Origin of the sequence: Cryobacterium sp. N21 (assembly GCF_002929575.1) — a bacterium.
Classification (GTDB): Bacteria; Actinomycetota; Actinomycetes; order Actinomycetales; family Microbacteriaceae; genus Cryobacterium; species Cryobacterium flavum.
This window is the reverse complement of the sequence record NZ_PJJQ01000025.1, coordinates 57540-100733: the sequence shown is the minus strand read 5'-3', so window position 1 is coordinate 100733 and position 43194 is coordinate 57540. Positions and strand designations below refer to the sequence as shown.

Below are 43194 nucleotides of genomic sequence, written 5' to 3'. Positions count from 1 at the left end.
AGCATGGCCACCGCCGCCAAATCTTGGTGGGCAGATCTGTTGGCCATGACTGGGCAGTTTTCATGGCCACCAGCGGGCATTTCTAGTGGCCGCCAGTGGGCCGTTCCTCATGGCCCTTGACATCCGCCTACCGAGCTTTGCGCTTCACCTCGTTCGCGGAGCGCGGGGCCTGGATGCGCGCAGCAGCGGACCTCATCGAAACCGAGGTCGACGAGGTTGCCCAAATCGTAACTCTCGAAATGGGCAAGCCGATCGGGCAGGCCAAAAGCGAGACGCTGAAATGTGCGAGGATTATGCGCTTTTACGCCTCAAATGCTGAAGGTTTTTTGGCATACGAGCCCCTTGATGACCCGTCCTCCGTGAACGCGTCGAGAGCCGGCACACGCTATGAGCCGCTCGGGGTGGTACTAGCTGTCATGCCGTGGAACTACCCGCTCTGGCAGGTGGTGCGCTTCGCTGCTCCTGCACTCATGGCTGGCAATACCGGGTTGCTAAAACACGCCTCGAACGTCCCCCAATCGGCTCTGTATTTGGACTCGCTTTTTAAACGGGCAGGCTTTCCCGCAGGCGCCTTCCAAACGCTGCTCATCGGCTCGGCACAGGTCGAAGCAGTACTCAACGACGAGCGGGTTAGAGCGGTCACGCTGACTGGCTCCGAAGCGGCCGGGCGTTCGGTCGCCTCGATCGCCGGGCACAACATTAAAAAGGCCGTGCTCGAACTGGGTGGCTCCGACCCATTCATCATCATGCCAACCGCCAACCTCGAAAAAGCTGTGACCACGGCGGTCACTGCGCGCACACAAAACAACGGGCAGTCGTGCATCGCGGGCAAAAGATTTATTATCCATGCCGATGTCTACGATCAATTCGCTCGGCTGTTCACCCAGAAGATGGAGGCGCTCGTTCTCGGCGACCCCTCCGACCTCGCGACGCAGGTCGGGCCGCTAGCCACCGAATCGGGGCGAAGCGATCTTGCCGAACTCGTCAACGATGCGAAGCTGCAGGGCGCGACGATTCTAACTAGGGGGTCGATCCCCGACGGTCCTGGATGGTTCTATCCGCCCACTGTGATCACTGACCTGCACGACGGAATGCGCCTCGTTCTAGAAGAGGCATTCGGCCCCGTCGCCACCCTTTACCGCGCCGAGTCGCGTGAAGAAGCCGTGCGCATCGCCAACCAAACGACGTTTGGCCTCAGTTCTTCTATTTGGACGACTGATCAGGGCGACGAGGATTACTTCGTCGATACCCTCGATGTCGGAGCCGTCTTCATTAACGGAATGACGGTGTCGTACCCCGAGCTACCGTTTGGTGGAATCAAGGACTCCGGATACGGGCGAGAACTTGCGGCAGCTGGCATCCGCGAATTCTGCAACCTCAAGACCATCTGGAATGCGTAAATTCTCCAGTTATGGCATCAAACTCGCCAACAGCGGCGTCCGCGAGGCAAAGTCGACTTTAGAGATACGTAATGGTTCCCTAGGAGGCATTGGCAACGCCCGGGACCATCAACCGTTCGGCCACCGACGGCAGCCATACCTGCTTGAACCCGAGGGCCTTCGCCCGCTTGATCGTACCGACCTTCACGGCATCCGTTGGACTACTCGCCACCTGCTTTGCTCGATCACGGGAATCCTCGCTGAATATTGGCTTCTGTGGGCTCCACCTGTGGTGCGGGTGAGCGCCATCGTCGGTTAGGGCGAGTGGGGTGGTTGAGCACCATTGTTGGTGTTGTTGAGCACCACCTGAAAGGCTCCTTCCCCCATGTGATGGCCACGTGGTGGAAGGAGTACCGGTAATGGTACGGAAGATCAAAGCGAAGCTGGTGTTGCAGCTGCGTAATCAGAGCTTGTCGCGAAGAGCGATTGAGTCCGCGCATGGAATGTCGAGGCACAGCATTCAGGCGGTCTTAGCGTGGTATTTATTCCCACATCTTGGCAACGCCACACATACGTCCCGCCTGTCACAGCTGTGGGGACTTTAGCGCGACCACACAGTCGTTATACATGGCGCGACCGTTAGAGAGTTCAGCGACGCACTCGCGAAATGAGATAGCTAACCGCCCACACGCTGATCAGCAACCCAACGACAATAAAACCGAAGTAATTCAAATCCGTTCCCGCCACTGTGCGGATTGGATTCGCGTTGACATTGAGCACGTCAACGAAAACGTCGCTTAACCCCACGATTCCAACGCTGAAGGCAACCGCTACGGAGATTCCAATCAGGGCGAGGTTGTAATAGGTCCGGCTGCGCGGTCGGCCGATGGTCCACATATAGGCCCGGGACATCACAATGCTATTTAGACCATCACACGTCACTATGCCGGCAGTGAAGAGCAACGGCAGAACCATAGCTGCATACCACGGCATCACAATTCCGGCACCCCCGGTGACCAGCAAAAGAACGATCGTTGATGCCGTATCAAACCCCAGCCCGAACAGAAGCCCGACAACATACATCTTCCAGGGACGGTCGAGGGAACCATTCACCTTCACAAGCGCCCGCATCACAAGCCCTCCAGACATGGGCTCTGTTTGGTATTCGCCGCCTACGTGGACTAAGCCGCGACGCCGAACAATGCGGACAAGAGCAATCAAATTGACCGTGCCGATGAGGAGCAGGAAGATGCTCGACACTGTGGGTCCCCACACGCCGGTAAACGCACCGATCGGTGATGCGTCGTCATCGATTTGGGCTGTGAACGCCGAAAGCCCGGCAGAGATTAGGCCGACAGCGACTAGTACAACCGTGGAGTGACCAAGGGCGAACCAGAGCCCAACCGACGAGGCATCTTTGTTGTCCCCGATAAGTTTACGGGTGGTGTTGTCGATGGCGGCAATGTGATCAGCGTCAAATGCATGCCGCATCCCGAGCGCGAATGCGGTCACGGCCAGACCAACACCAAAAGTTGTCGTGCCGGCTACGTAGTTCCCCGGCAGCACGAGCGCGAAAAACAGCCCCCACGCCGCAATGAGCAGTGTCCCGATAGCGATGAGCACTACGAGCGGTGTCCCGGCTAAACGCATAGTAAATTCGACTTCCGTGAAAGAGTGTTGCCCGGTCCGCTGCCACTTCGACACTTATAGATCAGGTTGACGAGAAAATTCCGTCAAGGGCTATGAGCCAAGAACAAGAGACACGCCATCAGCGCGCCCCTCCCAGCCGCGTACGCCGCAGCACCGGCCATACCGCGATCGCCGCCACGAGAGCGGTGAGCGACGACACCCACATACCCGCCGGAGCGCCCCAGGAATCGCAGACCCAGCCGAGCAAAGGCATCCCGATCGGCGTGGTACCGAGAAATACGAGACCGTGCACCGCCATTACCCGCCCGTGCATTGATTGGTCGGTTTTCAACAGCATCAGCGTCCTGGACAACGTGTTGAAAATTATGTTTGTTACCCCGAGCAGCAGCACGGTCATGATCGCCAGCCACAGCCAGGGCGAGACGGCGACCAGGGCATTCGCGATTGCGAAGCTTAAGCCGGCTATCAACAGCCACCACCCACTCACCCGCTCGGTTGCGGCCGTAATGAGCGCGCCGATGATCGCTCCAAGACCGAGCGCCGATGTTAGCCAGCCGTACGTCTGCGCGTCGCCCTGAAAGGTCTCCTTCGCGAGCACGGGAAGAACGGCGCGGAAGTTCTGCCCGAAGAGCGAGATCACGGCGACCAATATCATGCACGCCCGCAGTTCTGAGTGCGAAAATACGTAGATTAGCCCCTCGAGCACGCTGCCGCTACGCTGACTCCTCGCCTCGTCATCTGGCTTGTCGATGCGAATCAGCGCCAGTCCGCACAACAGAGGGATGAAGCTGAGTGCGTTGACCGCGAACGCCCATCCGACTCCGACGACGGCGATCATGGTGCCGGCGACCGCCGGCCCCACGAGACGCCCGACGTTGTGCACCATCGACGCCAAGGCTTGGGCGTTGACATAGTCCTGCGGTATGGTCACTTCGGCTATGAAAGCCTGCCGCGCGGGGTTATCGAAGACGGTGACGAAGCCGAGTGCGACCGACATGACGAAGACGAGCTCGACGCTGGTACGACCCGTCAGCACGACCGCCGCGAGTATCAAAGCGAGCACCATGCTGAGCGCCTGGGTGACGATGATCACCTTTCGCCTGTTCCATCGGTCCACGAGCGCCCCGCCCCAGAGTCCGAAGAACAGCATGGGCAGGAACTGCAGCGCAACGGTGATGCCGAGAACGACGGCGGACCCGGTGAGATCGAACACGAGCCAGTCCTGGGCGACACGTTGCATCCAGGTGCCGATCGCGCTGACTGCATGCCCGGTGATGAAAAGCCGGTAGTTCCGGTGCCCCATCGAGCGCAACGCCCTCGGCCACTTCGCTGCTGTCATTCGGCGACTCCTTCGTCAAAGCGATACGCGCGCAGGAAGTCGCCCCGGCAGCGCACGTGCGACTACCGAGGGGCGAAGTATCCGCTCAAAGACCGATCGGCTCAGCTCTGGTAGTTCGGCGCATCCTCGAAGTAGTGCACGTTGTCGTAGCCAAGGTGTTTGAAGACGCGGTTTTCCGATTGGAAGAGGCGCACCTCATCGCCACCACCGGCAAAGATCTGGACCACGTGGTTCTGCGGCACGTAGATCGTGTCGCCCTCGATGAAGTCGAAGCGCTTGGGTACAAGCGCGACGCGCGCGTAGTACTTCTCCGCGATCTCGGCCTCGACCTCCCACATCAGGATGTGCCCGCCACCTGAGAGCACGTAGAAGACCTCATCGGCCATCTTCCAGTACTTTCCGGAGCACGCGGCGGGGTCGATTTGCAGCTCGTACGAGTCGGTCGAGAAGATGCGGCCGTCACTCTTCTCCGGCGAGGCGATGATGCGCTGATTGCCGAGCCGGGTGACCTCCCAGACAGTGTCCTCGGGGCCGACGACCTTCTTACGATCGAGCACCCCGGGCGTCCAGATCCGGGACCAGTCCTCCCGCGGACCGAACTCCTCGGGCCGATCAATGGGGCCCGAGCGTCCCTGCTGGATCAGCCCCATGAACATCCAGGTGCTCTTCGCCTTGACGACTAGCGCCTTTGCCTTCTCGTCATAGGGGTTGAAGTGGCGGTGCACCGAGTCGGTGTGCACGTAGACGAGGTCGTCTTTCTTCCAGTCGTAGCGCTGATCGTCGTGCACCTCGTAGCCCTTGCCTTCGAGGATATAGAAGGCAGCCTCGTTCTGATGGCCATGACCGTGGTTGGACGACTGCGGGGGCAACTCGACGAAGTGGACGTGGATCGTCTGGGTCAGGAACTCCTCGTCCCCGGGGCCGATGCGCCACCAGGTCTTAGACTGCTCACTGTCACCGGAGTGCCCCACCTGGGCATCGTCGGTGACGTACTCGTCATTGCGTACGCGGTCATAGAAGAGCTGCTGCTGCCGGAACTCGTTCAGACCGTACGTTGCCGAGTCGAGGCCACGAACGAAAGTACGCAGTTTCTTCGCCATCTATTTCCTCCAGAAATTGACGCCCCTCGGCAGAAGCCACAGCTTCCTCACCAGCGAGGGGTAATGGAATAACAATTAGTCTATGCAGTTAGTCTAACCGCGCCAACGCAGGAAGTCCATCGCCGCTCCCGAGCATGCGACCATTTCACAGAGACCGTGGACGAAGTCGCCGAGTTGCTTGAGGTTGCGGCATTCGACCATATCGATGCTCTGGGAGTAGGCCGAAGCCGCGGAGTCCCCGACGCCCCAGTTGTGACGCCGAACGGGATGCGACATCGGCACCAAGCGTCTTCCCGCAACCTAGCAGAGGGCTAAACGTCAGTCCATACCGATCAGTCTCGCTGCATTCGCAGCCGCCTGCCGGATAAGAAAAGCACAGACCTCGCAGTGATCTGAACACTCACACCCTAGGTTTTGCTCTTCTAATCAGAACATCGGACCATTATTCATATAGCATTTAACTGTTATGCTCGTGCCATCACCGTCCGTCGCCGACGAGTCACATCCTGACGGGCAGGTCCCAACCAAGAGGAAAAGCATGCCTCAGCCCACAGAACGCCGCGCTACGCCGCAGTTCAGCCGTGTAATCATCGGGCGCACCTCGTACGCCATCGTCGATCAGATCAAACAGTTCATCGAGGACGGCTCCCTCAAGGCTGGCGACCGCCTCTCCAACGAGCGTGATCTCTGCCAGCAGTTCGGCGTGAGCCGTGTCACGGTGCGCGAGGCGCTTCGCATCCTGGAGGCCAACGGCCTAGTCGAGGTGCGCGTGGGCTCCCAGGGCGGATCGTTCCTCACCTCGCCCTCCGCTGAGCTCGTGAGCGAGAATCTCGCTCATCTGCTAATGCTGTCCCACATCACCGCCACCGCTGCGACCGAGGCACGGCAGGTATTCGAGCTTGCGATCCTGCCGCTGGTCATGCAGCACGCGACCGAGGTTGACATCGAGGCCCTCCGCGCCATTGTGGAGGAGTCCGCCGAGCTCGAGCAAGAGGGCGACTACTCGACCGATATGTCCGCCGCCTTCCACGTACGCCTCGCCGGGTGCACGCACAACTCCGCCATCGAGGCGCTGATGAAGAGCTTCTACGGGCCCCTCCTCACCTCGCTTATGCAGGCGAAGGCCGCCGCTCCCACCATGGGCATACGCGGCATAGAGGAGCACGGCGCGATCGTCGACGCGATCGTAAAGCACGACCTCGATCGCGCTCGCTTGATCATGACCAAGCATCTTGGGCGCACGGCCGAGCGCATCGCCTCGCTGGAGGGCGCGTAACCCGTCGCAAGGCGACGCCCACCGATCAGATCACGAAGGACTCAAGCGATTCCGGGGCAAATATCTGCTCCGGCGCTCGCAGCACGCGCGACAGGCCCTGCGCATGGTGGTACCGCAGGAACGTCTCCGTTGTGAGCCTCTCCGCCGGGCCAAGGCCATAGGACCAGAAGTCCTTCCCCAGCAAAGTACGAGCCTGCTCGAGATGGACCATCAGCCAGGGGTCCATCAGCTGCAGCGCAGATGCGTCGTAGATGCGGTCGATTGCCTCATTCTTCGCGATGGTCAGCGCTTTGGTCAGTGACTGCGCCACCCATGGGTGCCGTTCATAGACATCGCGGCGGACCACGACGACGTGCATGATCGGGAAGATCCCGGTCTGCTGGAAGTACTCCTGCTCGGTTGCTTTCACGTTGGGGAAGAGACGCGCGACCGTGCCCCCGGCAGGATCGAAGGTGCTCGGTATCCGCGGGGCCAAAATCGCATCGATCTCGCCGTCGGCGAGCATACGCGAGAGCGTGCGATCCTCAGGGATCGGGCGCACGATGAAGGGAACGTCGACCCTGCCCTTCTCGACCCGCCCCGGGGTCTCCTCGCCGCCTGTGAAGTACGTCGCGGAGTCGAGCGGGACTCCGTGGTGGTCAGCGAGGATGCCGCGCTGCCATACAACGGCAGTCAGCTGCATCTCCGGCATCCCGATCCGCTTGCCAACCATGTCTTCGGCGCCATGGATCCCCGCGTTGGTGTTGATGAATATGCCGCCGTGCCGGAAGAATCTGGACGTGTAGACCGGGAGCGCGACAAAGGGCGACTCTTCCAGGGAGCCCGCGCTGTCGAGCGTCGCGACATAGGTCGACAACGACATCTCGGCAACGTCGAACTCCCGGTGCCTCAGCATGCGGAAGAAGGTCTCCTCCACCGGCAGCCGCAGGTAGGTGATGTCAGCACCGTCCACATGGACCGTGCCCTCGGCGATCGCCCGTGTACGGTCGTAGTCGCCGCACGCGAAGGTCATATGGATCCGGCTCATGCCGACACCGCTTCGAGATGCGCGGCTAGCCGCGGATACACGCGCAGGGCGTTCGTGCAGGTGATGCGCTCGAAGTCCTCATCGCTAAGCCCTGCGTTGCGCACATATACCAAGGTGTCGTCCCACTCGACGCCGGTCTCCGGGTCGGCACCGCGCACGGCGCCCAGCATCTCCGAGGCGAACAGCACGTTCGTGCTGGGCACGACCTCGGTCAGCAGATCGATGCCCGGCTGGTGGTAGACCGCGGTGTCGAAGAACACGTTGTGCAGCAGTCCAGACGGATCCTGCCACTCGTTGCGCACCGCGAGGCCGCGATAGCGACCCCAATGGAACGGGACGGCGCCGCCGCCGTGCGGGATGACGAAGCGCAGATTCGGGAACCGCGTAAACAGGTCCGACTGCAGCAACTGCATGAACACGCTCGTGTCGGCGTTCAGGTAGTGCGCACCCAGCGTATGAAAGTTCGGGTTCTCAGTCGTCGAGACGTGCACCATAAAGGGTACATCGAGCTCTTCGGCTGCCTCGTAGACCGGGAACCAGGACTCGTCGGTGAGCGGCTTGCCCGCCCATGTGCCCGAGGGATCGGGGTTGAGATTCGCGCCCACGAAACCGAACTCAGTGACGGTGCGGCGCAGCTCGGCGAGAACGCCGTCGAAGTTCCCCTCCGGTGTCTGCGGTAGTTGTGCAACGGGAGCGAAATGCTGGGGGAACTGCTTGCTGACGCGATACACCAGATCGTTGGAAGCCCGAGCCCACTCGTTCGCGACGTGAGGATCGTGCCAGTGGTGCTGCATGCCGGACGCGCGGGGAGAGAACAGCATGAGGTCACCACCGCGCCCAGTCAGGATCCGGACCTGATTGCTCTCGACGCTCTCGCGCACCTCGTCATCGCCGATCTCGTTCCACAACGCGGACGATGCCGGGTTTTCGCCGTTCAGCTGCGCAGCGCGGAACACCTGCAGCGCACCCGGCTCCGTCGTGTAGTGGCCATGAACGTCGATAATCACCGTTCGCCTCCGTCCTTCCAACTGTCGTAGTCGACGTAACGGATCCCCGCGGTGTCGAGCATGGGCCGCATGTTGTTCACGTCGAGCGCGATCTCGCCCGCCAGGTAGCGGACACGGGCGCGTTCCTCTGTCTCCTCTCGCTCACGCGAGGCGCGGGCGACGGCAGCAGCATCCAACCGCGGGACGACCACCACGCCGTCGTCGTCGGCAAGCACAACATCCCCGGGACGTACGATCCGCCCCGCGATCGAGATCGGTACGTTGACGTCACCGAGCGCGCCCTTGCGGGTGCCTTCGGCCGACACGTGGCGCGACCAGACGGGGAAGCCCATGTCGCGCAGATCGGCGATATCACGCACGCCGGCCGCGATGATCAGGCCGCGGACGCCCCGAGCCATCAGCGACGTGGCGAGGAGATCGCCGAAGTAGCCCATGTCGCAGGGCGATGTCGGTGCAACGACTAGGATATCGCCCTCCTGGCACTGCTCGACCGCGACGCCGATCATGGTGTTGTCGCCCGGTGCGACCGTGGCGGTGACAGCGGTGCCCGCGACGCGCACGCCCTGCTGGATCGGCGTGATCTCAGCACCGAGCAAGCCACTGCGACCCTGCGCCTCGTGTACGGTCGCGACGCCGAACCTGGCAAACTCGTTGATGAGGTCGAGCGGGGCGCGCGGGATTCCGGTGACGACGATTCCGGGCATCAGGCTACTTCCTTTCGGCCGCCAGGCTTCCCGATCAGCTCGGGCATCATCGAGATGTGAATGGCGTCCTCGTCGGTCTCCCCGGCGAGGACGCGGATGGCGTGGTCGACCTGGTCGATCCCATACCGGTGTGTGGCGAGCTTCTCCATGGGGAAGCGACCGGATGCGATCTGGGCTATCGCGAGCTCGCAGGCATTGAACGAATGCCCACGCGCTGACTTGATCGTGATGGCCTTCTCGGTGACTTTCTTCAGCGGGAAATCCGGGAACGCCGCGAGCTCTCCCTGCACGACGAGGGTTCCCTCGCGACGCTTGAGCACGTCGATACCGAGAAGCGTCGGTGAGGTCCCCGCGCGCGAAGTGCAGTCGAGAACATAGTCGAGCCCCCGTCCGCCGGTGAGGTCCATGATCCTCTCGCGCGGATCCTCGGTGATCACGTCGATCACATGGTCGGCGCCGAGCTCGAGGGCGAGCGCCAGGCGGTCCGTGTCGCGGGTGGTGCCCGACAGGATGATCTTCGAAGCGCCCGCCTGCTTAGCGGCCATCAATTGGGCCAGACCCTGCTGTCCGGGGCCTTGGATGAGCACAGTGTCGTTGTAGCCGATGCCCGCGGTGAGCAGAGCCCACTCGATGCCATTCGAGATCGGCATGACGAGGCCTGCGAGTTCGGGCGTAACCTCGGCAGGTACCTTGTGCAGAATCGCATTCCACGGCAGGAACATGTACTCCGAGAAGCCTCCCCAGAGGAGACCGTCGAAGTCGGCCGAGGTATATCCGAAACGGCGCGCATCGGGATTGGTGCGCCAGTCCGTCGCCTCGCAGTGGCGGTACTCGCCGATACGGCACCACTCGCAGTTGAAGCACGCGACGTAGTGCTCAACGAAGACACGGTCCCCCTCTTGGAGACCGTGGCGGATCTTGAACTGCTCCCCTGCCTCGGCGATCACGCCGACGTTCTCGTGCCCCATGATCACCGGGCCGCGAGTGGCCGGAGTGTTCGGCGGGTTGAAGTAAAGCTTCGCATCAGTACCGCAGATGCCGGCGACCTCCACCTTCAGCAGGGCGGAGTCAGCGTCGATGCGAGGCTTCGGGATCTCCCGCATCTCCGTCTTTCCGGGTGCCGTCCGCACCGCTGCCAGTACCGATTCGATCATGCGCACATCCTTGGACTCGTCTTGAATAAGGTTGGTGAGTTGATTGGCATCGTCAGTGGCGCGACAGGAAGTCTGTCACGCGCGACACGGAGGCCTCAGGGGTCTGTTCCGCCACAGGTACGTCCCAGTACTCGGTCACCGGCAGGCACTCCTCGAGGTATCGCGCAGCGGAGCGTGTGTGTGAGCTGTCCTCACCGGGCACAATGAGTGCGGGGATGTCGAGCAGCTGCAGGTCCTCCGGCTCGGGGCCAGGAACAGTGTCACGGTCGAACAGCAGACGGGCGGATCCCGACACGATCGTTATGTACCGCTCAAGGCTCGTCTCGGCGTAGAGACGAGCGAAGTCGTCGTCCGACCGCAACGCCGCGACCCAGGGACCGACACGCGGATCCTTGCTGAACCCGGAGGTCGTCGATCGCGCATGCTCTACGACGCCGGACACGCCATTCTCAAGCGCGAAGGCGAGGTGCTGGGTGAAGCGCTTCTGCTGTGCGGCCCGATAGGTCACTCCACCGGCCGGCGAGAACAGCACCATGCTGCGCACGCGATCGGGTCGGGCAACTGCGAGCAGCCCCGCCGAGGAGCATCCGACGCAGCCGCCCATCGTGTGCACACGGTCGAAGCCCAGGTGGTCGATAAGCGCGACCGTCTGATCGACGTATTTCTGCCATGACAGCCGCTCGAGGCGCCCACCGGATCGGCCGGACTCGCGACGGTCGAACACCACACAGGTGTAGTCCTTCGACAGCGCGCTGACGAAACCGAGGTTCTTGTACCGGCCGAAGGTGGTCCAGTTGTCCAGACTCGCATCGAACCCGCCCGGACTGAACATCACCAGCGGCGGTCCGTCTCCGATCTTCTCGTAACGTGTTCGGATCCCGTCGAGTACAACTTCAGGCATTGCACACTCCTCTTTCAGGGCCGGAAGGAACCGGGATTCCGCCTCGGACCTGGCGGCCGGCTCGGATGTCTTCAGCACAGACGGCGAGGGCATCGTGCATGATCCGCGCGACGTTCGCATAGGTGTCGGGCTCGTCGTCCACCCATCGGGAGCTGTAGCCGATCGCAGCGGTGATCATGCGGATGCGGCCGTCGAGCCACGGCCCGCCGCCGAATCCGCCGAGCACCGGTATCGACACCGCGTCTACGACAGCCGGTCCGACAACGGAACCGGAGTTGGTAAAGTTCAGTAGTACGGCACCGGCCGATTCGAGACGCTTAGCCTCGGCGACGAGGTCATCCGTCATCTCGTCAGGTACCTGCATCGTGTGCGCGGCGGAGTAGTCGATGCCGTACTTCAGCGAGGTCTGGGGCGTGATGCCGAACTGGGCGAAAACGGGGATGCCCGCACGCGTGAGTCTCTCGACCTCCTCGGGAAAGTCGGCGGCTCCGTCGAGCTTAACGAGGTCGACGCCAGCTTCCTTCACGAGCCGGATCGCAGCGGGCAACGCATTACCGGCCTGCAACGGACCGTACGGAAAATCGCAACTGACAAGCGCGTTCGTCACACCACGTCGCACGGCTTTTGCCGCGACAAGCATCTCGTCGAACGTGACCTCAAGCGGGTTCGACTGGCCCCACAGATTGGCGCCGACAGTGTCGCCCACCGACACGATATCGGCGCCGACCCGGTCGGCTATCTTCGCCATGTGGTAGTCCCAAGCGACGAAGCACACGGACTTCTCACCCGTGCGCTTCATCGCCTGGATCTCAGGGATCGTCGTCATGCCCTGATCGCCCTCAGCAGCTGCAGGAGGTCCTCCTGGTCGGCGGGGACGAGCAGGATCCGCGCGTGCGGCCTGATCGCCAAGAGCGTGGAACCCTCGAGCGCGGAACCCTCAAGCGCGGAACCCTCAAGCAGCAGCATTCCCGCGGTCATGATCGACCGTTCCCGGCACGCCATGCCGACTGCAGCGACGGCATCGCCCTCGATCGCGTTCGTTGCGACCAGAATAACCGAGTCCGAATGCTCGATCTCACTCTCCATCGCACGGCGTTCGCCGGAGACGGTGATGAGTTCTTCGCCGGTCGGAGAGGCACGATAGAACTGCGCCTCTCCCCACGGTCCTTGCTGTGACACGGCATTCACGACGCGTTCCGCAACGGCGTCAAATGCCACTACCCGAGTCGCGCGCGCATAGGCGAGCGGATAGTTGATCCGGTACGCAGCCTCCTGTGCGGTTGCCGCCCGCGCGCAGCTACTCATCATAATCGGCGTCGACATGGTCACACTGTTGTCTGTGCGATGCCGGGGCGTGCGTGAATAGCGTCGCCGATACCTTCTATGAAGGGCTGGTCAGCAGGCAACACGATTGCAACGGAACGGATCTGCTGATGCTCGGGAACATTCCCGACCGGCTCGACCCCGTCATCCCGCAACGCCTCAACCGCACGACGCAACTTCTGACGTGCCTTGATAATGCCCGCATCCGTAGCGACCAAACGCTCCTTCGTCCGATCCACGATCGGACCCATCGACTCCTGCAACGAAGAATCCTGAATCGCGATGCCCTCCACACCCGAGAGCAACTCACCAGACTTCTGCTTGACCCGATCGATCAAGTAATCGTTCCCCTTGTTCGCCACCGGACGATAGGTACCAGGAATATTCTTCGAATGAACACCCGCACCCGCCTCCATCGCCGAGACCTCCTGCGCAGTTAGATCCCGCGTCGGGTGATAATCAAAACTCCACGCCCAACAATTCTCATCATCGATCGGCACCCAAAAATGCCCATGCATCGGATGATCACCCCGCGGCGGCACCATCGTAAAATTCGGCAACACCCACGGCGTCACGCGCCAGTAGTAGTGCCCCTCTTCAGCATTACGACGCGCACCGATGAGCAGACCACCCTCGTTCTCCACAACCTCGAAGAACGGCTTCACATCATTCTTGTTGTATTGGTTGCCCTTCGACCCCTTGAACAGCGGATCCGCCTCAAGACCACTCCCCGCCGGACCCCCACCATGCAACCACGTCACATGACTCGAGTCGATCCCGCCCTCAAGCGCCTGCAACCAGTTGCTCTCCTGAAGACGCTTCGAGGTATAGGTCTGCCCCGTCGGCACAGTCGCGAACTCCCACGAAGGAAGCGGTGGCTGCGCAGCCGGATCGCCCAGGTACGCCCACAGGATGTCACCGACCTTGACCAGCGGATAAGAACGCAACTTGACGTTCTTGCAGAACTCCGAGTTGTTCAACTCACTCGGCACATCAACCGCCTGACCATCGGAATTGTACTTCCAACCGTGATACGGACAGCGAATACCACCCTCCTCCACCCGCCCGAAGAAGAGAGAAATACCACGGTGCGCACAAAACTCATCCATGAGCCCGTAATCGCCCTCAGGCGTGCGCACCGCAATCAACCGTTCCGAGAGGATCTTTACCCGCACCGGAGGACACCCATCCTCCGGCAACTCATCCACATGCAACACCGGCTGCCAATACCGACGAAACAACTCCCCCATCGCCGTCCCCGGACCCGTCCGCGTCAACAACTCATTAATATCAGGCCGCAACATCGCTATCCCACTCTCCTCTCAATGCCACACCTCAGGACGCGGCTCCACAACAAGCCCATCCAACCGGTCACACATCTTGATCTGACATCCGAGGCGGCTCGCCTCGGTGAACTCGGACACACCCATGTCGAGCAGATCCGCCTCCAATTCTCCGGGGGCACCCACACGATCCCGGAAGTCCGCTCTGACCCACACATGGCACGTCGCACACGACAGCTGCCCGCCGCATTCACCAACGATCCCCTTCACTCCGGATCGGATCGCGGCGCTCATGACGCTCTCACCGTCCGATGCATCGACGACGCGTTCGGCCCCATCGCTTTCGACGTACACAACCTTGGGCACTTGCGAACCCCCTCTCACTGCAAACATACATTGGATATACCAATGTACCTAGAATCGCCTTGTTGTCAACAGTCAAGCCGTCTCACGCACAACGGCAGCATTGTCGACACACTTGGACGATGGCTCCCCTGACGCGAACGCCGCGCTGCGTGTTGGATACAGGCTGCTGCAGGGTTCCACGGAGCTGACGCCAGGAACGATGTCCCCGCTGCATGAATAATGCGGTATAATGGTCTTACCTTTAGGAGGGCGAATGAACAGCACCGAACCGTCGCGAACGTCCGCCGGCACCCTGGTCATCGGAGCAGGCCAGGCGGGTCTGCAACTCGCATCAAGCATGCGGGAACTGGGCTACTCCAGACCGATCACCGTCATCGGCGGTGAGGCCCATCCCCCCTATCAGCGACCCCCGCTATCGAAGGCCTTCCTGAATAGCACGGTGACTGTCGACGAGCTCTCCCTGCGCAGCGCCGAGTACTACACCGAGAACGACATCTCCATTGTCTCCGGCGAGTGGGTCGAGAAGGTCGTACTGGATGAGACGAACGGCAGCGCCGGCGAGGCGACCACCCGCTCCGGCCACACGTTCCCGTTCGAGCGCATCGCCTTCACGGTCGGCGGCACGCCGCGCCGGATGCACGTGCCTGGTGCCGAACTGAGCGGCATCCACTACCTCCGCACAGTCGATGACGCCCTCGCGCTGAAGACCGATCTTGAGGGCGCCGCGCACATCGTCGTCGTAGGCGGTGGGTTCGTGGGACTCGAGATCGCGGCATCCGCCACCGCCCAGGGCAAGAAGGTTACGGTACTCGAGGCTCAGGATCGCCTGATGGCTCGTGTCGTCGCGCCGGTGATGTCGGGCTTCTACGCGAACGCGCACCGTCGTCGCGGCACGGAGATTGTGCTGGATGCCGCGGTGACCGGCTTCCGCGGCAATGACCGGGTGTCCGGAGTAACGCTCGCGAATGAACGTGTGATCGACGCGGACATGGTCGTCGTCGGCATCGGTCTGATCCCACACACCAAACTCGCGACGGCTCTGGGGATAGCCACCGAGCGCGGGATCGACGTCGACGCGTACGGCCGCACCCGCATCCCAGGAATTGTCGCGGCCGGTGACTGCGCGAACAGTGCACATCCTATTCACGGTGCAGTGCGCCTGGAGTCAGTGCCCAACGCGATTGCGCAAGCAAAGACTGCCGCAGCCGCCCTCCTTGGCCTCGAACCCGGCAACCCGGCGGTGCCGTGGTTCTGGTCCGACCAGGCCGATCTCAAGCTGCAGATGGCCGGCCTCTCGATCAGCTACGACCAGGTCGTCGTGCGTGGCGAGCCCGACAGCGAGCAATTCTCTGCGCTGTACTACCGCGAAGGACAGCTCATCTCAATCGAGGCTGTCAACTCCCCCGCCGACTACATGGCTGCCCGCCGCATCCTCGAATCGGGCGGAAATATCCCCATAGATACTGCCGGCGACACGCGTATTCCGCTGAAGACCCACTTCGTCATCTAATTATATTGGCCTGATGGTCAGGCTATACGTCAGCATGTCCCAACGATTCACTCGACACACGGAGGATCCATGAGGCTCTCGACTCTCACCCGCCCCCAGGGCGCCAACCGCGCGCTGATCGACGGCGATGTCATCGCCCCTGGCTTCGAGTTCGACTTTGCCGATGAACCGGTTCTGGTCAAGGGCTTCCGCAAGATGGTCCGCAACCTCGAATTCGATGTCGCTGAGATGGCGCTGACCACTTACATCACGGCGAAAGAGCATGACGTGGCCTTCACCGCGCTGCCGATCTTCCTCGTGCGAGACTTCCACCACGGTGCGACCCAGACGCTCCGCTCGAGCAGCGACCGCCCAATCGCCGACTTCGCCGGCGGTCGCCTCGGCGTGAACCGCGGCTACACCGTGACCACCGGCGTGTGGGGACGCGCCGCTCTCGCGGCGAACGGCCTGGACCTCGAATCGGTCACATGGGTGTGCTCAGGCGAAGAGCACGTCGCCGAGTACGCACCGCCCGCCAACGTGATCGGAGCGCCCGAGGGCACCACGCTGGAGGAGATGCTGCTTGCCGGAGAGCTCGACGCCGTCGTCGGGGCGGGCATCAGCCACCCCGACGTCGTTCCGCTGTTCAGCGACCCCGATGGAGCCGCGGCGGAGGTGTTGCGCGAGCGCGGAATCTTTCCGATCAATCACCTCATCGTCGTGCGCGACGAGCTGCTCGCCTCAAACTCTGACGTCGCTCATGCGGTCTTCGAGGCCTTTGCGGAGGCGAAGCGCATCTACACAGCGCAGCTGACCGATCTGCCGACGGACAGCCGCCAGAACCGAGTCCTTGCCCGCGTGACGCGGATCACCGGTGCCGATCCGTTACCCTACGGCCTTGAGGGAAACCGAGCCACCCTCGAGGAGCTCATCGATAACGCGGTGCGTCAGCACATCATCCGTCGTCGTCCATCGCTGGAGGAGTTGTTCGCAGTCGACACGTTGGAGCTCCGGGGATGACCCTGCGGATCACGATAGCCGGGGATCACAACGGCATTCCACTGATCGATCGGATTGTGACCGTCCTGACCGCGCGGGGTCACGAGGTCTCCGACCTGACCCAGCGCGACGACGGCCCCGTTGATTATCCTCCGCTGTGCGCGGCCGTCGGCCGGGCCGTGGCGCGAAGGGAGGCCGATCTCGGAATCGTGGTCGGCGGCAGTGGCCAGGGCGAGGTCGTCGCGTGCAACAAAGTTCGCGGAGTCCGCGCCGGTCTGGCATACTCCGAGTTCGCAGTCGACATCTCGCGCGGCAACAACGATGCGAACGTGATCGTGATCGGCGCAAAAATTACCGACGAGCAGACGTCCCTCGCTCTGCTCGACCGCTGGCTCGCCACGCCCTTCAAAGGCGGCGTTCACGCACAGCGGGTCGCACAGATCGCCCGAATCGAACAGGGGGAGGCCTGAGCGCTCCAGGACACGCCGACTGCCCACCCGCATCATTCGCGGGCGAAAAACTCCCACGGGTACGCCGCCGTGCTCGCGGAGGTCAGCTCCACCACCGAAACGTCCCAGCACTCGGAATGAACCGTCTGTAAGACTTTCTTGCTGCTGACCGGGGATAGCGCAGTTGCGGAGTCTTGTTACTCGCGCATGAAGACGGAAATGTATGACCAGCACCACTTCGAGAATCACCTCGCCGCGCGCACTGCGGTGATGGAGTGTAGAAAATCCTGAACAAACGGCGCAACCTCAGGAGCCGACGAACACCCGCAGTTCACCGCCCCCGTAGACGGATGAGCGCGGCGGGCAGGCCAACCACCGTGGCAACCATGGCCGTTGCGAGCGCGACCGTTGGCAGGACGAGCACCAGCGCTCCAATGCCCATCGGAACGACGAACATCGCCACCGCACGGTAGGTTCCGGCCGCGGCAATCGATCGGCCCTGGTCCTCGGGACCTACCGCCTCCGAGGCGAGCGTGGGCCCGAGAGTCTGCAGCAGTCCACCGCCTACTCCAGAAATGAAGAGAAACAGGCCGACGAGCCACAGTGACGACGCCACGAAGGAGACGGCCGTGATGCCGCCGATCGCGAGCAAGGTGCTGAGCACCGCGGAAGCACGTACCCCTCTCTGACGCACGGGGTGCGCGATCGACGATCCGAGCAGCGCGGCGAGATTGGCAAGACTGGACAAGATCCCGACTACAGGAATGGAATGGCCGGCATCCGTCAGCACCAGAGGCAGGTAGGAGATGGTTATCGAGCGCCACGTTCCAGCTGAAACTCCCATCCATCCCGCGGCCACTACGCCGGGCTGTAACCACACCGGTCGTTCGCGCTCACCCGCGGTCGGCTTGCCCCGGGCGAATGGGTCATACCGAGTGAGCGTCATCGCTGCTGGCATCGCCGCCGCCGCGATGCCGGCCGCGATCAGCAATGCCGTCTGCAACGAGCCACCCCCGATGACTCCGGCAAGTACCGGGCCAATGAGTTGGCCGGTGCCGTTGGTGACATTCATCAGGGAGAGCGCCGAGACCGCCGAACGCTTGCCCCGCACCACGTGCATCTGTGAGCCCGTGAAAAAGTACGCGCGCGCGACGCCCTGCAGCAACTGTGATAACACGAAGACCCACAGCTCGTCGCTTAGCCCGAGGAGCAGGCACGATGCCAGGATCACACCAAGTGCCAGAATAAGAAAGAACTTCGTCGGGACGCGGTCCATGAGCGGCCCCATACCCATGCGGGCAATAATCTGCGTCACCGCGGCTGTGGCAACAAGGAATCCCACCGCCGCCAAGCTGTAACCGGATGCGGCGGCGACAAGGGGCACCAGAACCATCGCCATGCTCAACGATGTCGAGAACAGAAAGATTGTGGTCCCGGCGAGTAGATCCTGCTGGTCGGGCCCCCCGGCCCCTCGCAGCCTCATGACGCCTCTCCTGTGCACCAGCCGAGTGAGTCACCCTCGCGGCCCGGCATGCCGCGGGTGCTGAAGCGACCGCTCACGGGCTTCAGCCGATCATCCGGTCGCCGAAAACCAGCGACTTAATCGTAACGGGCACGGTACCGGAGGGCTGACGTAGACGCCCGAGATCGACGTAGTCGAAATCGCGGAGGTTCAGCCCATCGAGAACCAACAGACCGCTGGTCACACCGAGTTCCTCGCGCAGCATGCGGCCCAATGTCAGTCCGACATCGGCGTTGAGCACGAGAATGGTTGGAAGCCCCTGTTGGATGCGCTCCGCTAGCCCGTCACGCACGCCGACCGCGAGCGAGCGCAGACGCTGGTAGGTAGGAAATCCGCTCCATATCAGCGCGACCGCGATATCGTCGTCGGGGCCAATTCCGAAGGCGGCCAACCGACTCCGGACGGCCGTGGCGATCTCCAGCGCGTCGACGTCACACTGCGGGTCGTCGGAGAGTACATACTGCGGCGCGATGACCTGCAGGTTGCGTCGCGGCAGCAACACATCGGCGTCTTCGTGATGGGTGGTGATGCCCGAGAGCTGCACGCTGTACTCCGAGGCACCCAGAACTGTGGCTCTGATGCGCTCTGCCGCCTCCAGCAGTGAAAGTCCGAGCCGGTCGACGTGCCTGCGCAGCGCATGCCCGAGCCGTAAGCCGAGGTCTCCGAAGTCCCTGGTCTCTAGGTGGTAGACATATTCTCCCACGCCGCCCGAGAACACCAGGCCGTCGAGCGATTCGATCTCGACTACGAGCGGGTCAGTCAGCCACAGCTGTTGGTCCCCGCCACCCTGCAACAGGGTGAAGACAGTCTCCGCCATCTTCTCCGCAATGAGGTCGAGTTCGTCGGATGTGACAGTCTCTCCGAGGGCCAGCGCTCGGGCTGCCTGCGCCGCGTGCACGTTACCGGCGGGCTCCAGCCGCGTGATAACACCGTCCTCGTGGGCCAGCAGGCGACCGCCCACATGCAGAGCCGCCGTGGTGCGGACCTGGCCGGACTCGATCAGGCTGAGTTTTGTTGTTCCCCCGCCGACGTCGACGTTCAGAACGCGCAGGCCCCCCTCGTGAGAGGACTTCACCGCACCCGAGCCGTACGCGGCCAGCATCGCCTCCATATGGTGCCCGGCCGTAGCGCAGACGACGTCGCCTGCTCGCTCGGCAATGACAGTTCCGATCGCCTCGGAGTTCTCGCGCCGCAGTGCTTCACCGGTGAGGATGACCACGCCGGTGTCGATGTCTTCTGGCGCAAGTCCTGCCTCGGCGTACGCCTTGTCGAGCAGGCCGCCCAGTCGCGCCGCGTCGATCGTAAGATCGGCCGCGAACGGCGTGAGGTGGAGTGCGGAGCGGTAGAGCGTATCCCGCTCCACGACAATGTAGCGTGAAGTTAGGTCCTCCCCCTTTCGACGCAGGACGAGTCGCGAAAATGCAACTTGCGTTCCCGCCGAGCCGATATCCACGCCCACGCTGAGCATCTCAACGTTGTCACGCTGCCAAATCGGGTTATCGGCGAAAGCGATGGCCAGATCCTGTCCGTCCAACTCGGTATCGTGATCGTGGCCTTCATGATCGTGATCGGACCCGGAATCGTCGAGTCCGTTCCGCCTAAGCGCGACCTCGGGTTTTGTGGCGTGCGAGTGAGAGGTGTCAGCGTGGACGTGCACAGCGTTGTTCCTTACGGCTTAGGCGGCAGATCGGCAAGCTCCGCCTCGTAGACGGCGTCCATCTGCGGTTTCAGACCGATCTGGGCAAGCTCCGTCGTGAAGGTGTCGCGCACAACTGATGACTCGTCGGCATAGTCGATCTGGTCGCCGCCGACGCGCTGGCTGATCCAGGCTTTCGGCACCCCCTGAGCGTTTCGGATTGAAACCACCTCGTGCTTGAAGGCCAGATACCGTGCCGGCTCGGTGCCTGTATTAAAGTGCTGATGATACCAAAGGTTCGGTGGAACGATCATAGAACCCGCGTGCCACTCGTAGCGGCGCGGCTCCTCGCCCTCCGGCCACATTAGGCTGTAGCCCTCCCCTGAGAGGATGATGACGTGCGCACCCGGGCCGTGACGGTGGCCCTTTTTGTAGGTCGCGGGAGGGAACTCCGAGATGTGACTGTTCATCGAGCCGCGTGCCATGGTGAATCGGATGTGACCGCCACCGGCACCACGTTCCTTTGCCGGGATGAGCGGGAGACCGATCGAGTCCCACACGAAGTTAGTCTTCAGCAGCAGGCCGTCCTGTTCGTCCTTGTTGTCGAAGTAGTCCGGCTCGCCGTTGAAGCGAGTTGGGAAGTCGTATGATGTTTTGAAAACGAACTCCGGGTCGTCGTACATATTGATGATGCCTGGGGCGTTCGTCGAGGAGACGAAGCGCGCGACCTCGGAACCCGAGCCGTTGAAGTGCTGGTGGATCGTGTTCAGCGGGATCGCGAACAGTGAGCCGGGGCCCCACTCGAAAGCAACTTTCTTGCCTTCGTCGTTCCAAACGGCGGTGGAGCCGTGGCCGGCGAGGACGAGGATCATCTCCTCGAAGAGCTGGCGCTGAGGAGCGAATGTTCCGCCGGCTGGAATCTCAGCGACATAGCAGTCGTTCGAAGTGCGTGATGCCTCGTGATTGATGTACACACCACGGCCACCCCGCCGCGCCCAGTCCTTTAACTCCACCGTCTTCAGGTCCTCGACGTAATGAGCAGCGATAATATCTAGGCCCTCGGCAGCGACCCAGCGCACGTAGGGGCTGTCCTTCTCTGTCTTGAACTTCTTCGCAAGGTCCTCAGAGACCAACGCGTCCTTTGCCATTGTGTTTCCTTTCTTTGACTTTTTTTGTCTCTCGCTAGCGCGAGGACACCTTTGCGCCGGCATACTCGCGCACTATGTTTGCCCGCTGCAGAAACGCGATCGCCGAGACGGCGGTCAATATCCCACCCGCTGTGAGCGCCCCGACCGGGCCCAGCATCGATGCCACCTTGCCCATCAGCGCGTCGCCGAGGGCCGGCCCGCCGCGTGACGCCATCTGATAAAGGGCCGTCACCCGACCGCGCACTTCGTCCGGCGTCTCAAGCTGGACAGCCGCGTGCCTGATGGTTGTGGTGACCGCGTCGAAGGCACCGAGCAGCAGACAGGCCGGAAGTGCCACCCAGAACAGGCCTGCGTGCGCCAGCAGGATCGCGGCCCCGCCATACAGCGATGTCATCGAAAGCAGGATCCAACCAAGCTTGTCACTGCGCGTCATCAGCCTGAAGATCGTGTACGAGGCCAGTAACGCGCCAGCAGAGGGTGCAGCCGCCAGCACTCCGTAGCCGACTCCACCTACTTTCAACACGTCCGTCGCGAGCGCAGGCAGCAGAACACGGTAGGCGCTGAAGAGCGTCGCAGACAAGTCGAGCGACATCAACATCCAAATTATCTTGCGCCCCTTGATGAACATGAAGCCGTCCTTGATCTGCTTAAGGATCGTCTCGTGCTTTGGCGCACCGGGCAGCTTCGGGATCCTGATGAAGAACAGCGCGATCACCATCGCGAGATATGACAGCACGTCGAAGGTGTACATCAGCTGCGCGCCACCGAATGCGATGAAAACGCCACCGAGGCCTGGGCCCACGAGGACCGCAAGCGCTCGGGATGGATTGATCAACGCGAACGCCTGCGGCAGTTGCTCTCGTTTGACGAGCGCAGGGATAATCGCAGCTCGCGTGGGGGAGTCGAAGGTTGCGGCGGCCGTCAGCAGGACGACGGCGAAGTAGATCGCCCAGATCGTGACCACACCGGTGGCGGTCACGATCGCAAGCCCCAAGGCGACCAGCATGGCCGCGAACTGTGTGGCCTGCAGGAGTCGCTTTCGGTCGAGGCGATCCGCGTACACTCCACCGAGCGGCGAGAGCACGAGGATTGCGACCCCCTGAGCGGCACCAACGAGACCGGTGTGCACAAACGATCCCGTCAGTTGGTAGACGTGAAACAGGATGGCGGCAGTGGTCCCGCGCGTGCCGATCTCGGAAACGATGACGCCAACCCAATAGAGATTGAAGCTTCGGTTCCTGAGTATCTCGGGGAGGGTCATGGATGCCTCAGAGCAGCCGCTCTACGACCAAGAGAACGAGGGATCGGTGTATGCCTCGTCCGGCATCAGCGAGGTGAGGTTACGCTGCGCGAGATCCTCCTCGAACATCGCCCGGATCGATGGGTCTTCGTTGACATACTCGACCTGATCGTTCGCGTTTACGACCTTTTCGGTGTAACCGTTCAGCTGAATCGGCGGGTGAATGGCGAGATAGCGGGCAGGCTCCAACCCGACGTTGAAGTGCTGGTGGAACCAGCGGTTGGGGGGAACGAACATCGACCCCTCTTGCCAGCGCACGACGACCTTCTCCTCCCCTTCCTTCCACATAAGCGAGTAGCCCTCGCCCTTCGGAATAAGAATGGCGCGCCCAGGCCCGTGGCGATGTCCCTTCTTATACGTCTGAGGAGCAAACACCGACATATGCGCGCTCATATCCGTACCAGCGAACTGAATGCGCACTGTCTTGCTGCCAGCACCACGCTCGCTGTTCGAGTCCAGCCGATCCCATGCGCTCATGTCGGGGTAGAAGCGTCCATACCAGTACGCCACCCCCTTACCGCGCTGACCATTGATCCAACGGTATCCCTCACCACCCGCGATGTTCGCCGCGTCTCCGAAGGCCGTTGGCTTGTCAGAACCGTTATCTCCAGCGGGACGATACGGGTTCTTCAGGAAGAAGTCCGGATCAGTGACGACCGACAGTGCGAGCGGAAGATAGGTGTAGTGAATGAGACGCACGCTCTCCCCGCTGAGGTTTCGGAACCGCCTGTTCGCGTGTGCGGGAACCAGGAACATGCTCCGAGTGTTCCACTCGAACGAATCACTGTGCCCGTCTCCGTCTTCCACCAGAGTCGCGCCATTGCCTTTGAGGACATACACGACCTCATCAAGTCCAATGGAGTATGAGGGCAGGGTTTCCCCGGGCGGAATCTCCGTGATTCTAGTTTCGCTCACACCCTCCTGCCCCTCAAGCTGCACGAAACCGGTCTGGCATCCGCGCTCTTCCCACCAGCCCAACTCAATCGTCCGCAAGTCCGAGATATAGAAGCCCGTGTGGATCGGGACCCCCACCGATTCAATCCACTCGTCGTAAACAAACCGCGTGCGCGGCGATGGCTCTGTCGTGTTCGTCATTTCAGGGTTTCCTTTCATCGGCTGACCACTGTCAGCCCGGTCTGTTTCCGAGTCATGAATGTCAAAGATTTCAAAGTCACCGGAATCGCGTCGACGAGCCCGAGCGCGGCACCGATGTCTGCGTAGTCCAGGTCGCCAGCGGAGATGCCATCGAGCACGACCAACTCCCCTGTCCAACCCAACTCCACAGTGATGATGACCCCGAGAGCGAATGCAACATCCGCGTTAAGGGCAACGACGAGCGGTGAACCCACGTGCGCAATTTTCAACAGTTCCCGTGCGACATCCTTGAGCAGGAAGTAATCAGGCTGGCCGTCGAACACCAGCGCGTAGCACGGCCGCACGCCGACATCGTCGAGAGCGAAAGTGTTGCGTGCAGCCAACAACCTGTCTGCCAGACCCTTGACCTGGGAATCATCGACCACGGCTGCAACGACTTTCAGGCCAGCCAGGGGAAGAACTCCGTCAGTGACAAACGACGTTATGCCGCTGATCCGGATGGAGTATTGCCCCGCACCGAGCACGGTAGCTCGAATCCCCCGCGAATCGTCCATGATCGGGTACCGGGGTTCCGCGCGTTCGAAACCACGCTTCAACTCTTCGCCGAGGAAGATGCCGAGGTCACCGAAGTCCTGGTCGCTGTGTCCAAGAATGTACTCCGCGACACCGCCAGAGAAAGTGACGGCGTCTATGTCGTCAAGCATCCCTGTCGGCAAGGGATCAGTCACCCACAGCTGAGAGACGAGATCGTGCGCGCGGGGATCCTGCGTCTTGAAGATCACACCGAGCAGCAGCGTGGCCTGCAAGTGGGCTATCCGGCGACGCAGCTCGTCTGTGACATCATCGCCCATGTCAAGCCTCTCATCGAGCGCAGCCAGCAGCGGCACCAAGGGCGGCTCGATCCGTTCGGCTCGCCCGGTGGCACCCCGCGCGAGCAACCGCGCGCCAATGCTCAGAGCAGCAGTCGAGAGGATTTCACCATCCTGCACGACGGAGAGCTTGGTCGTCCCCCCACCGATGTCCAGATTGAGGATGCGCCGTCCATTCGCTGACGCCTCAACTGCTCCCGAGCCGTGGGCGGCGAGTAAAGCCTCATAGTGCGGGCCGGCCGCGACGCACATCGACGACCCAACGTGCATCGACACCGTCTGCGCGAGCGCCGGCGCGTTGTCACGATTCGCAGCTTCGCCGGTGACGATAACGACGCCGGTGTCGGCTGGGCCATGGGCTTCCAATAGGCGACCGTATTCCCGAGCGATGAACGATTCCACCGCAGCGGCATCAATGTGCGCCTCGTCGAGGTAGGGCGTGAGCATGATGTCCGAATGGTAAAGCTCCTCGCGCGACGAAACCTCGTACTGGCTCGACAAGGCCATGCTGTCGCGCCTGAGCGTTACCTCCGAGTACGTCAGGTGCGAAGTAGCTGAGCCGATGTCAACTCCGAGAGACCTCAAGACCAACACGTCCGGGTTCTGCTCCTGAAAATTCACCGCAACCATCCAGGCCTCATATCTTCACCATGCGTACGCCTCGCCGTAATCACGCGACTGGCACAAGCTTCGCCTTGCTTTCGGCGAGGAACACCGAGACGTCCTCGCCGCGTGCAAAACTCGCTTCGGTCGAGGTTCGCGCCTTCAGCTCATCGTCACCGACGCGAATGATGTAGTCGATCGAGTCCCCCTGGTATGCACGACCGACGATGACCCCATCGAGGAAGTTTTTGCCGGAGATGTGCCCCCGCGGTGTGATCTCGAGGCTCTCCGGCCTGAGCGACGCGATGGCTGCACTGCCCACCGCGATATCGGCGGAAGTGTTGATCTCCAACTGACCATGGCACGTTTCGAGGATGACGAAACCATTTGCGACCGACAGCACTCGCCCCTCGATGAAGTTGGCCGTGCCGATGAAGTTCGCGACGAACTTCGAAGCGGGCTCGGTGTAGATCTCACGGGGAGTGCCGATCTGCTCGACCTTGCCTTCGCTCATCACCGCGATCTTGCTCGACAGCGCCAGCGCCTCTGCCTGATCGTGAGTTACATAAACGGTGGTGATGCCGAGTTCGCGTTGAAGACGACGCAACTCGAACCTCAGCGATTCCCGCAGCTTGGCATCGAGGTTCGACAGCGGCTCATCGAGCAGAAGCAGATCGGGTTCGGTGACGATGGCCCGCCCCAGCGCAAGTCGCTGCTGCTGTCCTCCCGACAGCATTGTCGCCGGCCTGTCAGCGAACCGCGAAAGCTCCATCGTCTCAAGCATGCGATCGACCCGCCGCGTGATCTCTGCCTTGGAAGGCCGCACCGCTCTGGCCATTACCTGCAGAGGGAAAGCGACGTTGTCGAACACGCTCATGTGCGGCCATATGGCGTAAGACTGGAACACCATGCCCAGAGCACGCCTGTTGACGGGAACGTTGACACGGGGAAGATGCCCCTCCTGACCCTCGAATAGGGCCGACCCTGCAAGGGAGATCGCGCCGCTTGTCGGCGTTTCGAGGCCTGCAATCGAACGTAGCGTCGTCGATTTACCGCACCCCGAGGGGCCGAGCAGCGTGAAGAAATCGCCCTCTTCAACCTCGAGGTCAACGCCCCGAATTGCAAAGGGGGGGGCATCGCCCTTCTTGCTCAGCGCTCCGCTGTCGCCGTCATAGCGCTTGCTGAGATTCACTACCGAAAGCACAAGTGTTCCTTCCTAAAACCAGATTTCCACCTGGCTGTAAAGCTCATCGTCGAGCTAGAGATTGAATCCGAACTTCTTGGCCATCCGAAACGCAATAAATCCGATCAAGATGCTGCCCACTGTCATACAGGTGCCGTAGGCGTTCAGCATCCCCCCCGTGCCGTCCTTCCACATGTCGAGCAGCTGCGTCGACAGAACGGGCGTATTGCCCGTGTAGACCATTGCAACAATCGACACATCCTTGAATGCATGGAAGAACACGTAGATCCACGCTCCGATGATCGCTGGCATGATCAGCGGCATGAGAATGCGTCGGAACACCGTGATCTCGCTGGCACCCGCAACGCGACTTGCGTCGTCGATGTCCTTACTGATCTGCACCAGCGACGGCTGAATATAACGGATGGCGTACGGAGCGTAGTGCGCGATAAAGGCGAAGATAATGATCCACAACGTGCCGTAGATTGCCGCAGGCACCCGGAGGTAGGTGATCAGGAATGCCAGACCGAGCACCACGCCCGGAATGACGATCGGCAGTGAAAGCACGCCGTCGAGCAGCTGCCGTCCGCGAATCCGCGTGCGTACGATGAAGTACGTGGCGAACAGACAGAGGAGCACGGTGAGGGTGGCGGAGACGACGCTCACTGTCAGCGTGTTCACGATTCCGTCAGCAAGACCGCGAAATTTTCCCACAGCGATGTAGTTCTCCAGAGTGAACTTTCCCATCCCCCCGTTGCGTCCGATCTGCGGCCAGAACGAGGTCAGCATCATTGCCAGCACCGGAGCAACCCACACCAAGGTACAGAACGCCGCGAGAACGCCAGCAACCCATCGCCAGGGGCCGAGATCCGATTCTTTGGCACGGAACGCCTTGCCGGTCACCGTCGTGTACTTACTGCTCAGCTTCGTCGCCCGGTAGTAGAGCCACAGTCCGAAGCTCAGGATGACGACAAGGATTGTTCCGAACGCCGCCGCCGAGGCATAGTCGGGGCTGAAGCTCTTGTGCAGCGTCGAGTAGATCTCGGTGGTGAACGTGCGGATGCCGGCGGAGCTGCCCAAGAACAAAGGCATCTCGAAGGCCTGGATAGCACGCACTACTACAAGAATCAGCACCGCGAGTATCGCCGGCGCCATCATCGGCGCCGTGATCCGGCGCAGAACGGTGAACCGTGATGCACCAGACGCTAGAGCTGATTCCTCCAGCGTTGCGTCCATCGACTTGAACGGTCCGACCAGCAGCAGAAAAACCATCGGAGCCCACGAGAACGATTGAAAGAGGATGATCATCGACATGGATTGAGCTATCGGCGACCAGCCGAAGGTTTGCTCGAAGAACAACGTAGCGATGCCAGCACCCTGACCGAAGATCTGCACCCACCCCACCGCCTCAATCATGCCGGGCACAGCGAAGGAAAGGAACACTCCGACGTAAATGAGGCCCTTACCCGCCATGTTGGTGCGCGCGACGCCCCATGCCATCACCCCGCCAAGCACGAGCGCGAGCAGACTCGCACCGCTGGCGAAGACAAAGGTCTGCTGCGCCACCTTCCAGAAGTCTCCACCGGTAAAGAGCTCGATGAAAGCCTCGAAGCCGAACGCGCCATCGCGGGTGCTTCCACTACCAGGGTGCAGGCTTGTCCATAGCATCAGCACAAGCGGCGGGAAGACAAGGAGGCATGATACGGCGGCGACGAAGACGAACACGAACTTCTGCCCGAGCCGCGGCCGGTTAATGCGTTGTGACGTTGGAATCAAGTCGGTTGCCATGACACTCTTTCAAATACGTCAGATTGTACGAACAGGGTGCGGTGGGGGCACGCTGAACCGGATCCGCGAGCCCCCACGGTGGTCAACGGAACGTGCTGTCGAATGTCTCCAGCCACATCACGGACGCCTCTTCGTACTCCTCGACGGTGACGTAGCTCTCATCCGGCACCCACGAGGTGAACCCAAGATCGGCGTCAGGACGCGGATACTTGGCGGCGTCATAGATCAGGGCGCCCTCTTTGCTGAGGATGAAGTCGAGAAAAAGCATGGACGAGCACGGGTGAGGCGCCTGCACGAACACACCGGCATAGCCCACATTCGCCGTCACAGGCTCGAGCGAAATCCATTTAATGGGCGAGTCGCCCTCGATCTGCTGCACGTGGTTGCGGAAGATTCCCGGTGAAGCGGTCACCTCACCCGAGGCGATCATCCCCGCCAGCGCCGAACCGGACACACTCTCGACGCGAACGTCCTGCTGGCCGAGGTTCGCAACAAACTCACCGCCGGCTTCTTCGCCCATGTTCGTCAGCAGGTTACCGAGGAAGCGGACACCGGTGGTCGAATCTGTGATCGCCAGGTTGCCCTTTAGCGCCGGGTTGAGCAAATCTTCCAGAGTGGATGGCACGTCGGACGCGGCGAGCTTGTCGGTGTTGTACGCGAATCCGACATACGAACTCCGATCACCGAGCCCCTGGATTTCCCCACTCTCAGACTTGATCGTGAAGCGGTCCGAGTAGTCGCCGGCGCTCGGTGTATTGAATTCACCAATGGCACCAAACGCGATGAGCTGGCGATAAGCGTCTGAACTCAGCTCAATGACGTCACCATTGGACTTGTTGGCGTTCGTCTCCTGCACCACACGCGAAGCAATATCCGTTTCGTCCCCTCGGAAGGTCACGATCTCGATATCGGGATACTTCGCGTTGAAGCCCTCGATGATTCCGTCATGAATCTGACCGGCCAGCGAGGTGTACCACTGCACCTCGTTGCCTTCTTCGGCAGCGCACGCCACCAGGTATTCTTGACGATCGTCGCCGTCGTACAAGAACACGTCGGCATTCCCAACGGCGTCCGTGCTCCCGCCGGCGTCCGCATTGCCCGTCGAAGCACAAGACGCCAGCCCCATGCTCAGTACAAGCATGAAACCGATCACAATAGATTTCTTACGCATTCGTCTACTCCTTTGTAGATTGTTGTTGTTTGCCAAACAAACCCGTTTAGTGAAGGCTGCTGCCTTACGCCACAGGCTCATCACGAAGCGTGATAAGTTCTCCGGTCAACTCAACGATGCCGCGCCCTGCGAGAAGCTGCGCGACGTTGTCGACGTTGATCTCGCGCATATATCCGCGCACGACTTCAGTGAAGCCCAGGTCACGCCCGACCTCAGCGGCCATTGCCACCGCATTGTCGGTGTCCTTTTCATACCAGGTGAAATTCATGTCTTCGAGTTCACGAAGTGTGCGCGAGTCGGTCGTTCCTACCTTTAGCGCCTCACGCATGACCACGGGGCTGACGCCGAGTTCGCTGCCGAGAGAGAGCGCCTCGATGACCGCGACGATCTCGCCCCAGTGGATCATGTTGTTCACTGTCTTGCCGATCTGTCCCGCCCCGATCGGCCCCAGTCGATTGACAAAGGCTGTCCACGGCTCAAGCACGGGCATGACCGCATCGATGGCCTCCGCATCTCCACCGACCATCAGACTGATGGTGCCATTGCCCGCACCCCGCACTCCCCCAGTGAGGGCTGCGTCGATGACGTGGATCCCGGCGAGCTTGAGCTCCTCGTAAAGTTCGCGGCATGTCGTGGACTGGGCCGATGTGTGGATGACGAAGACCGGATCCTCCGCCGACGAGACCAACGCGAACTCCGCGGCGACGCTCCTGACGTCGTCATCGGTCGGCACGAAGACCAGAACGACACGGCACTCGGAGAGATCCGACAGCGCGGATGCTGCCCTGCCACCTCGCTTCACGGCCTGCCGGAGATTAGCCTGATTCACATCAGAACAAATCACGTCGAAGCCCGCGTCCGCAAGGAATTTCACAATGGGCAAGCCCATTGCGCCTACGCCGACGATACCGACGGAATCTCCTGCTGCAACATTCTTAACCATGTCTTTACTCCCCCTTCATTCGGCGCGCTGCGGCCTCAACGTATACATCGACGACGAGCACACCCCTGCCCTGATCACGGACAAGTACTGGGTTGAGATCGAAACTCGTCACCAGGTTGCCCGGCGCAGCGATCGCACGGGAGATCGCAGAGATCATCTCGCTCAGCGCTTGATAGTCCTTGATACCAGTGCCTCGAACACCCTCAAGCAGCGGCCATCCCTTGAGCTCCTTCAGCTGCGAGAGCACCTGGGTGTTAGTCACCGGCGGGACGGCATACGAGACGTCCTTGAGCACCTCGAGGAAGATCCCGCCCAGCCCGAATGAGATCACGGGTCCAAGAATAGGATCGGTGTGCATGCCGACGAAGAACTCCTGACCCCCCGTCACCATCTCTTGGATCTCTAGTGCAACCTCGTCCGGCAGGTCCGTGACCGCCCTGGCCCGTACGATCATTCGCTCTGCGCTGTCACGCAACGCTTGCTCGTCGGCAATGCCGACCTCAACGAGACCGAGCTCGCTCTTGTGCGCTACGCCCGGGACGACGCCCTTCAGAACCAGCGGGAAAGTCATGTCTGATGCCGCAGCGACCGCTTCCGCGCTCGTATTGATCTTGGCCGCTCTGGTGAACGGAATGCCGTTCTTCGCCAGCCACGACATGGCGTCATCCCACCCTAGAGGCTCAGCCGCGGGCACATCTCCCACGGCGCCAGGCAGCGTCGGGAAATTCTCGCCCTCGTTCATCCCCGGCAACGCACGGTCCTGCCGCTGGATATTCGCGAGCGACCGGATCATCGAGTCGTAACTGGTGAGGAATGGGACACCGATCTCGGCGAAGAGATCGTACCAGTCAGCGGATGCTGTTTCGGCAACCCGCTGGACGAACACCACTTCCGCACCCGCACGACGAACCATCTCTGCCGAGCTCTTGTACATCTCGATGTGCATCGGAGTCGGTTCGAGCGCGAGGTTCAACCGCAGAACGACGACATCAACGTTCGGGTCCGAGGCAAGCGCCGAGAGGGATTCCTCGAAGGCCGCCGGAGCAGACGTACGAGTGTTGCGCAAGTCGAGCGGGTTGGCGAGAATGTTCGTCCGGCTCAGGCTGTCATCCAGCGCGCGTTGCGTCCGTTCGGTCACCTGCGCGAGTCGCAGGTCCTCATTCTCTGCGAGATCGCTGAGTAGACCACAATCGCCACCAGAGATCGTTGCGAGGGCGATGCCGCCGCGGTATTGCGCGCCGTCTCCCGCACCAAACAGCGCGATCGTCTCCATGAACTCCGTCAGGTCATTGACTACAAGCGCGCCGACTTGGCGAAAGAGAGCATCCCACACCGCCCCCGACGTCGCCATGCGGCCAGCATGCGATGCGACGTTCTTCATTCCAAGCTCGGACTTGCCGATGCTCAGCACCACCAACTGCTTCCGCTTCTTGCGCGCCTTCATCATCGCTTCGGCAAGGCGTCGTGGTCGCGAGGTCGATTCAAGCACGACCCCGATGACGTCGGCGTCGTCGTCGTCCGCAAACGCATCGATGAAATCGCCGAGGTCCATGACAGCTTCGTTGCCCACCGATACCGCCGACGAAAGCCCGATCCGTCTATGAGCAACCTGGTTCAATACAAGATTAAGCATGCCGCTGGATTGGAAGGCCAGTGCGACCTTACCCGTCGTGAGACGCGCCGGCACGTTACCGCCGACCCACGGTGCGATGTTGTGCGACGGCGACACGTAACCGAGACTGTTCGGCCCGAGAAGCACTAGTCCGTTCGATTCCGCTTGTTCGCGCAGCACTGCTTGCCTGCGGTCGCCCTCGGCACCCATCTCTGAGTAACCGTCGGCGATGACAAGCATGGCCTTCGCTCCGACAGCGATGGCGTCATCCACGACCGCTTCAACTCTTTCCACGCCGACAAGCGAAACGACAAGATCGGGCGCAACGGGCAGCGAACGCAGGTCGGAGTGAACTGGCCGACCGTCAATCTCGTCATAATTCGGGTTGATCAGGAACAGGTCTTGGCTCGAGACCCCAAACGCCGCGAGGTTGTTGATGACGCTCGTCGAGTAGTGTTTTCCAGGGGATGCCCCTACTACCGCGACGACCTTCACATCATGCAGGGCTAGCGGATCAAGCGACCTCTTCAGCGTAGGCATTTACCTTTTCCTCCGTAAGGGCTGAGACTGAGACTGAGACTGAGTGCGCTGCGCCGTCAGCGCAGCACGGTTCCCGGGATAAGGGAAACGCCGAGACCGGGTTCGACCGGCACCTTCACTGCGCCGTCGACGATGTCAAGGCCGGTGACGACGTCATTCAGCAGACGAGCGAACTCACCGACCTCCGCGTGCGGCTCAAGTCGCGGAAGCGCCGCTGCCGCGTGGAGCGCAGCCGCGTTCATTATCCGGCTGCCTACATGCGCACCGATGCGATGCGCGATCCCACGCGACTCGCACAGATTGGCGGCAAGCAGCAAAGAATCGAGGCCACCCAGCTTGCTGAGCTTGAGAGATACGGCGTCCACGGCATCCGCATTCAACATCGCAGCGATCGCGGTGAGCGAGTCGGCTGCTTCGTCCGCCTCGACAGTCATGTCGGTGTGAAAGCGCACCCACTTCAGCCCCTCAAGGTCCCGCTGGGGTACAGGCTGCTCAAAGATCTGCACGTCATAGTTACGAATGGCGTTAGCGAAGACGACAGCCTCTTTCGGGCTGTATGACTGATTGGCATCCACGGTCAGTGTCGCCGTGCCTCCAACGGCCCCACGAACTGCTGCAACACGGTCGACATCGAGCGCCAAGGATTGGTTATCGATCTTGATCTTAAAACAGTCGTAGCCTTCGGCCAGCAGCCCGCGCGCCACGCCCGCCATATCCTCCGGGGACTTGAGGGCGAGGATGCGATTCACACGGAGTGAGACATTATCTCGCCCACCGAAGAGCCGATAGAGCGGAACCCCTGCGCGTTTAGCGAGCAGATCGTGCCACGCCATATCGAACAACGAGCGGACTGGAGCTGGCAGCGACTGCTGCCACGGAGTTCCCAAGAGGGCACGGCGCTCCATCCCTGGCATGGCCTTGATCGCCGCGATCTTCTCGCGGACAACGGCGAGCATAACGTCCATGTGATAACCGAGGTGTGGCACCTCAGACGCGTAACCGAGACCGGTAGCCCCGTCGGCATCCTCGATTTCCACAAGGATGCCAACCGACTCAGCTCTAGCGCCCAGGGCGAAGCGCCAGGTCGGATCTTCCTTCGGCATAGTCACCGTCGTGATTCGAACATCTTCCAAGGGCGCCGCGCGCCGTGCCAGCTCTTGCATGATTCCCCTTAGTCGATGAGTTCGAAACGGGGCAGCGTCATATCCTCGCCCGGATGGTCCTCGAAGACGATGCGCACGCGTTGCCCAATGCCCGCGACAGCGCCCTCGGGCTGCTTACCCACGATCGTGGAGCTGATCACCGGACCTTCATCGAGTTCAACGAGCGCGTAGAAATAGGGAACGTCTTCTTTGAATCCAGCATGGAATGCGTATTCGTGGCGATTCATAGAGTAAATATGGCCATAGCCACTCGACGGCTTCCAACTCAGGTTCGCCGCGAACGGCTGATTCTCGTGGTTTACGCAATAGCACTTGGGCCAGTACGCCGCACCACACTCGTCGCAGGTCCACAACAGCAGCGCATGCCGCTTAAGCCCTTCCCAGAACTCGGCGCTGTCGGAGTCGATATTGGGGAATGGCTTTTGCCACTTCTTGTCATCGACGATTACGGTCGGCTCGCTTGAATTCGACACTGTGGTCACTCTCCCGTCAGAATCGTTGTGGTGTGGATCGAGCACAGGCTTGGCGAGACCAGCTCGCCGCCGTGTCCGGTGGACAGAGCGACATTGGCACCCTGGACCTGCCGATCGCCCGCCTGTCCGCGAATCTGCGCCACGGCCTCCGCGAAGCCGACTGCGTCACCCAGGTGCCAGTTCGAGAGCAGTCCCCCGCCCGTGTTCACGGCAATGCCGCCGCCGCCCGGCGCGGTCGCACCGGAGGCGACGAACGCGCCACCCTGGCCCTTCTCCGCCCATCCATAATCCTCAAGCTGCAGCAGCACCTCACCCGTGAAGCAGTCATAGAGCTGAGCAACATCGATATCGTCGAGCGCGATGCCGGCCTGCTGGAATGCGAGGTCCCGGGCTTTTGGCACCGCCATATGGGTGAGATTCTTCTTCTCCCACCAGAGGTCCTCGGCAACCTCGCCGAAGCCCTGACCCGAGACATACACCGGTTTCTGTTTAAGGTCCTTCGCGCGGTCCTCGGTAGTGAGCACGAACGCGATGGCACCGTCGGAGATCAGACTGCAGTCGAGGCGGTGGTAGGGCTCCACGACCCACGGGGAGTTCTGGTGGTCTTCGATCGTCATCGGGCGCCCGTTCATCTTCGCGGTCGGGTTGAGCCCGGCCCACTGACGCTGCGCCACTGCGATTGCACCGAGCTGCTCGCTGGTAGTGCCGTAAGTCGCCATGTGCTTGGCCGCCATCCAGCTGTGGTGACTCCCTGCGCGGAGGTCTCCCAAAGCCTTGCCCCAGTACCCCTCCTTCTCGGTGTGCTGCATGCCTCGATGACCTTGCTTCTTCGAAAGCTCCGCCTTCGACCAGTCATCGACGGCTGCGACACATACGATGTATTTCGCCAGCCCTCGGTCGAGGAAGCCGGTCGCCGCTGCGGTTGCCAGCCCTGCCAGCGCACCGCCGCGACCGATCGTGAAGTAGAAGGTCACCCCCTTCAGACCGAGCACCCGAGTGAAGGTATCGCTGTAGGTCGCGCGGTCTCCGCCACCGCCGGTGCGACGAAGGTCGATCGCTCCGTCGATATCCTCGATCCTCAGGCCGGCATCCAAGATGGCGAGCCGAGCGGCCTCACTGGCCATCATACGCTGGCTCGTACCCTGGGGCGGGTGGACCTCGCCCAGACCGACAACGGCAATCCTGTTTCTGTCAGCCAATCGCTGTTCCTCATTTCATCGTCACTGATGCTAAGAAGTTGGTCGTCCCCTTTGCTGGAAACGACCCAAATGTTTGACCTGAACTAATGATCAGTCCATTCGTTCCTTTGACTATAGCCGTCGGGGAATACGTCCGCAACTAGGTCTGTCAAGAATTCGGTGTATCTATTTCTTGTTGGGCGCGCGATGTTCGATGCCGAGATCTCATTCTCGAATGACGGCGGCCAGCAGGCGCAGGGCTTTCGGGCAGATGTAGTGGGCATTGAGTTGGTACCCCGCTAGAATCTACCTATGGATGCAGATAGGCAGATATACGGTCGGTTGTCCGAAAGCGACTTCATCGAACTCGCGGTGGAGATTTTCTCCATGCTGGCGGATGCGACCAGAGTGTGTCTGATTCTCGCACTCGAGGATGCGGGCGAGTTGGCAGTGAATCACCTCGCCGACATCGTCGACAAGACCCCGGCGTCAGTCTCTCAGCATCTGGCGAAGATGCGCCTGGCGCGCATCGTCTCGACCCGCCACGAGGGGACCAAGGTGTTCTACCGTCTGAACAACGAACACGCATCCCAACTTGTGCGAGACGCGATCTTCCAAGCAGAGCACGGCCTCGGAGGCGTACCCCGTCATCACCATCCCGGCCTCGTCGCGTCCACGGCGAAGGACCTCGGCGCATGACTGGCCTTCTTACCGGTGCGTCTCTTCGGACCGGCGGCCGTGTCCTCGCGAAGCCTCCGTCGATTCTCCGCACCGGCTCGCGCCTTCCCGAGGTTCGATGAGCGGGGCTGGCCCTTCTCCTTTTCTTAGTCGCCTGGCCGCTGCAACTCGCCGGCACTCCAGCACCGGCCTGGTGGACAATCTTCCTGGCCTGCTATCTCGCCGGCGGGTGGGAACCTGCTTGGGCTGGAATCACTGCCCTGCGGAATAAAGTCCTCGACGTCGACCTGCTCATGATCGTCGCAGCGATAGCTGCGGCGTCGATCGGTCAGGTCTTTGACGGCGCTCTCCTCATCGTCATCTTCGCCACCAGCGGAGCGATCGAGGCTCTTGTCACCCAACGGACTGCAGATTCCGTCACCAATCTCCTCTCCCTCGCCCCAGAACAGGCCACCCGCCTCACCCGGAACATCACTGGCGACGACCTCGAGGTCATCGACACGGCCGAGCTCCGCATTGGCGATCTGATCCCTGTCCGCCCGGGCGAGCGCATCGGCGGCGATGGTGTCGTCATGGAAGGCATCAGCGAGGTCGACCAGGCCGCGATGACCGGCGAATCCGTTCCCGTGAGGCGAACACCGGGCCAAGACGTCCTATTTGGAACAGTCAATGGCACCGGATCACTGACGGTGCGAATCACTAGCCCGGCCAGCGAATCAGTCGTCGCCCGCATGGTGTCCCTCGTAGCGGAGGCCTCTGAGACCAAATCAACACGAGCCCTGTTCGTGGAGCAGGTAGAGCAGCGATACTCCCTCGGTGTTGTGATCGCCGCCCTCATCGTCTTCGCGCTGCCCCTAGCTCTTAGGGAAGACTTCCGCGACTCGCTGCTTCGCGCGATTACCTTCATGATCGTCGCCTCACCCTGCGCTGTAGTCCTGTCAACGATGCCGCCCCTGCTGGCGGCAATCGCCAACGCCGCCCGCCACGGGATCCTAATCAAATCAGCCACGGTTATGGAATCCATGGGGCGGACTCAGCTGGTCGCCTTCGACAAGACGGGGACCCTCACCGAAGGCGCACCCGTCGTCACCAAAGTCACTCCTGCTGCAGACAGATCGACCGAGGACGTGCTTACTCTCGCCGCAGCGGTCGAGCAGCACAGCGAACACCCCCTGGGGGGTGCCGTTGTCCGCGCTGCCCGCGCGAACGTGATCCCCACAACAGGCTTCAGGGCACTCCCTGGACGCGGCGTCGAAGGAGTCATCGAGGGCCAGCTGGTGCGCGTAATTCAAGCCAGCGATGAGCATGAAGATACCATTGGTACCGTCGTCGAAGTATTCGTCGACGAACATCTCGCCGGGACAATCACCCTGGAAGATGCACTCCGCCCTGATGCAACGGCAACGGTCGCGCGCACCGGAGCTATCACCTCGCACCCGGTTCATCTGCTCACCGGCGACAACCGGCGCACAGCCGCCGACATTGCCTCACGGACAGGGATCACAGAGGTGCACTCGCGACTGCTCCCGACGGAGAAGGCAGCAACCGTGCGCAGGCTCGAAGACGACGGAATCCAGGTTCTCCTCGTTGGCGACGGCGTCAACGATGCCCCAGCCCTCGCCTCAGCAACCGTCGGCATCGCGATGGGTCGTCACGGCTCCGACCTTGCCCTCGAAACAGCCGACGCTGTCGTAATCCGCGATGACCTCTCGACTATCCCCAGTGCCATCGAACTTTCACGCACGGCCCACCGATTCATCGTGGCCAACCTCATAATCGCCGGAACGTTCATTGCAGTTCTAGTGTTCTGGGACCTCATCGCCACCCTGCCCCTGCCGCTCGCGGTAGCAGGCCACGAGGGCTCCACCGTAATCGTCGGCCTCAATGGGCTCCGCCTCCTTCGCGCGCGAGCCTGGCGCTGAAACTCTAAATGTGTGACTTTGGCCGCTCTTTGGCTGCACTCCTTGATCGCTTAGTGGCGCCGCGCCCCTACGCCATCGAGAGTGAATCGGGTCCTCAATTTCAGAAGTCGTCTGCGCAAATACCGGTACTCGTCCGCACGATCCCTATGTAGGCCGCCAGGTTGGGGTGTACCCCACTGAGCAGTTCCAGATCGCTCGAAAGTCGCGTCAATCAGGGTGGGTGTCCGATAGTGTTGGACAGAAGCGACGGGGGATCTTAAACATGACTGAACACAAAGGGCAAGTCGTTGGCTATGTACGCGTCAGCGCCGCCGACCAGAACGAAGCTCGGCAGTTTGAAGCGCTCGGCACGGTGGACAAAATGTTCTCGGAGAAGGTTTCGGGCAAGAATACCGAAGACCGAGCAAAGCTCCAGGAGATGCTCACCTACGTGCGTGACGGGGACAGAGTTCGGGTGAAGTCACCGGACCGTCTCGCGCGTTCGACGACTGATCTTCTCGCGCTCGTCGAACAGCTCAAGGCGAAGGGCGTCGCGCTGGAGTTCGTCGACAACCCCGCCCTGAACACGGATACTCCCCAGGGTGAGTTCATGCTCACGGTTCTTGCTGCCATCGCTCAGTTGGAGCGCAAGACCATCCGTGAACGGCAGGCAGAGGGCATCGCCATTGCTAAGCGGGACGGGAAGTACGAGAAAGCTCCGAAGCTCACCCCCGAGCAGGTCCAGCTAGCTCACGAGCGGATCGCTCAGGATGCGCCGAAGGCAAAGGTGGCGCGAGATCTCGGAGTATCGCGTCAAACGCTCTACGCAGCGCTCAATGGCTCCGGGAAGTACGCAAAGTAGGGCGGAGCCTGCGCATTGGCACCCGGTTGATACACTGCACCCGTGGCGTAGAAATCCATTGAGGGCCATGTCGCTGACCACGCTCCCGATGTACCTATCTCAGGGCCGAGAGCCGAGAATGCTGGCGTCACTAGAAGTAGGTTGAGGGGGGGGCTGAGCCTAGGTGATTGTCCAGCTTGCGTTGAAAGCCGCCCCTAAGATCGTGCATGCAGGGTGGAAGGTGCTCGTTCCCCTGGGTGTGGGCACCGCCGCTGCCCTGGGCGTGGAGGCAAAGGGCATTGTGGACACCGCGCAGGGGCGTAAAAGCCGCCAGGATGCGATGAAACGACTCAGCGAAGCGCTCGCCGATTGCGAAGCCCTGCGGGTGAAGACGGAACGAATTGCGCGTGAGTACGGAGAGCTCCAGATCCGCGTCCACAAAGAGACGGTCGGCCGTCTGGCCGACCGGCTCGAACGGAACGAGCACCTTGTCAAACGCCTCAACTTCAAGAAAGTCGACGGCGTGCGCATCCGCATTCCGAACATTCCCAAGTACGCCGCAACGTTGAGAGCGTCAGCACTGGGATCGGCGGGCTGATCGCTGCTGTGGGTGCTGGGGCCTCGGCACGGCGGCAGCCTTGTGGGGCGTGTCGGCGTTCGCATCCGCCGGCACTGGCACCGCGATCTCATCTCTGACCGGCGCCGCCGCTCAGAGTGCAACGCTCGCCTGGCTCGGAGGCGGCCCGCTCGCAGCGGGAGGCGGCGGGGTGGCGGCGGGGTGGCGGCAGGAGGTGCCGTCCTCGGCCTCGTGGCGATCGTCCCCGCCCTCCTTATCGGCGGCCTGACTATGGGCGTCGTAGGTGCTCGCACAAAAACCAAATCCCGCCACTTCACTGCCACTGCCAACATCGAGATTAAGCGGCTCGGCCTTGCGGGCGACATGCTTGGCGCCGTTGAGCGACGCATCGAAGAGCTGCGAGACCTGCTCGGTCGCATGAACGAGCGAGCGACTCACGCGCTCGACGCGCTTGACGGCCTGGAGTTCAACCCAGATCTCCACGCGCGCGAGTTCCTGCGCGCGTATCAGCTGGTCACCGCAGTCAAGGAAATCCTAAATACGCCGGTCCTCGACCCCGAGTCCGGGAAACTCACCGAGGCGTCCATCGAGATACTGAGGAAGTACGCATGAGCTCATCCAAGGCAGTCGGAGCACTTCTGCCGATGCCCAGCCCGGCCATGGTGGTTGACACCTTCAGGCTGGTTCTCGCCTCAGCCAACGAGTGGGTCACGGTCGTGGCGCAGGAACAGACCCGGCGCGAGGAAATCCGAGCGCGGGAGACGAGCCAGCTCGAGATTATCCAGGTTCAGAGGGACTTCCTCCTCACTGCCTTGGACAAGACATTCGACGAGCGCCGAGAGAACTTCCGGCGGCTCTTCGACAATCTTGACACGGCTCTGGTCTCGAATCGTGACGACTCCGCCGCCCAGGTCGCGGATCTCCTCGGCGCAATCACCGACCTTGCGAACACGAGCCCGTTCAAAGACCTGAAGAGCCCGACACAAGTCGTCCAGGAATTCCTGCGGAGCGGACGGGTGATCGAGCTCTAGAATCGGGGCCGAGAAAAGTTGGAATTGTTTACGCAGATCAACGCCCATAATTCGAACTGGCACACTAAAATCAAGTCGCTTGAGTACAGCACGCCGCGCAGTCCAGAGCCACTGATCAACAGGGCAACCTGTTGACCAATATTCGGGGGAATCTGCATGACCCCGTGTCCATGAACCGGGGTCAAGGCCAGATGCGCTACCCGAAAGGAAGAAGCGAATGACTAACTTGGGCGAAACGTTCCACGGCGTTTGCGACGAACATCCAAGATTCCTGCGCGGACACTTCGCGACGAGGTGGCAGGCCTATCATGACGCCGTATTGCACGCTCGCGGCAAAGGAAACCACGCTATTCGGATTGGTGGACGGTCGTACTCTGACCAGTCGATCGACGCCCTCGAGACAGAAACTCTTCATGAACGCGGATTCCTACAGAGCCTGAGAGACCCGATTCTTCAAACGTCGGGCAAGTTGGTACTTGAGGAGAACGAGCGCGAGAAGGTGGCAAGCATCGACCGGTTAGATCAGATCCGCGCGGAGTTGGAACGTCGAGGAAGCACCCCACGCAGAGGATACGAGCCGACGACGGACCCGCTTCCGAAGCTATGGAGATGATGCCCGTTACAAGGGCGCCAGTTCTGCCGGCGCCGTGGCGCGTTCGTTGGGGCTCGCTCGGAGGAGGTCGAAATCCGAGAAACGCGTCGACCAGCACCTACTCGTATATTTCGACCTGGCCATTGGATTCCAACTCGATCTGAGCGACACCTTCGTACAGTGTGATTTCACCCGTCGTGCACAAAGTCGTTCCGTGTGGGATGGGCTCCACGCCGCCGATGTCCCAGAGCACGATCTGGAATCGCCCGGTATCCGGATAGTCGCGCCCAAGATTCAGGAACACATCGTCGTCCGAGTTGCCGCTACCGGCAAGCGGTCCGCACACATGCTGAGTCGTGCCGGCGTAGTTGACAGCTTCGTTCCACGCGATCCCGCCCCCGGGCTGGTTCTCCACGGCGGAGGTGTCGACCGGCGACCCGGAAGTGCCGTCCGAGCAGAGGCCGTCTTCGCTGAGGAGTGCGATGGCCTCCCGTCCGATGTACTGGGTCAAGGAGTCGCAGGTGTCAGGGCCGGGCTGCTCCGCACTCCCCCTCATCGACGCATAGTCAGCGAAGACGCCGTATTCGGCGGAACAGTTACTGCTCAGCCAGTCGATCTCTGAATTGATGGCCCCGGCGGTGTCGTCTGTCCTTATTCGATCCACCACCGTCGCCAGAACATCGTCACAGGTAACCGACGGCTCGGACCGATTGGTGCTTCCGTTATAGCTGCTACAGCTCGTGAGCAGCAGGACGGTCAACGGTGCCGCGAGCAGAATCGGGAAGGCCCTGTCACGCATTCGCATAGCGCGGGCGAACGTCTTCATCGGATATGTGCCTTACGTTCGAGGCGGTGGGTTGAGGCCCTCCACGCTTGGTAAAAGGACACCAATGTGCTCAGGTTAGCGACCATGCAAGCCGAGCCGGCCCACCGGCTTCCCCCCAATTCAGGGATGACAGCAGTACGCAGCCGAACCTGCCAGACCACCGAATGGCTCTTCTTGTAGAGATCCGACTCATCACGATTCTCCAGGCACCGTGCAGGACCAGCGCCCTTTGCGATGTTGTCCTCGGAAGGTGTCCGACTCCATTTTCCCCGACCGTGGGTTCATTTCTATCGAGCCTCATGGCAGGTCTGCGAAGAACCTCCACTAGCCTGAGCACGAGATGATCTCGCGCCGCACTGCGGCGAGTGCCGAGGTCTAGGGGGCAACAATGACGAACGCTTCACCACCACCTGGCTGGTACCTTGATCCACGCGATGGAAGATTGAACCGGTGGTGGGATGGAAACACCTGGACCGAGCACTCGGCTCCCTCCTCACCGTCGATCGCCGTCCAGACGTCTGCAGGCAAGTCGATGCTGACCGCTTACTTGCTCGCAATCCTCCTCGGCGGATTCGGTGCCCACCGCTTCTACTTGGGCCGTCCCGTCTCCGCTTCGATTCTCCTGTGTGTGGCCCTCGTCGCGGTCATCACAGGGGCCATGAGTGATTCAGGGACCAGTCCCCTATTGGTGGTTGTGTGGATATGGACCATCGTCGACCTGTTCCTGATTCCGGGAATGGTTCGTTCGACTAGCACTCGGCGAGCATGACAAGTCCGTATCCCCCTCCACCACCTGGATGGTATCCAGACACGCAACCTGGACTTACGCGCTGGTGGGATGGCGTCCGATGGACTGACCATCGGCAAGCCGCGGTCACCGCACCCTCACACCCGCCGAATAAGGGGGCATCAGGATGCCTCATCGCATTTTTCGTACTAGTCGTGGTGCTCATTGCCGTTGCGGTAGCGGCCTGGATTGGAGTTGGCGCATCAACGGGTGGGCCGGTGGCTGACCAGAAGGATGAGCGGTTTCAAGTCATTTACCGCGCAGGCGGCTCCGCATCTGGAGGGTCAATCA

Annotated in this window: 40 protein-coding genes and 1 pseudogene; 13 read left to right on the top strand and 28 right to left on the bottom strand. The window is 61.4% G+C overall.

Translation table 11 applies throughout. The features are described from left to right. Window positions 1-116: 116 nt before the first annotated feature. Entirely contained in the window at window positions 117-1400 is a 1284-nt protein-coding gene (locus CXY77_RS03130) for an aldehyde dehydrogenase family protein (RefSeq protein ID WP_233197190.1), read from the top strand. A 79-nt stretch (window positions 1401-1479) separates the two neighbouring features. Here the strand turns inward: CXY77_RS03130 and CXY77_RS20835 are convergent, their stop codons facing one another. From CXY77_RS20835 to CXY77_RS03115, 4 genes are all read right to left on the bottom strand, one after another. Continuing rightward, window positions 1480-1611 carry a hypothetical protein gene (locus CXY77_RS20835; protein ID WP_255409973.1) on the bottom strand — a complete coding sequence of 44 codons (132 nt, stop codon included), beginning with the start codon at window positions 1609-1611 and terminating at the stop codon, window positions 1480-1482. Between the two features lie 416 nt (window positions 1612-2027). Next, window positions 2028-3002, bottom strand: a complete 975-nt coding sequence (locus CXY77_RS03125; RefSeq protein WP_158252762.1) for a HoxN/HupN/NixA family nickel/cobalt transporter — start codon at window positions 3000-3002, stop codon at window positions 2028-2030. A gap of 145 nt (window positions 3003-3147) precedes the next feature. Then, the gene (locus CXY77_RS03120; RefSeq protein WP_104129655.1) at window positions 3148-4368 is read right to left on the bottom strand and encodes an MFS transporter; all 1221 of its coding nucleotides are present in this window, start codon (window positions 4366-4368) and stop codon (window positions 3148-3150) included. 101 nt (window positions 4369-4469) lie between these two features. Continuing rightward, the gene (locus CXY77_RS03115; protein ID WP_104129654.1) at window positions 4470-5468 is read right to left on the bottom strand and encodes a cupin domain-containing protein; all 999 of its coding nucleotides are present in this window, start codon (window positions 5466-5468) and stop codon (window positions 4470-4472) included. A 538-nt stretch (window positions 5469-6006) separates the two neighbouring features. Between CXY77_RS03115 and CXY77_RS03105 the strand changes: the two genes are divergently transcribed. Further along, entirely contained in the window at window positions 6007-6744 is a 738-nt protein-coding gene (locus CXY77_RS03105; protein WP_104129652.1) for a FadR/GntR family transcriptional regulator, read from the top strand. A gap of 25 nt (window positions 6745-6769) precedes the next feature. Here the strand turns inward: CXY77_RS03105 and CXY77_RS03100 are convergent, their stop codons facing one another. The 9 genes from CXY77_RS03100 to CXY77_RS03060 are packed head-to-tail and all read right to left on the bottom strand — an operon-like array spanning window position 6770 to window position 14536. Further along, window positions 6770-7771: a 4,5-dihydroxyphthalate decarboxylase gene (locus CXY77_RS03100; RefSeq protein ID WP_104129651.1), complete on the bottom strand. Its 1002-nt coding sequence runs from the start codon at window positions 7769-7771 to the stop codon at window positions 6770-6772. Continuing rightward, the gene (locus tag CXY77_RS03095; RefSeq protein WP_104129650.1) at window positions 7768-8778 is read right to left on the bottom strand and encodes an amidohydrolase family protein; all 1011 of its coding nucleotides are present in this window, start codon (window positions 8776-8778) and stop codon (window positions 7768-7770) included. Before CXY77_RS03095 ends, CXY77_RS03100 begins: the two co-directional genes overlap by 4 nt. Then, window positions 8775-9482, bottom strand: a complete 708-nt coding sequence (locus CXY77_RS03090; protein WP_104129649.1) for a 4-carboxy-4-hydroxy-2-oxoadipate aldolase/oxaloacetate decarboxylase — start codon at window positions 9480-9482, stop codon at window positions 8775-8777. Before CXY77_RS03090 ends, CXY77_RS03095 begins: the two co-directional genes overlap by 4 nt. Next, complete coding sequence (locus tag CXY77_RS03085) at window positions 9482-10636, bottom strand: zinc-binding dehydrogenase (RefSeq protein ID WP_104129648.1); 1155 nt, start codon at window positions 10634-10636, stop codon at window positions 9482-9484. Before CXY77_RS03085 ends, CXY77_RS03090 begins: the two co-directional genes overlap by 1 nt. Before the next feature lie 52 nt (window positions 10637-10688). Then, entirely contained in the window at window positions 10689-11537 is an 849-nt protein-coding gene (locus tag CXY77_RS03080) for an alpha/beta fold hydrolase (RefSeq protein ID WP_104129647.1), read from the bottom strand. Next, window positions 11530-12363 carry a 3-methyl-2-oxobutanoate hydroxymethyltransferase gene (locus tag CXY77_RS03075; protein WP_104129646.1) on the bottom strand — a complete coding sequence of 278 codons (834 nt, stop codon included), beginning with the start codon at window positions 12361-12363 and terminating at the stop codon, window positions 11530-11532. Before CXY77_RS03075 ends, CXY77_RS03080 begins: the two co-directional genes overlap by 8 nt. After that, window positions 12360-12860, bottom strand: a complete 501-nt coding sequence (locus tag CXY77_RS03070; protein ID WP_104129645.1) for a hypothetical protein — start codon at window positions 12858-12860, stop codon at window positions 12360-12362. Before CXY77_RS03070 ends, CXY77_RS03075 begins: the two co-directional genes overlap by 4 nt. A 2-nt stretch (window positions 12861-12862) precedes the next feature. Further along, a complete protein-coding gene (locus CXY77_RS03065) occupies window positions 12863-14164 on the bottom strand; it encodes an aromatic ring-hydroxylating dioxygenase subunit alpha (RefSeq protein WP_104129644.1) in 1302 nt (433 codons plus the stop codon). 18 nt (window positions 14165-14182) lie between these two features. Then, window positions 14183-14536 (bottom strand): 2Fe-2S iron-sulfur cluster-binding protein, encoded by a 354-nt coding sequence (locus tag CXY77_RS03060; RefSeq protein ID WP_199181867.1) that lies wholly within the window; start codon window positions 14534-14536, stop codon window positions 14183-14185. A gap of 226 nt (window positions 14537-14762) precedes the next feature. Here CXY77_RS03060 and CXY77_RS03055 point away from each other — a divergent pair, with 226 nt between their 5' ends. From CXY77_RS03055 to CXY77_RS03045, 3 genes are all read left to right on the top strand, one after another. Beyond that, window positions 14763-16019: an NAD(P)/FAD-dependent oxidoreductase gene (locus tag CXY77_RS03055; RefSeq protein ID WP_104129642.1), complete on the top strand. Its 1257-nt coding sequence runs from the start codon at window positions 14763-14765 to the stop codon at window positions 16017-16019. A gap of 69 nt (window positions 16020-16088) precedes the next feature. Next, on the top strand, window positions 16089-17018 hold the full coding sequence (locus tag CXY77_RS03050) for a 4,5-dihydroxyphthalate decarboxylase (protein ID WP_104129641.1): 930 nt from the start codon (window positions 16089-16091) through the stop codon (window positions 17016-17018). After that, window positions 17015-17467 carry an RpiB/LacA/LacB family sugar-phosphate isomerase gene (locus CXY77_RS03045; protein WP_199181866.1) on the top strand — a complete coding sequence of 151 codons (453 nt, stop codon included), beginning with the start codon at window positions 17015-17017 and terminating at the stop codon, window positions 17465-17467. Before CXY77_RS03050 ends, CXY77_RS03045 begins: the two co-directional genes overlap by 4 nt. Window positions 17468-17777: 310 nt before the next feature. Here CXY77_RS03045 and CXY77_RS03040 read toward each other — a convergent pair whose 3' ends face one another. The 14 genes from CXY77_RS03040 to CXY77_RS02975 form a co-directional block, all read right to left on the bottom strand. Continuing rightward, a complete protein-coding gene (locus tag CXY77_RS03040; protein WP_104129640.1) occupies window positions 17778-18929 on the bottom strand; it encodes an MFS transporter in 1152 nt (383 codons plus the stop codon). 82 nt (window positions 18930-19011) lie between these two features. After that, window positions 19012-20502, bottom strand: coding sequence for an ethanolamine ammonia-lyase reactivating factor EutA (locus CXY77_RS03035; RefSeq protein ID WP_199181865.1), 1491 nt, complete (start codon window positions 20500-20502; stop codon window positions 19012-19014). Window positions 20503-20636: 134 nt separating this feature from the next. Next, the gene (locus tag CXY77_RS03030; protein ID WP_104129639.1) at window positions 20637-21752 is read right to left on the bottom strand and encodes an ethanolamine ammonia lyase-activating protein; all 1116 of its coding nucleotides are present in this window, start codon (window positions 21750-21752) and stop codon (window positions 20637-20639) included. 34 nt (window positions 21753-21786) lie between these two features. Then, window positions 21787-23013 carry an MFS transporter gene (locus tag CXY77_RS03025; protein WP_104129638.1) on the bottom strand — a complete coding sequence of 409 codons (1227 nt, stop codon included), beginning with the start codon at window positions 23011-23013 and terminating at the stop codon, window positions 21787-21789. 21 nt (window positions 23014-23034) lie between these two features. Then, complete coding sequence (locus CXY77_RS03020) at window positions 23035-24147, bottom strand: cupin domain-containing protein (RefSeq protein WP_104129637.1); 1113 nt, start codon at window positions 24145-24147, stop codon at window positions 23035-23037. A gap of 14 nt (window positions 24148-24161) precedes the next feature. Beyond that, a complete protein-coding gene (locus tag CXY77_RS03015) occupies window positions 24162-25646 on the bottom strand; it encodes an ethanolamine ammonia-lyase reactivating factor EutA (RefSeq protein ID WP_104129636.1) in 1485 nt (494 codons plus the stop codon). A gap of 40 nt (window positions 25647-25686) precedes the next feature. Beyond that, window positions 25687-26811 carry an ABC transporter ATP-binding protein gene (locus tag CXY77_RS03010; RefSeq protein ID WP_199181864.1) on the bottom strand — a complete coding sequence of 375 codons (1125 nt, stop codon included), beginning with the start codon at window positions 26809-26811 and terminating at the stop codon, window positions 25687-25689. Window positions 26812-26877: 66 nt separating this feature from the next. After that, a complete protein-coding gene (locus CXY77_RS03005) occupies window positions 26878-28590 on the bottom strand; it encodes an iron ABC transporter permease (protein WP_104129634.1) in 1713 nt (570 codons plus the stop codon). A gap of 82 nt (window positions 28591-28672) precedes the next feature. Continuing rightward, window positions 28673-29761 (bottom strand): ABC transporter substrate-binding protein, encoded by a 1089-nt coding sequence (locus tag CXY77_RS03000; protein ID WP_158252761.1) that lies wholly within the window; start codon window positions 29759-29761, stop codon window positions 28673-28675. Between the two features lie 64 nt (window positions 29762-29825). Further along, window positions 29826-30704 carry an NAD(P)-dependent oxidoreductase gene (locus tag CXY77_RS02995; RefSeq protein ID WP_104129632.1) on the bottom strand — a complete coding sequence of 293 codons (879 nt, stop codon included), beginning with the start codon at window positions 30702-30704 and terminating at the stop codon, window positions 29826-29828. 4 nt (window positions 30705-30708) lie between these two features. Next, entirely contained in the window at window positions 30709-32856 is a 2148-nt protein-coding gene (locus CXY77_RS02990; protein ID WP_104129631.1) for an acetate--CoA ligase family protein, read from the bottom strand. Window positions 32857-32912: 56 nt separating this feature from the next. Next, window positions 32913-34019, bottom strand: a complete 1107-nt coding sequence (locus tag CXY77_RS02985) for a mandelate racemase/muconate lactonizing enzyme family protein (protein WP_104129630.1) — start codon at window positions 34017-34019, stop codon at window positions 32913-32915. An 8-nt stretch (window positions 34020-34027) separates the two neighbouring features. Continuing rightward, window positions 34028-34492 carry a Zn-ribbon domain-containing OB-fold protein gene (locus CXY77_RS19840; RefSeq protein ID WP_140425468.1) on the bottom strand — a complete coding sequence of 155 codons (465 nt, stop codon included), beginning with the start codon at window positions 34490-34492 and terminating at the stop codon, window positions 34028-34030. Window positions 34493-34497: 5 nt separating this feature from the next. Further along, window positions 34498-35691: a thiolase family protein gene (locus CXY77_RS02975; RefSeq protein WP_140425467.1), complete on the bottom strand. Its 1194-nt coding sequence runs from the start codon at window positions 35689-35691 to the stop codon at window positions 34498-34500. A 291-nt stretch (window positions 35692-35982) separates the two neighbouring features. Here CXY77_RS02975 and CXY77_RS02970 point away from each other — a divergent pair, with 291 nt between their 5' ends. The 6 genes from CXY77_RS02970 (at window position 35983) to CXY77_RS02940 (ending at window position 40698) form a co-directional block, all read left to right on the top strand. Further along, complete coding sequence (locus CXY77_RS02970; protein ID WP_199181863.1) at window positions 35983-36369, top strand: metalloregulator ArsR/SmtB family transcription factor; 387 nt, start codon at window positions 35983-35985, stop codon at window positions 36367-36369. 272 nt (window positions 36370-36641) lie between these two features. Next, window positions 36642-38270: a heavy metal translocating P-type ATPase gene (locus tag CXY77_RS02965; protein WP_233197189.1), complete on the top strand. Its 1629-nt coding sequence runs from the start codon at window positions 36642-36644 to the stop codon at window positions 38268-38270. A 262-nt stretch (window positions 38271-38532) separates the two neighbouring features. Next, window positions 38533-39111, top strand: coding sequence for a recombinase family protein (locus tag CXY77_RS02960; RefSeq protein ID WP_104129627.1), 579 nt, complete (start codon window positions 38533-38535; stop codon window positions 39109-39111). 163 nt (window positions 39112-39274) lie between these two features. Further along, window positions 39275-39688 carry a hypothetical protein gene (locus tag CXY77_RS02955; protein WP_140425466.1) on the top strand — a complete coding sequence of 138 codons (414 nt, stop codon included), beginning with the start codon at window positions 39275-39277 and terminating at the stop codon, window positions 39686-39688. Window positions 39689-39898: 210 nt separating this feature from the next. Next, window positions 39899-40279: a hypothetical protein gene (locus tag CXY77_RS02945; protein WP_104129624.1), complete on the top strand. Its 381-nt coding sequence runs from the start codon at window positions 39899-39901 to the stop codon at window positions 40277-40279. Continuing rightward, complete coding sequence (locus CXY77_RS02940; protein ID WP_104129623.1) at window positions 40276-40698, top strand: hypothetical protein; 423 nt, start codon at window positions 40276-40278, stop codon at window positions 40696-40698. Before CXY77_RS02945 ends, CXY77_RS02940 begins: the two co-directional genes overlap by 4 nt. A gap of 710 nt (window positions 40699-41408) precedes the next feature. Here CXY77_RS02940 and CXY77_RS02930 read toward each other — a convergent pair. Continuing rightward, a complete protein-coding gene (locus tag CXY77_RS02930) occupies window positions 41409-42116 on the bottom strand; it encodes a hypothetical protein (protein WP_104129621.1) in 708 nt (235 codons plus the stop codon). 388 nt (window positions 42117-42504) lie between these two features. Here CXY77_RS02930 and CXY77_RS20510 point away from each other — a divergent pair, with 388 nt between their 5' ends. Next, a complete protein-coding gene (locus CXY77_RS20510; RefSeq protein ID WP_104129620.1) occupies window positions 42505-42885 on the top strand; it encodes an NINE protein in 381 nt (126 codons plus the stop codon). Further along, window positions 42882-42992 (top strand): annotated as a pseudogene (locus CXY77_RS21005) (DUF2510 domain-containing protein); the annotation flags it as partial. The gene CXY77_RS20510 and the pseudogene CXY77_RS21005, both read left to right, overlap by 4 nt. Window positions 42993-43194 lie beyond the last annotated feature (202 nt).

Coding starts and splice junctions, on each gene's coding strand:
- CXY77_RS03120 (WP_104129655.1), bottom strand. CDS start 4,368: ATGACAGCAGCGAAGTGGCCGAGGGCGTTGCGCTCGATGGGGCACCGG.
- CXY77_RS03115 (WP_104129654.1), bottom strand. CDS start 5,468: ATGGCGAAGAAACTGCGTACTTTCGTTCGTGGCCTCGACTCGGCAACG.
- CXY77_RS03105 (WP_104129652.1), top strand. CDS start 6,007: ATGCCTCAGCCCACAGAACGCCGCGCTACGCCGCAGTTCAGCCGTGTA.
- CXY77_RS03100 (WP_104129651.1), bottom strand. CDS start 7,771: ATGAGCCGGATCCATATGACCTTCGCGTGCGGCGACTACGACCGTACA.
- CXY77_RS03090 (WP_104129649.1), bottom strand. CDS start 9,482: ATGCCCGGAATCGTCGTCACCGGAATCCCGCGCGCCCCGCTCGACCTC.
- CXY77_RS03085 (WP_104129648.1), bottom strand. CDS start 10,636: ATGATCGAATCGGTACTGGCAGCGGTGCGGACGGCACCCGGAAAGACG.
- CXY77_RS03080 (WP_104129647.1), bottom strand. CDS start 11,537: ATGCCTGAAGTTGTACTCGACGGGATCCGAACACGTTACGAGAAGATC.
- CXY77_RS03075 (WP_104129646.1), bottom strand. CDS start 12,363: ATGACGACGATCCCTGAGATCCAGGCGATGAAGCGCACGGGTGAGAAG.
- CXY77_RS03070 (WP_104129645.1), bottom strand. CDS start 12,860: ATGTCGACGCCGATTATGATGAGTAGCTGCGCGCGGGCGGCAACCGCA.
- CXY77_RS03065 (WP_104129644.1), bottom strand. CDS start 14,164: ATGTTGCGGCCTGATATTAATGAGTTGTTGACGCGGACGGGTCCGGGG.
- CXY77_RS03060 (WP_199181867.1), bottom strand. CDS start 14,536: ATGTTTGCAGTGAGAGGGGGTTCGCAAGTGCCCAAGGTTGTGTACGTC.
- CXY77_RS03055 (WP_104129642.1), top strand. CDS start 14,763: ATGAACAGCACCGAACCGTCGCGAACGTCCGCCGGCACCCTGGTCATC.
- CXY77_RS03050 (WP_104129641.1), top strand. CDS start 16,089: ATGAGGCTCTCGACTCTCACCCGCCCCCAGGGCGCCAACCGCGCGCTG.
- CXY77_RS03045 (WP_199181866.1), top strand. CDS start 17,015: ATGACCCTGCGGATCACGATAGCCGGGGATCACAACGGCATTCCACTG.
- CXY77_RS03040 (WP_104129640.1), bottom strand. CDS start 18,929: ATGAGGCTGCGAGGGGCCGGGGGGCCCGACCAGCAGGATCTACTCGCC.
- CXY77_RS03030 (WP_104129639.1), bottom strand. CDS start 21,752: ATGGCAAAGGACGCGTTGGTCTCTGAGGACCTTGCGAAGAAGTTCAAG.
- CXY77_RS03025 (WP_104129638.1), bottom strand. CDS start 23,013: ATGACCCTCCCCGAGATACTCAGGAACCGAAGCTTCAATCTCTATTGG.
- CXY77_RS03020 (WP_104129637.1), bottom strand. CDS start 24,147: ATGACGAACACGACAGAGCCATCGCCGCGCACGCGGTTTGTTTACGAC.
- CXY77_RS03015 (WP_104129636.1), bottom strand. CDS start 25,646: ATGGTTGCGGTGAATTTTCAGGAGCAGAACCCGGACGTGTTGGTCTTG.
- CXY77_RS03005 (WP_104129634.1), bottom strand. CDS start 28,590: ATGGCAACCGACTTGATTCCAACGTCACAACGCATTAACCGGCCGCGG.
- CXY77_RS03000 (WP_158252761.1), bottom strand. CDS start 29,761: ATGCGTAAGAAATCTATTGTGATCGGTTTCATGCTTGTACTGAGCATG.
- CXY77_RS02995 (WP_104129632.1), bottom strand. CDS start 30,704: ATGGTTAAGAATGTTGCAGCAGGAGATTCCGTCGGTATCGTCGGCGTA.
- CXY77_RS02990 (WP_104129631.1), bottom strand. CDS start 32,856: ATGCCTACGCTGAAGAGGTCGCTTGATCCGCTAGCCCTGCATGATGTG.
- CXY77_RS02985 (WP_104129630.1), bottom strand. CDS start 34,019: ATGCAAGAGCTGGCACGGCGCGCGGCGCCCTTGGAAGATGTTCGAATC.
- CXY77_RS02970 (WP_199181863.1), top strand. CDS start 35,983: ATGGATGCAGATAGGCAGATATACGGTCGGTTGTCCGAAAGCGACTTC.
- CXY77_RS02965 (WP_233197189.1), top strand. CDS start 36,642: ATGATCGTCGCAGCGATAGCTGCGGCGTCGATCGGTCAGGTCTTTGAC.
- CXY77_RS02960 (WP_104129627.1), top strand. CDS start 38,533: ATGACTGAACACAAAGGGCAAGTCGTTGGCTATGTACGCGTCAGCGCC.
- CXY77_RS02940 (WP_104129623.1), top strand. CDS start 40,276: ATGAGCTCATCCAAGGCAGTCGGAGCACTTCTGCCGATGCCCAGCCCG.
- CXY77_RS02930 (WP_104129621.1), bottom strand. CDS start 42,116: ATGAAGACGTTCGCCCGCGCTATGCGAATGCGTGACAGGGCCTTCCCG.
- CXY77_RS20510 (WP_104129620.1), top strand. CDS start 42,505: ATGACGAACGCTTCACCACCACCTGGCTGGTACCTTGATCCACGCGAT.